The organism is Bifidobacterium scaligerum, assembly GCF_002802865.1.
GTDB lineage: Bacteria > Actinomycetota > Actinomycetes > Actinomycetales > Bifidobacteriaceae > Bifidobacterium > Bifidobacterium scaligerum.
In genome coordinates this window covers 1-57,671 of the sequence record NZ_PGLQ01000008.1, presented here as the reverse complement: position 1 = coordinate 57,671, position 57,671 = coordinate 1, and the positions used below count along the sequence as shown (strand labels likewise).

Sequence of the window (57,671 nt, the reverse complement as noted above, 5' to 3'; positions counted from 1 at the left end):
CGTCGGCGGAAACGGTGCCGTTCTTGATGGCGGCGTACTTGGAGATGACGGCCAGGATCTTCAGGCTCTGGCGCTTGTACTCGTGCAGACGCTTGACCATGGTGTTGAACATGGTGTTCTCGTCGATGTCGAGGCCGTAGTGGTCCTTGGCGAAGCCGACGAACGCGTGCTTGTTGGCGGCCTTGACGGCGGCGAACTTCTTGACGAACTCGTCATCCTTGGCCAGCGGCGCCAGGCCCTCAAGCAGTTCGAGGTCGGAGAGCCACTTGTCGGTGCCGAGACCCTCGGTGATGAGGTCGGACAGGCCCGGGTTGGCGAGCTTGACGAAACGACGCGGGGTCACACCGTTGGTCACGTTGGTGAACTTGGCCGGGTAGACGTCGGAGAAGTCCTTCAGGGTCATGTCCTTGAGGAGCTGGGAGTGCAGGGCAGCCACGCCGTTGACGTGGGAGCCGCCGTACGTGGCCAGGTAGGCCATGCGGACGGAGTCGCCGGTGTAGATGCGCATGCGCTCGATGGTCTCGTCGGCGACGCCCTTGCCCTTGAGCTCGTCCTCGAACTGCTCGTTGATCTTCTCGATGATCTCAAGGTGACGCGGCAGCAGTTCGCCGATCAGGCTGGCCGGCCAGACTTCCAGTGCCTCAGGCAGCAGGGTGTGGCAGGTGTAGTTGAAGGTCTTGACGGTGATGTCCCAAGCGGTATCCCAGTCGTAGTCGTACTCATCGATGAGGATGCGCATGAGCTCCGGGATGCCGATCACCGGGTGGGTGTCGTTGAGCTGGAAGGTGATCTTGTTCGGGAAGGTGGTCAGGTCCGGCTTGTCCTGGCCCGGGTAGAAGACGCGGATGGCGTCATGCAGGGAGGCGGACACGAAGAAGTACTGCTGCTCAAGACGCAGTTCCTTGCCGACCTTGGTGGAATCTTCCGGGTAGAGGATCTTGGAGATGTTCTCGGCCTTGACCTGCGGCTTGACGGCGTCCATGTACTCGGAGCGGTTAAAAGCGAGCAGATCGAACTCGTCGTAGCTCTTGGCGGTCCACAGACGCAGGGTGTTCACACGCTGGGACTTGTAGCCCGGCACCAGGTAATCAACCGGCACGGCGCGCACGGACCAAGCCGGCTTCCACACCTTCTTGCCGTTCTCCTCGACGACTTCGCCGCCGAAGGAGACCTTCTGGTCACGGTTGTAATCGATGTGGCCCCACGGCTCTTCGTTGTTCAGCCAGTAATCCGGGGTTTCGACCTGCTTGCCGTTCTCATCGAAGGTCTGCTTGAAGATGCCGTACTTGTACTGGATGCCGTAGCCGAAAGCCGGAACGCCCAGAGAGGCGAGGGAGTCGATGAAGCAGGCGGCGAGACGACCGAGGCCACCGTTGCCGAGGCCCGGTTCGTATTCGGCGTCGATGATATCTTTCGGCTGGAAGCCCAGGGCTTCAACGGCACTGTCGAACTGGTCGGTCAGGCCGGCGTTGAGCAGAGCGTTCTCCAGCTGCTTGCCCATCAGGAACTCTGCGGAGAAGTAGCCCACGGCCTTGGTGTTGCCGTTGACGGTGTCAGCCTGGGTCTTGAACCAAGCGTCCGCGAGGTGGTTACGCACGGCCTTGGAGGCAGCGACGTACACGTCGGCTGCGGTGGCCTGCTCAGGAGTGACGTTCTGAGTGTACTTGAGTTGCTCGCGAATCTCGTCGGCGAATTGATCCGCCGTGACGGGAGACTTAGGTGCGGTGATTTCGGTCATTCTGACTTTCCTTCCGGGATAATTGCCCGATTCCATTATGCCGCGAGATAGGTATCGCCACATGGACGCACACATGAACACTCCGTAACAGCTTTGACGTGAAGTCTCATGCATACGTTCTCATTGGTAGAGTAGCACGGCTCCATCGCTTACGCATCCCGCCGCATGTCATCGTTTTCATCGTTTGGTCATAGAGTTGCTCATAGCTACGTGAGAATGCCGGTCCGAAAGTGTTTTCCCAGTGAATCCGCTGGCCGGAAGCCACCTCATCCAATCATCTATCAGCCACCGCCACCGGCCAATCGCCCGCCAAGCACCCGCTGACCGGACACGATGCGATGATGGAGCGCATGGCAGTCATTCTCGAAAAAGATCTGGCCCGCGGGCAAGCGGCCTTTGCACAGTGGTGCCACGCAGCGCACGAATCGTTGGTGTCGGCGGAATCAATGGGATCATTAGAGTCAGCGGACAACCATGGGACTACGGCAGCACCCGACCTGGCGCTGTCCGTCAGCCCGGCGCTGCCTCGCAACATATGGGCGATGGCGGTGCGGTATTCGCTGTTTCTCCTAGAACGACGCGCGCCCGGCCCCGGCGTGGAGGTGCGCGTGGCACCTTGGGGCGCAATCAAGATTCTCGACGGGCCGGAGTCGGACCCGCATAATCTCACCCCGCCGGACGTTATCGAACTCGACCCGGACGTGTGGTTGCGTCTGGCGGCGGGCATCACGACTTGGGCGCAGGAAAAGGGAGCCGGGCATATCACGGCCGTCGGCGAACGTGACGACCTGAGCGATCTGTTGCCGCTGGTCTGATCTGGCTCCGGCGGGCGATGCGCACCCCACGGTTTTGCTCTTCCGCTCGGCTCGCCGCCCACGCACCGGTCCGCGCCACTGCGAGCGCAAAACAAAAGCGCCCGCGGCGAGGCGGACGCTTGGAAAAGATTGAAACCCGATATCAGTCGGCATCAATCGGCTCGTACAACGAACCGATCACTGCTTCGGCTTGAGTGCGCTCGGAATCGGGCGCGGCTTCGGCATCGGAATCGGCTTATGCGGTGCAGCCGGCTTAGCCGCAGTCTTCGGAAACTCGCCACTGGTTGCCTTCGCGGCAGCCTCGGCGGCCCACTTGGCGTACTCATCAAGATCATCATCGGCTGGCGTGGAAGCGGTCGGCTGCGCACCAGCGGCAACCTCATCAGAAATCTCAGATTCGGCGTCCGCATCGTGGGCATACTTGGCTTCGATATCGGCAAACGGATCAGGAGAACCCTCCCCAGGCTCCTGCTCACTCAGCTCTTTGGCCAGCTCATCATAATCGGTATCGGTAGTCAGATACTTAAGCTTACGGGCTATTTTCTGCTGCTTGGCTTTCTGACGTCCGCGGCCCATACGACCCCCTGCGATTACTGTGCTGTTCGATTCATCAACATACGAGAGTACCACCTCTTGCGCTCTTGTTCGTTGTCGGCTCACACTTTTACCATAAAAGCGTTTATTTTACGGCGTATTCAAAGGATTTTGCATGACCGACGAGCAGCACGAGCAGCAACTGACCGCTGCAGGCAACGAGATGAGCGCAAGCTTCCTGGCAGCCAAGAAGCGTTCGGACGAAACGCTCGCCAAGCTGGAGGCGAATCCGGGCAAGTTCACGATGCTCACCGGCGATCGTCCGACCGGCCGTCTGCATCTGGGCCACTACTTCGGCTCCATCAAGGAGCGCGTGGCCATGCAGAACAAAGGCGTGCACTCGAACATCATCATCGCCGACTATCAGGTGATCACCGACCGAGACACCACCGAACACATCCAGGACAACGTGCTGAACCTCGTGCTGGACTACATGGCCGCCGGCATCGACCCGAAGCAGACCATGATCTACGCGCACTCGGCCGTGCCGGCCGAAAACCAGCTGCTGCTGCCGTTCCTTTCCTTGGTCACCGAAGCCGAACTGCACCGCAACCCCACCGTGAAGTCCGAGATGGAGGCTTCCGGCCACGCGCTGACCGGCCTGCTGCTCACCTACCCGGTGCATCAGGCATGCGACATCCTCTTCTGCAAGGCCAACGTGGTGCCGATCGGCAAGGACAACCTGCCGCACATCGAGATCACGCGCACCATCGCCCGTCGCTTCAACGAGCGTTACGCCAAGAAGCACCCGGTGTTCCCGGAGCCGGCCGCGATCCTGTCTGACGCCCCGGAGATTCCGGGTCTCGACGGACGCAAGATGAGCAAGTCCTACGGCAACTCCATCATGCTGGGCGCCACCGCCGAGGAAACCGCCAAGCTCATCAAGAAGAGCCCCACCGATTCCGAACGTCGCATTACCTTCGACCCGATCGCCCGCCCGCAGGTTTCCGCCCTGCTGACCACCGCAGGCCTCGTGACCGGCCGCGACCCGAAGGAGATCGCCGAGGAGATCGGTGATGCCGGCGCAGGCGCGCTGAAGGCCTATGTGATCGAGTCCGTGAACAACTTCCTGGCACCGCACCGCGAACGTCGCGCTGAACTGGCCAAGGACATGGACTACATCCGCGACGTGCTGCATGACGGCAACAAGCGCGCCAACGCCATCGCCGAGGAAACCCTCGATCAGGTGCGCGAGGCCATGGGCATGAAGTACTGAGTTTTCGCGCTGTTGCATTTTCGCCAACGCAAGGGTTCGGGACGATTTTCCAGATGGAATCGTTCCGAACCTTTTTTCGTTGCCGAGCTTGTTGCCGGGTTATAGGAATTTTCGGTTTGGCCTTACGCGAGTAGGTGCATACGGGTGTTGTTTTCCGTGTGGAGAATAAGAGGCGTTCCCCTGGACGTCATGAAAGTGGAGGCGCGCCAACGCGATGCCGAATTTATGTCAATCTGCAGCCGCCTATGCCCCGCATTGGCGGCGCGCTTACGTTTTACCCGCTTTATCCACGCATCCGCGTATTTCTGCCTTACAAGGGGCTGATTCCCGTCTGTGGGAACATCTATCTGCGTTACAAGGGGCTGCGCCGGAACGATAACACCCATATTCGGTCCTACGCGCCAACGATGTCACGCTGTTTTATAGGCCTACGTACTTGGCTAACAGCCCCTTGTAGAGCGGATAGATCTTCTGACGGACGACAATCAGCCCCTTGTAACGCAGAAATATCCTTAGTGCCTTACTCATCGCATAACCGGCGAGGTGTTTCCGCTCATTTCGCGCAGCACGGCAACCAATCGGCATCCCCCAAGGCGAGACCATTCGCATCGTCCCACCCTATTTGCGGAACATTCAATAGACTCGCTTGCCGGCTACAAACGTCATTGCCACATGTGCAGGCATCGCGCGCATGACTTCAGGCGCAGCCGCAGCATACGGGTCGGCGTCCAGAAGCACGATGTCCGCTGGATCGCCGGCTTCAAGCCGATCGCGCCCCACAGCGGTTGACGCGCCCAGTGCCACTTCGACCGGCAAGCACTGTTCGGGCTGGAACGGCTCACGATCCGAGCTTTCGGTACCGAACACGGCAGCGGAAATGGCCAGCCACGGGTCGAGCGGTGCGACAGGGGCATCGGAGCCCATGCGCAATTGGGCCCCTGCATCGTAGAGCGAACGGAACGGATATGGAATGCCGGCGGGGTTGGCCCAGAATCGGGTGATGACGTCACGGTCGTCCATCGCGTGCTGCGGTTGAATGCTAGCGGTGAGGCCCAGTTGCGCAAAGCGCGGGATGTCAATGGGTTTCAGCATTTGCGCATGTTCGATGGAACCATGCGCATGTGTAGCCGCAGCTGCATCGAGCACTATCGTGTTCGCCTCGTCACCGATGGCATGACAAGCGATGTCGAAGCCGTGCTCGGTGGCGAGCCTCATGTAATCCTCGATCTGTTGCGGCGTGTAGCTCAACGTGCCATAGGTAGGCGGCTCAATGCCGGAGTATGGGCTGGAACAGTAGGCGGATCGCGTATTCAGCGACCCGTCCGAAATGAGTTTCATAGCGCCGACTCGGCCCAAACCATTGCTTCCGGGCAACGCCTTGCCGGTGTGCCAACCGGCATCGATGACGTTCTGCAACCGTTCGGGATATACGCCGGCGTCCACGCGCAATGTATTGATGCCGGCGGCAAAGCGGTCAATCCACGTGTCGATGTTTTCGGCCATCTCATAATCACGAATGCCCACCACGCCTTTCGACACGGCATCCCGCTCGGCTTCACGAAGCAAACGGTCGGTCTCCTCGGCAGCGCCGGGTGCTTTATCGAATTGGGTGTAGGCGTCGAACCATTCAAGTTCGCCCACAAGTCCAGTATGTTCGTCCACATGCACGCCGAGCCTCCGGGCAGCCGCGGAATTCACCCACCCGCAGTGCATATCCGCACTGGAAAGCGCTACCGGCTGCTCACCAGTCACTGCATCGATAGCGGCAAGCGTGGGCTGTTCGTCATCAGCCCACAGTGAATGGCGGAATCGCATGCCTACCACGAACACATTGGGGTCAAGAGTCCCAGATGCGCAACGCTCGTCCAAATGCGCTCGCAGCATGGACATCGCCTCCGACGCCGAACGGGCACTGATCAGGTCGAGACGACCAAGAGTTTTGGCCCATTGCGTGAAATGCGTATGACAATCCCATAGGCCGGGAATGACCCACAGACCGTCGGCATCAATCGTGGTTGCATCCGGCATCGCCTTGCCGACGATATCTTCGCCAGCGGGATGAACACCGGCAACAACACCATCCCGAAGAACAATATCCGCACGGGTTCGAGATCCGGGAATTCCGGCATTGACAATACGCACCAAGCTACTCATATCTGTATCATGCCACTACCAAATCGTCTGGAACCCGACATGTTCAATCTCAATGTCCGGGTATTGAACGGCGTCGAGCGATGTACGGGCATGCGCACATGCACGAACGCACAATGCCACCAGAGCAAAAGATCCAGTTATCCACCGAGTTATTCACATTTATCCACCGAGATAACAGGCTAGCAGACAAGCATAGGCATATGCCTCTAGACTCAACCCCACCGCACCGAACGCATCGGACCGAACGCATCACGAAGGGGTGATCCGTATGAACAGTTCATACACATTGACCGAATTGACCGCAGTGAAATATCAGCGCATGGACATATGTAGCGCAATCCGGCGCCGCACCGTTTGGCGACCTCCATACGCTTTGACCACGGCACTCGAACTGCTTTCCGTGGAAATGCCACGAATCGCGAGCAACCATCAACGGATGATGAACTCGACCGTAGTCACTGTTCCGCATCCCAACGCCAAACGCCACGTGCAAGGAATAACCGCAGTCGTATGGCCGTTTTCGATCGATACGGTTACCGTTGACAACCAATTCATCTGTACATCGCCGACTTGCACGTGGGCGATGCTGTCACCTTATTTGGAACTTGAAGAACTCATTGTGCTGGCTGATTCCATGATGCGCCGCGACAGGCGTCTGCGTCGAACAACCATCGACGCCCTCTCCTTGTATCTAGACAACGCATATCGCCAGGTGCAGGAAGCCCAAGACGATGGAAAAGCCAGACGTCTCTTCCGCGGATACAACAATTGCCGCCGCGCTTTGCTTCTGGCACGCAGCGGAACCGATTCCTCCATGGAAACCCGCACGCGATTTGTGCCTCCTCGATATGGGCTCGACATGCCACAAGTCAACTACCCCATTTATATAGGTCGCAGCACGAAGCCCTTGTACCTTGATCTCGCGTATCCGGAATTCAAAATCTGCATTGAACATGAGGGCTCGCATCACGCCAGACAATGGCTGGGGGATGTGAAAAGACGTCAGGACATTGAAGATGACGGATGGAAATACCTTCAGGCCACCAAACTGGATATCGGCTATGAAGATCGCGAAGAGGCGCTTGCGCGACGCATCGCGGACAAGATGCAGGAAGTTACCGGAAAGACCATTCAGCTCACGCCACGCAAAACCATCCGGCAACTCTGCGATGCAAGAACCACAAAACGGGCACCGCTTTATGAACGGCTGCGCTTCGCGCCATTGCTCCCCATATCTCACGCATAGTCGGCTGCGGCGAGCGCCAGGAGCGCCCTTACATCTCCGCCGCCGCGCCTCTTCCTCCGCCGACCAATTCACGCACCAATTCGCTTACAAGGGGCTGATTCGGTCTGCGTCGGAGATCTATCTGCTCTACAAGGGGCTACCAGAGCGGACGCACAACATAAAAACGTCTCCACCGCACCGATATTTCGCCATTGCCGATGCTTTATACCCGGCGGTCAGCCCCTTGTAGAGCAGATAGAACTTCCGGTAAGCGGGAATCAGCCCCTTGTAAGCGAATTAACGTCAACTTCGGCATACACAACAACCAGAACACCGATAAACACTGATAAACCCGACATTCACGAGCAATACAAGCACCAGAACAAACTCCGCGAAAACCGCAATCGACACGGCAATTGTCTTCGCTCTCATCAACCTTCACCGGAACGGTAACAGCCACAAACCCGAACTCCGGGAATGATTGGCCACGCTGTTTGATGCTTTCCTCGATCGAAAAATAGTTACTGTCATAAGGGCAGACACAGATCATAAACGTCACGAAGCCCCGCCCCCGGCAAAGGGCAAAAAGTTAGACTCAGCGCCTCGCCCAAGGCAGCAACGGCGTGCATCGCACGCCGCCCGCCGCACCGCACATCACCGCACATCACTGCTCGCCGCGAACCTCGGCCTCCATGGCTTCCATCGGCTCGTCGACCAACACGGATCCGGAGGGCAGCGACCCCGGCAACGGGTCATCCATGTAATGATCGAATTCGTACAGCATCTGCTCGTTGGGCTTCTCGGTAATCAACGAGACCACCACAATCAGCAGCAACGAAATCAGGAATGCCGGCAGCAGCTCGTAAATGGCGAAGATGCCGCCCAACGGCTTCATCACGTTATGCCAAATCAGCACCACGGCAGTGCCGGAAAGCATGCCGGCCACCGCCCCGGCCTTGTTGGCACGACGCCAATACAGCGCGCACAGCATCAACGGGCCGAAGGACGCACCCAAGCCGGCCCATGCATACGAGACCACCTGGAAGATGGAGGAGTTCTGGTCGTAGGCCACCAACACCCCAAAGATAAACATGAGCACCAACGTCAAACGGGCCACGATCATCACCTGACGGTCGGTCGCATGCCGATGGAACAAGCCGCGGAAGATGTTCTCGCCCATGGCCGAGGCACCGATGATCATGTACGAGGAGCTGGAGCTCATCGAGGCCGCGAAAATACCGGACACCACCACGCCGCACATGAAACTCGGCAGCAGGGTCTGAGCCAGCACGATGAAAATGGTTTCGGCATCCGTGGAGGTGAGCAACTCGGTCGGCATCATCGCGCGACCGACCAAGCCGATGCACACGGCGCTGGCCAACGACAGCACGCACCACAGTGTCGCGATGATACGGGACTTGCGCACCTCTTCCACGCTGCGGATGGACAGGAAGCGCACCAGTACCTGCGGCATGCCGAAGTAACCCAGACCCCACGCCAGCATCGAAACAATGGTGATGATGCCGTATTCGCTGGGTTCGCCGAACACCGCACGACCAGCCTCAACCAGCTGACGGCCGGTGTCCGGGTCGAGCGTAGGCGAAGCCACTTGCGTGCCGGAGATGTAGCCGGGGATGGACTTGAGGAAGGCCACGGTGTTGTCGATGCCGCCGGCATTCGCCACCGTACCGATGAACACCACGGCGAGTGCGAAGAACATCAGCAGACCCTGAATGAAATCGGTCATGACCACCGACAGGTATCCGCCGACCACGGTGTAGATGAACACCACCAGCGCGCCCAGAATCATCATCAGGTGGTAGTCGAAGCCGAACAGCGTGGCAAACAGCTTGCCTACGGTGACGAAGCAGCTGCCGACGTAGACGCTGAAGAACACCAGAATGATAATGGCGGCGATGGTGGAGATCACGCCTTTGGTGTCGTGGAAGCGCTTGGCGAAGAAGTCCGGAATGGTGATCGCGTCACCGGCCACCACCGAATAACGGCGCAGACGCCGGGCCACGATCTTCCAGTTCAAATACGTACCGATGGCCAAGCCCAGCGCGGTCCACATCGGGTCGGCCGCACCGGTGAAGTAGGCAAGGCCCGGCAATCCCATGAGCAGCCAGCCGGACATATCCGACGCTTCGGCGGAGAGGGCCGTCAGCCATGGACCCACGCCGCGGCCTCCCGCGAAGTACTCCTTGGAGGACGAGTTGGACCGCTTGGAGTACACGAATCCGATGGACAGCATGGCCGCAAAATAAATGACCATGGCCAGGAGAATCCAGAAATCGCTTGCCACACTAACCGCCTTAGATCAACGACTCCGCCTCTCCTCGACGCCCTTGATCAGGAACGTCAGCACACAGCCGGCTGAAGGAGAGTTACGGGGTATATGCCATCGCAGCCCCGGCAAAGGGCCTTCGAAAACAATCTTTCTCTCAGGCTGACCTTTCCCGAACGCACGGACAAAGCCCTGCAATTGAGACGATTATGTCTCAGAGTGTGGCGTCATTATGGTGTCGGCATGGCCTCGGCACCGCCCGCCCCGCGAGCGGCACCGAACGCTGCATTGCCGCGATATGCCCAGATGTATCACGCGACCCCGCGCAATAACCCCGCGCAATAACCCCGCTAAATGTCGTAACGCCAAGACTTATCAGTGATCACGCGGGCCATGGCCAAGCCGATCGGCAGACAGATGATCACCATGAACGCCTTGAACGCCCAGTCAAGCGCGGTCAGCGTATCGAACGACCCCAAGTGGAACATGGCCTGATACATGTACAGGCCCGGCACCATGATCACGATGGACGGCACGGTCAGGCAGATGCGAGGGTATCCGAAGTGCGGTGCCAGCCAGCCCTTGCGCACGGACGAACGCCAAGCCGTGGCGAGCAGACCGGCCAGCAGAGCGCCGATGAACGCACCCGCCTCCGCCGGCACGCCATGATCAACGATCTCAAGTCGCAACGTATCGGTGATGGCACCGATGATCGCGGCGACGAGGCACATGCGCTGCGGCGAATTGAACATGATGGAGAAGCCCCAGACTCCGAGGAACGCGAACACGAAGCGCAGCGCACCATTCACCCACACGTTGAGGCCGAGCGGCTCGAATCCGGTCGGATTGAGGTGCACGATCGAGGCCACCATCCAGCCGGCGAGCGTAGCCATGAGCACAATGCACAGGAAGTACGCCAATCGTTGAATGCCCGAGGGGAAGTCGATTTTCGCCATGTCAAGGCCGCTGGTGATGAGCGGGAAACCGGGAATGACGAACAGCATCGCGCCGATGTAGGCGGTGTCGTGCTGCAGGGCGATCGGGTCAAGCAAACCGATTAAGCGCAACGTGCCGGTGCAGGCCAGCGCCGCCACCGCCACGCACACGAACGTGACGAAGAACTGGTTGAGATGGTGCGCGAACAGCCGGCGACGCAGCCAGTGGCCGAGTCCGGCGCCGACGAACGCGCCGATCATGTCGTACGGGCCGCCGCCCAGCAGAAATACGAAGGACGCACAGGCGATGGCAGAGGCCAGACCGGCAAACGCAGGTGAGTACAGCGGCTTGCGATGCTCGATCATGTCGAGTCGCTCATGCGCCTGACGCACGGTGATGCCAGACGCGCCTTGGGTCTTGGGGGCTGAGTCGACGTAATCGAAGTGTTCGGCGTATTCCTTGGGCGGTTTGCGATTCGCCAGCTTGTGTTTGCGCGGCATGGCTTCCTGAGAGGAACCGTGCGACTGCGCTTGAGGCTCGGATGACTCCGATTGCGCAGCCTGTGCGAGTCCCGCAGAGTCCGTGGAGTCCGTGGATTCGGCATCCGGAAAGTCTGATTCCGTGGCATCCGACACCGGCTGGGCGGAATCGTTGCGCTCAGCCGAAAGCTCCGCTTCACGAGCCCGTTCGTCGGCGGCGCGGGCTGCCAACGACTGGGTCATCGCCGCCTGTGACCAGTCGGTTTCATGCACGTGCAATTGGTGGGCGCGCGGGTCGCCGGGATCGGTGTGACGGCTGGCGTCCTCAAGCGCGTCAAGTACGGCGTCTTGACCTGGTTTGACGCCGACGTGCTCGGACTTCTCCTCTTTGCGCAACTGTTTGGAGAGGTCAGCGGAGACCTGCGAGGCGTCCTTCGCGTCGAGGTGTTGCATCAGTCCTTGGGAGACTTCCGGCTGGACGTGATACATCGACTCCTCGCCCAGATTCACGCTGAACCAGTCGGCGTAATGCTCCAACAGCCAGATACGTTCGGTGTTTACGCCGGTGCTCGGCAAATCGATGACTTCGGTGATGCGCTCCTTGCCGTCCGTGCAAGCGGCTTCGATGTCGGTCAGGTTCACATCGGCGCGTACATGCACACCCAGCGGGTATGCGATGCGATGCATCATTTCGCGCACGCGAAACGAACCGGTGCCGGCGCTCAGGTCCAGCAGGCCGACGCGCACGATCACGCTGGCTTTGGCGGCGATGCCCGCCTCGGCGATCGGCTTGTCCCAGTCACGCTCGATGTCTTCCATATCCAGCGGAATGGAGTGGGTATGGAAATGCTGCACCGCGATGGCACCATGTTCGTTGGGTTTTTGATGTTCCTGATGCGCTTCGGTATGGTTCGTGTGCTGTTCCATATGATTCCCATCCGGTTAGTGGTGGCGTAGGTTGATTAACGTCGATTGGCAAGATTTCCCGAGGTTTCAAGGTAGCGCGCCGCCTTCCCCACATACCCTGACATCCACTTCCATGTCCATTTTTCGGACGTACGACGGTCGGCATGCGACTGTTGCGCCAAATGAAAATGGACTTCGTAACCTAAGTGGCGAATAGCCGGCGGTACACTGTTGCCCACACAACAACCACGTTGAATATGGGCTGTGGGCTCGCAACGACTGGCCTCAACAACCGCGGAGGAGCCGCGGACGACCGGCAGACCGAGCAACCTGATATTCAGCAAAGGAGGTTATATGGCAACATCCGAAGAACAGATCACTCCGGCTGACGCTGCCATCGTCACCACCGGGACCGGCCGAAAGGGCCCGGAGGAGCATGATCTTCCCCAAAACCTCAAGTACGACATGGATTTGTGCCTACGAATCCTGCGCGACGTACTGGGCGAATACAACCCCGAGCTGCTCGCCACCTTCGATACCGTGCGCAATTACGCGGTCGAAGCCAGCGCCGAGCACTTCGGCGGCAGTGAGGATCCGAACCCCGGCCATGACGGACTGAAGGCCGCCGTCGAGGTCATCGACAAGATGAACCTGCACGACGCCCAGCTGCTGGCCCGCGCGTTTGCTACCTACTTCCATCTGGCCAACCTCTCCGAGGAGAACTACCGCGTCTCCGTGCTGCGCCAGCGCGAAAACGAAGTCACCGACGATCAGGCCTACGACCCGGTCAACGAAATGACTTCCGCCTACCACCAGCTCATCAACGAGATGGGTCCGGCCAAGGCCAAGGAGCTGCTCGACAGGCTCGAATTCCACCCGGTTTTCACCGCCCACCCCACCGAGGCTCGCCGTAAGGCAGTGGAAGGCAAGATTCGTCGTATTTCCGAGCTGCTCGAAGAGCACAAGATTCTTGGCGGATCGGACAAGAAGGAGAACTGCCGTCGTCTCTACAACGAGATCGACGCTCTGTTCCGCACTTCCCCGATCGCGCTGAAGAAGCCGACTCCTGTTGAGGAAGCCGACACGATTCTCGACATCTTCGACAACACCCTGTTCCACACCATCCCCAAGGTCTACCGTCGCTTCGACGACTGGGTCCTGGGCGATAAGGCCGGCTTGGTGCCGCCCGTGTGCCCGGCGTTCTTCCACCCCGGCAGCTGGATCGGCTCCGACCGTGACGGCAACCCGAACGTGACCGCCAAGGTCAGCCGTCAGGTGGCCCGCAAGTTCTCCGATCATGTGCTCGCCGCCCTTGAGGAAGCCACCCGCACTGTGGGCCGCAACCTCACGATGGAGGCCGAGACCACGCCGCCGAGCTCCGCGCTGCGCATCCTGTGGAGCCACCAGAAGGAAATGAGCGAGCGCCTGACCGACAAGGCCGCCCTGATTTCCACCAAGGAACTCCACCGCGCAGTCATGCTGGTGATCGCCGATCGTCTGCACTACACCATCGAGCGTGACGCCGATCTGATGTACCACACCTGCGAGGACTACATCGCCGATCTGAAGACCGTGCAGCAGTCCCTGGCCGACGCCGGTGCCAAGCGTTCCGCTTACGGCCCGCTGCAGGACCTGATCTGGCAGGCAGAAACCTTCGGCTTCCACATGGTGGAGATGGAGTTCCGTCAGCACTCCGTAGTGCACTCTCGCGCCCTTGCGGATATCCGCGAGCACGGACTGCACGGCGAGCGTGGCGATCTGCAGCCGATGACCCACGAGGTGCTCGACACCTTCCGCGCCCTCGGTTCCATCCAGAAGCGCAACGGCACCAAGGCCGCACGCCGCTACATCATCTCCTTCACCAAGAGCGCCCAGAACATCAAGGATGTCTACGAGCTCAACCGTCTGGCCTTCGCCCACCCGGAGGACGTGCCCACCATCGATGTGATCCCGCTGTTCGAGCAGCTTGAGGATCTGCAGAACTCGGTGGACGTGCTTGAGGAAATGATCAAGATCCCCGAGGTTCAGGCTCGTTTGAAGGCCACCGGCAACAAGCTGGAGGTCATGCTCGGCTACTCCGATTCCTCGAAGGACGCCGGCCCGACCTCCGCAACGCTGGCCCTGCACTCCGCCCAGGAGCGCATCGCCAAGTGGGCTGAATCGCACAACATCGACCTGACCCTGTTCCATGGCCGCGGCGGCGCCGTCGGTCGTGGCGGCGGCCCGGCCAACCGTGCAGTGCTGGCCCAGCCGGTCGGTTCCGTGAAGTGCCGCTTCAAGCTCACCGAGCAGGGCGAGGTCATCTTCGCCCGTTACGGCAACCCGGTGCTCGCCATCCGCCACGTGGAGTCCGTGGCCGCGGCAACCCTGCTGCAGTCCGCTCCGAGCGTGGAGAAGCGCAACACCGACATGACCGAGAAGTACGCCGACATGGCGCACGCACTCGACGACGCCGCTCACGAGCGCTTCCTCGATCTGCTGCACACACCTGATTTCGCTCAGTGGTTCTCCACCGTGACGCCGCTGACTGAGATCGGTCTGCTGCCGATCGGCTCCCGCCCGGCAAAGCGTGGTCTCGGCGCCAAGTCTCTGGACGATCTGCGTACGATTCCGTGGATCTTCTCCTGGGCTCAGGCTCGCATCAACCTGGCCGCTTGGTACGGCCTCGGCACCGCATGCGAGAAGTTCGGCGATCTGAAGACGCTGCGCGAAGCCTACGAGGAATGGCCGCTGTTCTCCACCTTCATCGACAACATTGAGATGTCCCTTGCCAAGACGGACGAGCGCATCGCCAAGATGTACCTCGCTCTGGGCGATCGCGAGGACCTCAACGAGAAGGTGCTGAACGAGATGGAGCTCACCCGCAAGTGGGTGCTCGACATCGTCGGCGACAAGTGGCCGCTGCAGCACCGTCACGTGCTCGGCCAGGCCATCCGCATTCGCTCTCCGTACGTGGACGCGCTGTCCGTCACTCAGGTGCTGGCCCTGCGTTCGCTGCGTAAGAAGGTGGACAAGGAAGAACTCAGCCAGAGCCAACAGGCCGGATTCATCTACCTCATCCTCTGCACCGTCTCCGGCGTCGCCGCAGGCCTGCAGAACACAGGCTGACGTTTTGGCCGGCGTTCGCGGCTCGCGCCGCGTAACGCCGCTGGTGAAGTCCGGTGGACTTCACCAGGCCAAAACGTAGCGGAGTTTTTGCATAGTAGCTTTGCGCATGCAAAAACTCCGCAGCACAGCACCACCGCGGCTCAACGGTGGTTCCTTTTCCAGGAAGCCTCGCTCAAACGAGCGGGGCTTCCTCGTTTTTATATTCCTTTATATTCTTTTATAATGTTTTATATTCTTTTATAATCTTTATATTTAGGCACGGGGGATCGAGGCCACAATGACTTCAATGCGACAGAGCAATCCATTCAAACCGACTGCCGGCCGCATGCCTCCACTGCTCATCGGTCGCGATACCATCATCGACGACTTTGAAGAAGGACTCGATGACGGCCCCGGCGCACCCGGCCGCCTCATGCGTGTCACTGGTGCGCGAGGAGTAGGTAAAACCGTCATTTTGACCGAGTTCGGGCGTATCGCTAAAGCACGAAAATGGGAGGTCATTGACGAAACCGCTTCAGAAGGGCTGGCTCAGCGGCTTCTGAACCGCCTCGCGCCAGACAAGCCTTCAGTAAATCTATCTCTTAAACCTTCGGTCTCCATCGCCGGACTTGGAGGAGTCAGCCTCGGTGAAGCTAGCGTGTCATCAAAACAAATGCCATTGACGCTGCGAGCCGCAATGGGCCAACGACTCGATGCGTTGGAACGCAAGAACGCCGGCCTGTTGGTGACCATCGATGAGGCCCAGGCTGCCGAACGATCCGATATGGTCGCTATCGCCACGGCCGTGCAGCACTTGATTCGTGAGGAACGCAATATTGCCTTCGTATTCGCCGGTCTACCTACCATTGCATCCAAATGGCTCAACGATGAGGTGCTCACGTTCTTGCGACGCGCCCAGTCGGAACAATTGGGCGATATCCCTCTGCAAGATGTCCGGGATGCTTTTGAAGACACCTTCAAGGATTCCGGCATAGCCATTGAGGGAACAGCACTGGACATGGCGGCCAAGGCTACGGAAGGGTATCCGTTTATGATTCAGCTGGTCGGATACCACATTTGGCGCATTGCCTATCGTCGACGCAGAAACCTCGACATCAAGAAACCGGATTCCATCACCGTAACCGAACAAGATACCGAGCAGGGCATCGCCAATGCACTCAGCCGGCTCGGTGATGCCGTGCATGGCCCGGAACTCGATGGCCTATCTCCGATTGACAAAACATATCTGCTTGCGATGGCCCAGGATGATGGTCCATCCTCAACCTCCACCGTGGCAGAACGCATGGGCAAGGATGTGGCGTATGCGAACATCTACCGCACCAGACTTATCGAAGCACAGGTAATTAAAGACATGGGCTACGGAAAGGTAGATTTTGCCATTCCTTATCTACGCCAGTATCTGCGCGAGCATGCAGCCTATATCCGTATGAATTCCTCCGGAACCAGCCTGTAAGCCGCATGAGCCCCCAGGCCAACATCACCGCTTTGTGGATTCGCGTTCGATGAGCTTGTAGCCCACGCTCACCGTCTGCGGGAAGAACTCCTCATCGGGATGTTCGATGCGGCGCATTAACAGCGTCAAAGCAGAGTTTGCCATGCCTTTGAAATCGGTAGCGACGGTGGTGAGCGTCGGCACGGTGTAGGCGCCCTGGCTCAGACCATCGAAACCGATCACCAATACATCATCCGGCACATGCACGCCACCGTCGGCCAAGCCGCGGAGCACGCCGATGGCGATGCCATCGTTCAGGCAATACAGGCCATCGTATTTGGTGCGCCCTTTGGCAATGGCCCGACCGGCTTCAATGCCGCCGTCAATCGACCATGCGCATTTGATGAAGTCCTTTTTCTCATCGAACTTCAGCCCAGCTTTTGTGATTTCATCGGCTGCAGCACGCATACGCATATCGCGGGAACCCGGGATAATGGCCCGACTGGGATCACGGTTGTCGCCGACGATGCCGATGCGCTTGCAACCACGCTCGATCAGATGGCGAACAGCCACGCGGGAGCCCGCATCACTCGGAGCATTCACCGTGTCAATCTGCAGGTTGGTGTCGTAGTTCTCCAGCAATACCGCTGGATGATGGCGAAGAATATCGACGGCACGTGGCGCATTGATAGCGATGATGCCGTCCGAGAAGCTGTACGAGAGGTCGTTATCGTCGGTGAGGTAGCGGGAGAGCTCAATCAACATATGAGATCCGCGCTCATGCACCGCCTCAGCCACGCACATGGCGAGATTCGAGAAGTAGTCGCCTTCAATGCCTGACGTGAGGAAGGTGATGGTGTCGCTTCGACCTGAACGCAGGGAGCGGCCGGAAAGGTTGGTTTTATAGCCAAGTCTGCGGGCGGCATCTTTGACGCGCTGCATAGTCTCCGGCTTCACGTAATCCTTGCCGCGCAAGGCTGCCGAGGCAGTGGTGGCAGTCACGCCAGCTAACTCGCCTACATCTTTTAACGTAACCATGGCCACACATCTCCTGATGATGGTTGAAATCTGATATCTCTTCATCGTTGAGATAGCTATCAGAGTAGCGACAGCCCCCGAAATGCGTGTGCCTCCTCTATATCGAGGAGGCAGCACAGGCCGGAAAGGAAAAGTAAGAAGGATTGAATTGCGCCACAGGGCTGGAGAAGGGAGGTGTATTTGCAGTAAACCATCCCTGTGGCGCGGGCGTTCAGCAATTTCGGAGAAGTTCCGAGGTTGGCTATTGGAAAGAATTGCTGAAGAGTGTAGCGAGCGGATCAGGCCTTGTTGGAGACGTTGATCACGTTGTTGTGGCCCCAGCACTTCTCGTACGGTATACCGGCAAGATCCTCGACAACCTTACGGGTCTCTTCGGTAACGTCGTCCATGGAGCCACCGTTGCGCAGACGAACGGACTCGGCCACGAGAATGTCGTGGGTCTTCTCGTTCAAGTGCATGCGATAGGTCAGCAGGATGCCGACGAAGGCGAGCACAACCACCGTGCCGCAGTACATGTAAAGCAGCACGTTAACCACGAGCGGAGACTGAGTCGTGACATCGGCACCCGACTGGAAACCGACAGCCTGCAGGATCACACCCACGAGGATGGTGACCACGGTGTTGACGATGACCTCGAGCGTGGACTGGATGCCGGCGTACTGGCCTTCACGGCGCTTGCCGGTGACGAGCTCATCAACGTCCGGCACGAAGGACTGCACGTAGGTCTGTGCGTTCACGATACCGGAGTTGCCCAAGGTGAACAGGGTGATCAGGATGGTGAAGACCAGCGTGACAGTGGCCTTCGGCATGGAACCGTGGGTCAGACCCAGGATGAAGATGCCGACGAACAGAACGATGGTGAACCAGGAGCCGAGACGGTAGGCGCGCATGCCGCCGAGCTTGGTGATCAAGGTGGCCCAGATGACCACGCAGACCATGCCAAACAGGAAGCTGAAGCCGGTGGACAGGGAAACCTCAGCCGGGGTCAGCAGCAGCACGAACATAATGAAGTAGGCGTTGATCTGGCCGCGGACGGTACGGAAGGTCATCTGGGAAAGGAAGATGCCCAGGTAGTTGCGGAAGGTCTTGATGCGCAGCACTGAGAGGAAGTTCCAGAACACGGAGACCAGACGACCGAAGAAACCGACCTTCTCAGCAGCACCCTTATCGGCGGAGGAGATATCAGTGGTCTCGTCGTACGGACGTTCCTTGATGCACAGCGCGCCAATCACGAGCAGCACGGTGCCGAGCACGGCGTAGATCATAGCGATCTTGAAGTACGGCTCCCAGCTGTCAGCACCCCAGATCTTGAACAGGTAGGCGTTGAACATGGAGAGCGCGAAGCCGCCGACGCCGCCACCGATCTGCTGGACGGCCACGAGCTGGGCGCGATCCTTGGAATCATCGGTCATCTCGGAAGGCAGGGAGTAGACCACGGTGTTGATGCCCGGGTACACGCCGTAGTAGATGATGTTGATGAGCAGGTAGAACCACACCGGCATGTTCGGAACCCACAACAGCACATAGAAGATGAGGTTCAGCGGCGCGGCGATGAGCAGCGTGCCCTTACGACGGCCAACCTTGCGGCCGAAGGCGGTGGAGTACATACGGTCGGAGATGTAGCCCCAGACCGGGGTGATGAAACCGCCGATGGCCTTGCCAACCGCGAGCATCGTGGTGACGATACCGATGGAGATGGCGAGCGGCTGAGTGTAGTAGATCATCTGCCAGGTCATGACCATCGTGGTCATGGTGAACGACAGCGGCAGCAGGGCGTAAGTGAGCTTCGTCACCCACGACAGCTTGCGGCCCACTGCAGGTGATGCCGAGTTGGACATTGGATTTCTCCTATTCTCCAATAGAAATCGATGCGATGAGGCACGGCGCAGGGCCATTCATACGGAGCTGCTTCCCGGGTGGGGGACTTCGCCGTCCATTCCCGGCTCATCTACTTCAAAAACCTTATCGTTAAGATTTTGAAGCTCGATTTCATTTCTTGATGTTTGCAAAACAAACCATATCACAAATCTTATCGATGAGATTATTTTGCGATTATGGCGTGTCGCAACTGGCAACATACCTGCGAATACATCAGCAGCACAATAAAAAGCTCCCCCTCGGCGAAGGGGAGCTAGACGAAACGTGCGCATGCACAGTGCTCAACGCTCAGCCTTTATGCGTTACATTGATCACGTTGTTATGGCCCCAGCATTGCTCATAGGGCATACCAGTCAGACTTTCGACTAACGCGCGCGTCTCCGGCGTCACATCATCCATCGACCCACCGGCGCGTAATCGATCGATTTCATCGAGCAGCAGCTCATGATTCTCGCGGTTGAGCTTCAATCGGTATGTAAAGACAATGCCGACAAGGCAGATCACAATCGGCACGAACGAGAACAAGCACGCCAGCGCGAACACCGTCTGCGGCGGCTGTGATTGCGCGCCTTCCACAAATCCAGTCGCCTCCAAGACCAGGCCAATCACAATCGTTTCCGCGGAGGAGAAGATGTCGTCGATGGTCGAATTAATGGCGGCATATTGCCCTTCTCGACGTTTCGAGGTGATGATCTCATCCACATCCGGGATGAACGTATACGTGTACTGCGTAGCGTTCACCACGCCGGTGATGCCGAAGTTCATGAACAGGCCAAGGCCGATGTAGAGCACCGCGCGTGTGCCGGCTGGGATGTGACTTGCAACCATCGCCAGCATAAACATGGCCAAGAATACGAAAATCACTTCGATGCCACCCAGTCGGTAGGCGCGCGGACCGCCGATTCTCGCGGTAATCCAGATGAAGAAGCCGACGCACGCGATGCCGAACAGCAGGTTGACGCCTGTGGCGAGCGAAACGGTCTGTGGATCGAGCAGCAGCACGAAAATCACGAAGTAGGTATTCAGCGTGCCGCGCACCGTACGGAACATCTCCTCCGACAGGTACAAACCAAGATAGTTGCGGAATTCCTTGACCTTCAGCACCGAAAGGAAGTTCCACACCACCGAAACCAACCGCTTGCCGACACCGATGTGTGTCTCGCCGCCATCGCCGGCAGCCCCGTCGGCGGAAGCCACGTTGGTGGATTCATCAAACGGACGCTCCTGAATCGATAGGAAGCCCAGCACCAGCACTGCGGTGCCGATGATGCCGTACAGCAACGCCATGTTGAAGTACGATTCCCAGTTGTCCTTGCCCCAGATAGTGAACAGGTACACGTTGAGCACCGAGAGGAAGGTGCCGCCGATGGCACCGGCGATCTGATTGACGCCTACGAGCTGCGCGCGCTGGCTTGGGTTCTCGGTCATTTCGCTGGGCAAGCCGTACTGCACGGTGGTGATACCGGCGAAGAACGCCCAGTACAGCAGATTGGCGAAGAAGTAGACGGCTATCGGCAGGTTGGGGATCCACAACAGCAGATAGAACACGAAGTTCGCGGGGATGGCGAAGATCAGAATCGAGCGACGGCGGCCGAAGCGGCGGCCGAGCGCATTGTGGTACATGCGGTCGGAGATGTAGCCCCACACCGGGCCGATCACCGAGGCGACGATCTTGCCTGTGGCGATGAGCACTGCGGTGACGGCCATCGATACGTTGAGGAACGTGGTGAAATAGAACATCTGCCAGGTCACGATCATCGTCTGCATCACATACGACAGCGAGAATGTGGCGTAACCGAGTTTGGACTTCCATGACAAGGCGGCATCCACCGCTTCAGATGCCGTAGTGGCACAATGAATACGATTGTTGCCGTTGTTCGCTCGTGGCATCGTCACGCTCCTTCCTCAAACGGCCGAACACGGCACCGTGTCTCCGGTCGGTACGATCTCAAGATTGCCTCGGCGTATTCGCGCCATCGCGACACGCCGCTTGGTTGTGCTGCCTCAAACTCTATCATCGTTAAGATTTATGCACCATATACGGCGTTTTGAATCCCGTCAAAACCGTGATTTGTTCACAATCTTATCGTTGAGATGTTATGATGTGTTTCGTCAAAGACGAACTCCCCTGGACTCCTCACTGAACATCATCACTGAAGAAGCCAGAGTCACACGTTTCGATTGATCAGCCCCGACGCAGGAGCCAAGAAACCACTCACCACATCATCCAAGGCATGGAGGTCTTACGATGACAACAAGCAATCGCCCGGCAGCCGAAGAGGTGCTCACCGGACGCTCCAACAACTTCAACTCAGGCTGGCGGTTCTTCCGCGGCACACCAAACGGCGCCGAACGCCCAGAATTCGACGACTCCGACTGGCGCAAGGTCAATCTGCCCCATGATTACGGCGTGGAAGGCAAGTTCTCCCGCAACGCACGCGCCACCGTGGGCTATCTGAAGGTGGGCGAGGGCTGGTACCGCAAGACGTTCACCGCTCCGGCCGAGCTCGCCGGCAAGTACGTGACCCTGGACTTCGACGGCGCCATGGACCGCGCCGAAATCTGGCTCAATGGCGAGAAGCTCGCCGAGCATCACTACGGCTACACCAACTTCGCGGTTGACCTGACTGGCAAGATCAAGCCCGGCGAGGTCAACGTGCTCACCGTGCGCACCAACAACGAGGAGCCGAGTTCCCGCTGGTATGCCGGCGCCGGCCTGTACCGCGACGTAACACTGACCGTGGCCGACCCGGTGCATGTGGCCCGCTTCGGCACCCAGATCACCACCCCGACACTTGAGGAAGACATCAAGGATGATCATGCCACTGTGATCATCTCCACCACCGTGGCCAATGGTACCGACGCCAATGCAACCGTCACTCTGCGTCAGGAAATCCTGGACGCGAACGGCAATATCGTCGCCGTAGGCGATGACAAGGTCATCGTACCCGCGAACACCCCGGACACCACCGAAGCCGCCAGCGCTTACGATACCGCGGAAGCGCCAAACCGCTTCTCCACCACGCTCTCGGTTCTCAATCCGCACCTGTGGAGCACCGCCGACCCATATCAGTACACCCTGCGCACCACCGTGCTCGACACCAGCAGCAATGCCGCAGACACCACTGAAACCAAGTTTGGTCTGCGTTGGATCATCCTTGACCCGCAGCGCGGCCTGTTTCTTAACGGTGTGAACATGCGCGCCCTCGGCATGTGTATGCATCATGATCTCGGCTCCCTGGGTGCCGCCACCTACCGCCGCGCCGTGGTCCGTCAGCTCGAGATTCTGCAGGATGCCGGCGTGAACGCCATCCGCACCTCGCACAACCCATGTTCCAAGGTGTGGGCCGAGGAGTGCAGCCGCATGGGCTTCCTGCTGCTCGAAGAGCTTACCGACATGTGGACCGCTCCGAAGAACCGCAACGACTACTCCAACTACTTCGCCCAGGATTATCCGGAAGACTTGGCCGCCATGATTCTTCGCGACCGCAACGAGCCGGCCGTGTTCATGTGGGGCATGGGCAACGAGGTGGCCTGGCAGGAGAGCGAGATTCCGATCGCCGCTGACCTGACCCGGCGCTGCCATCTGCTGGACCCGACCCGTCCGAACTCTGTGAATGACGCCTCGTACCTGTCCAAGGGCATCGACGGCATCGGCAACAAGATCCACGAACAGATGGATGTGCGCGGCTACTCCTACATCAACCGCGACCAAATGGAGCAGGTGCATGAGAAGCATCCGAACGATGTGATTCTGAACTCCGAATCCGGCAACTGCACGCCATGCCGCGGCTTCTACGTGCACCCGACGATCCTCACCGACGAATGGCAGCTGCGCGGCCGCGACTACCCGTTCGCCAAAGGCCGCCAGCCGTGGAAGGAAGACACCTACGAAATCTCCGACTACAACGTGACCACCAACCGCGGCTACCCTCTCGACATCGCGTTCGACCGTCTGGTGAACCTTGAGTTCAACGTGGGCGAATTCGCCTGGACCGGCTTCGACTACATCGGCGAACCCGCTCCGTACATCTCCAACTTCTACTGGAACAAGCCGGATATGCCGGAATCCGACGGCACGGTGCTGGCTCCGTTGCGCTCCTACTACGGCATGGTGGATACAGCCGGCTTCCCGAAAAACCCGTGGTGGCTGTACAAGGCGTTGTGGACCGACCCGGATGATGCTCCGGTCGTGCACCTGTTGCCGCACTGGAACTGGGAGCAGGGCGAATCCGTGGCGGTGTGGGCGTACACCAATGCCGCTTCCGCCGAACTGTTCCTCAACGGCAAATCCCTGGGCAAGCGTGAGTTCGAATCGCATCAGGCCACCTTCCATCTGAGCAACAAGTATGCGGACAAGCCGTTCGAATACCGCTATCAGAAGAACGGCAACGAGCCCAAGCAGCTCACCCTGCAGTGGGAAGTGCCGTTCGAGCCGGGCACGGTCGAGGTTGTGGCCTATGACAAGGTCGGCAATGTGGTGGCCCGCGACTCCATCGCCACCGCCGGAGCTCCGGCCGGCATCAAGCTCATCCCGGACCGCCACGTCATCGACGGCGACGGCCACGACCTGAGCTTCATCGAAGCCGATGTGATCGATGATGCCGGAGTGATTGTGCCGCGCGCCAACAACGAGCTGACGTTCCACGTGGAACATGGCCGTCTGCTCGGCACAGACAACGGCTACCAGGCCAACACCGAACCGTTGCAGTCCCCCATGCACTCCGCATACTCCGGCAAGGTGCTCGCCATCGTGGCTTCCGATGGCTCCGGCAAGCCAATCCGTGTGACCGCCACCGCCAAGGGATTGAAGGCTGACACCGTGAACGTGTTCATCACCGAGGGTCTGACCGCCGACGCCGACGCGTTGGAAGCCCGCGGCGTGGCTGTCCGTGTCCGTGCAGGAGAAACCCCGGTGCTGCCGCAGACCGTCACCGTACTCAAGGCTGATAACACCACGGCCGAGACTGCCGTGACTTGGCAGGATGCCGAACTGCAAAGCGCTGTGGCTGATGCTACAGCCAAGTCAGGTGCACAATCGTTCACCGTCACCGGCGAGGCCGCAGGACTGCCGGTCAACGCAACGGTGACCGTGACCCACCCGGTTGCCGCCCGCCCGGCTTCACTGGCCGCCCCGGTTGGTGCTGCGCCCACCTTGCCGGCCAAGGCTCTGGTTGTCTTTGACGATGGCAGTGCCGTCGATGCACCAGTGGCTTGGGATGCCGCCGAGGTCGATTGGAACAAGGCCGGCACGGTGGTGCTGAACGGTACTGTCGAAGGCTACGAGCTGCCGACCACCGTCAGTGTGCGCCTGACCGATGGCGAGACCACTGCCCACGACACCACCGATCTGACTCAGGTTCTGGTGGATGGCAAGCCGGTCGAGTTCGACGATCAGCATCGCGCTATGCTGCACCGCGCCTACACTGCTGGCGCCCCGGCAATCAGTGTTGAGGCCGCCAACAATGCCGTGGCATACGTGGTGCCGCCGCTCAACTATCCGTACGGCTCCTACGTGATTCGCGTCACCTCTGAGGACGGCGAACAGCATGCCGCGTACGCGCTTGATCTGGATGTGCCGCCGGCTCCGGTTGCCGAAGTCACCTTGGTGCCGCCTACCTTCACGTTGGCCGAGGATGAAACCACCGATCTTGCGGTGTCCGCCACCGATGAGACCGGTGCAGCCATCGAGCTGGGCGAGGGCAGCGAAGCCGCAATCACGTTTGCTTCCAGCGACGAATCCGTGGCCGGCGTGGACTGCAGCGGCATCGTCACCGGTCGCCTGTCCGGCACGGCGAACATCACTGCCACCGTTACGTATGGTGGGGTCTCCAAGACCAGTACGCCGGCCATCGTAACCGTTGCCGAGGGTACTGAGCCGAAGCAGCCGGCCGACGTTCAGGTTCCTGCCGTACGTACAATGGCGGGCACTGCGCCCACATTGCCGGCCACCGTCATCGTTAACTTCGATCACGGCGTTGCCGCGCCGCTGCCGGTCGCATGGGAAACCGTGCCGGCTGCCGCCTACGGTCACGCTGGCGAAGTGAGCGTTGCCGGTACAGTGACTCGCTTCGACCTGGATGTGAGCGTCAAGGTGCAGGTTGTTGAAGTGAGTGAGGTGCAGTCCGTGGCGTTGGACACCATTACCGGCATCGAGCCGCTCGTGGGCGAGACTGCTCCCGAGGTAACCGTCCACTGGTCTGATGGCGCCAAGGAGCAGCGTGCGGTGACATGGGCCAAGCCTGAGGCTTCGCTGTATAGTCACGCCGGTGAATTCACCGTGCTGGGTGATGTGGAAGGTTTGGAACAGCAGGCTGTGGCTCATGTGCGCGTAACCGATGACTACGTGCAGAATCGCGATCTGTTCTCCTACCGCAACGACGTGTATCCGCAGGTGCGCGCCTCCTACACGAACCCGGATCCGAAGGCTCAAGAGGATGCTTCGCTGCTGATGGACGGCATCGTGTCCTACACGCCGCGCGTCGGCTACAACCTCAAGAACCGTTGGTCCACGGTCGGCGACCCGTCCAACACCGCTTGGCTGGAGTACCGCTTCGGCTATGGCGAGGAGGAACCGTTCATGCTCAACTCCTTCACCATCTACTACTGCTTGGATGGTGAGGATGTGGCGCTGCCCGAATCCGTGGAGGTGGACTACTTGGCCGCCGATGGCTCTTGGCAGCCGGTACGCCATCTGACCGCGACCTCCAACCCGGTTGAGCAGACCAACGATGCCGCTTGGGTGTATGCCACGGTCGGCGATAAGCCCGGCTCCTCGATGAGCTCGAACGGTGACGAAACCACCTACTCCTTCGATATGGTGCGCACGTCTCGTATCAAGATCACGTTCACGTCCGCTGCAGGCAAGTGCGTGGCCATCACCGAGGTTCGCGGCGATGCTCGTATCCCGGCCCCGCGCAGCGAAGCTACGTCCGAGGAAGCGAGGTGACGCCGCATTAGCGTAGATTACTCATTCCGATCCTAGCTTGGCACATGTCAAGGCCGCCCGGCTCTCATACGAGGACCGGGCGGCCTTTGCTGCTAGCTATTCAGCTCTATGCCTACGCACCCAGCAGATCGAGCATCTGCGGGATGCTCTTCTTGCCGAATTCCACCGTTTGGCTGCCGTCGGACTTGTTGATCACGATGCAGGGCACGCTCATCGCACCATACTGGTCCTTGAGCTCGGGGAAATGCGAGACATCGTAGGCTTCGGCGCGCACGTTCGGGTTGAGCGAGGCGATGCGCTGCGAGGCGAGCACGGTTTCCGGACACATCGTGCAGGTCAGGGAGACCAGAATCATCACGTCAAGCGGACTGTCGATGGCCGCAGCACGTTCGCGCAGATCATCATCGAGCGGCTGGCCCGGACCGGCCGCGTTGTAGAGGCCGAGCACGAACGAGTTGAACTCGTGACCGGACGGCACACCGTGGAAAGCCAGACCGGTGAAGGTGAGCTTGCCGTCATCACCAGCCGTACAGATACGCACGGCCGGACGGGCGAGCGGCAGCGCCGCGGCCACGTCGAACTCAGCGCGGCCGGAGTCATCAAGCGAACCATAGGCGGTCAGCGCAGAGCCGTCGCTCGGCAGCGTCACCTCAAGCGGCTCCCCTACTACCAAGTTCACAAGCGCCGACTCACCATCAATTGCCGTAATCAGCCCATCGGCCCCGACTGCCACCGAATTGAGCTTGCCGCCGGACAAGGCGACCATCTCACCGATGAATCCTTGCAGTTCCGCGGAAAGCGGAGTGCTGTCAAGTTCCAGGGCCAGCGTCACCGGGCGCGTCATACGGCCGAACACCACACCGAGCTGCTGCTTGATGGCGGCAGAGAACAGTTCGCCGGGCTTCTTGGCGGTTTGCGCCGCGGCCGCAGCGGCATCGGCGCTACGCTTGGCCGGAGCGGGGGCCGGTGACGTACCGGCGGCCGCGGTCTTGGCGGCAGTCTCGGCTTCGGCCTGTTCGTAAGCGGAGGCGGTCGGACGCGGCGGCACCAAGCCGGTTTTCTCGCTCATCTGCTTGGCGTAACGCTCCAGTTCCACGGCCGCGATGGCACCGTCAGCAGTGGCGGTGACCACCTGACGCAGATTCTTGACGCGCAGGTCGCCGGCCGCGTAGACGCCGGGCACCGAGGTTTCCAAGTAGCCGTGCGTGACCACATAGCCGTGATCATCGAGGTCCACCACACCGCGCACCAGATCAGTGGCGGGCACGTAACCGGCGAACACGAAGACTCCGAACGTGCCACCGTCGGCCGGCTTCCAGGTTTCGGTCTCGCCCGTAGTACGGTCGAGAATCGTGGCCTCGCGCAAGCCGCCTTGACCTGCGGTGACCCCCTTGAGCTCAACGTTGTAGCGCACGTCGATCTTCGGATGGTTCTTGGCCTCGGCAGCCACGGAAGCATCGCAGGTGAAGTCGGGTTCGCGCACCAGCACAGTGACCTTGGACGCATACTTGGTGAGGAACACGGATTCCTCGGCGGCCGCGAAACCGCCGCCGACCACGAGCACTTCCTTGCCGGTGAAGAACTCGCCATCACAGGTGGCGCAGTAGGCCACGCCGCGACCGGCGTATTCGGCCTCGCCCTCGAAGCCGAGCTTGCGCGGGGAAGCGCCGGTGGCGATCAGAATGCCGAAAGTCTTCAGATCGCCGCGCGAGGTGTGCACGGTTTTGATATCGCCATCAACGTCGAGCCCGGTGGCCTCGGCGGAAAGGAACTCGGCGCCGAAATCCTTGGCCTGCTGGCGCATGGTCTGGGTGAGCGCACGGCCGGTGGTGCGGCCGACGCCCGGATAGTTCACCACTTCATTGGTGATGGTGATCTGACCGCCGAAATCATCCTTTTCGAGGACAAGTACACGGTAGCGAGCGCGGGCGAGGTATAGGCCAGCGGTAAGTCCCGCAGGTCCCCCACCGATGACGACGACGTCGTACAAATCGTTGTTGGTTTGAGTCATGATGATGCTTTCTATACAAAGGAGGCTCCCTCATTGAGGGAGCCCGGTTTTCTTACTGCGGCGCTCGCGACGCTATCGTCGTCACAGCTGGCCGACGAGGTCGAGGCTGGGCTCGATGGTCTCTTCGCCCGGGGTCCAGTTGGCGGGGCAGACCTGATCGCCGTGCTCGTAGACGAACTGGGAGGCCTGCACGCGGCGCAGCAGCTCCTCGGCGTTGCGGCCCACGTTGGAGGAAATGACCTCGTAGGCCACGACCTTACCCTCCGGGTTCACGATGAAGTCGCCACGCTCGGCCATGCCGTCGGCCTCGTTGTAGGTATCGAGGTCGCGGGCCAACAGGGCGGTCGGATCGGCAAGCATCGGGTATTCGATCTTGGCGATCTTCTCGTTGGCGTCATGCCAAGCCTTGTGTACGAAGTGGGTGTCGCAGGACACGGAGTAGACCTCGCAGCCGATCTCCTTGAACTTGGCGTAATTCTTAGCCAGATCCTCAAGCTCGGTGGGGCACACGAACGTGAAGTCGGCCGGGTAGAAGAAGAACAGGGACCAGTGGCCGAGTACATCGTCCTTGGTCACCTCGCGGAATTCGTTGTTCTGGAAGGCCTGCACCTTGAAATCAGTCAGCTCGTGCTGCAGAAGCGTCATCATCGATCCTTTCATGACCGTGTTGTGCCGGGCACCGAGAACCGAGTCGTTTTACGGCGTCCGGCATCTGTTGCCTTCTCCATCGTAACGTTGCCGTCCAAGACACGTCCGGCGCAAGGCTATGAGCATAATCACAGCGACGTGAAGGTAAGCCCGGCGGCAGGGCGGCAGGGGCTGCGCAAGGGACTGAAATCAGTACACACATACTGTGCACACGCTCCAGCTAAGATAGGTGACCAGCAAGAGCCAATAAACATGGAGGTGTAATGGCCTTAACGGATTCTCTGGCGGAAACCACTGCGAATGCCACGTGGAGCCGTATGTTGCAGGGCAACAGTCGTTTTGCCGAAGGCAAGGCGGAGCATCCTTGGCAGGACAAGGAAACCCGTCACATGCTGGTGGACGGTCAGAAGCCGGACGCCGCAGTACTGTCCTGTTCGGATTCCCGCGTTCCTCCGGAAATCATCTTCGATCAGGGATTGGGTGACCTGTTCACCGTACGTACGGCAGGGCAGACGATTGACGACGCCGTCATCGCCTCACTGGAGTATGCGATAACCAAACTGCATGTCAGTCTGCTGTGCGTGCTTGGTCACGCCCGTTGCGGCGCGCTGGAGACCGCGGACCGTCAGTTGGATGAGATGATGCGTGCGATTACGAACGATGCGGACGATTCCTTGGCCGCCGCCGACGCCATCGAAGACTTGGATGAGCAGATCGCCGCCTCGGATTCGATTGTGATGCGTCAGGCCGGCATGTCCGTATGGCAGGCACGTGAAGCCGAGCTGGAATGCGCGGAGGATTTCGAGCGCGTGCACGTGGCCCGCACCATCGAAACGCTGGTGGAACGTTCCGAAGTGATCCAGCAGGCGCTGGCCGACGAACGGCTCATGATGGTAGGCGCACGTTACGAACTGGAATCCGGCCGCGTTGAAGTCCTGAGCTTCTGACAGATCAGGCCGGCGCGTTTTTCTTTACACACGCCCACACCCGCATTACCGTTGCCCAGCCGCTGAGCCTCGATGGGCAACAGTAATGCGGGTGTGGTATTTCTGATGGCAGAGAATGAAGAAACACGAAGAAGTCTGGACCCATGCCATCTACATTGCCTCCCACCCTTACCGTTTGTTACGGCTCCACTCAGGTTCCCGTCGATCCGGCACATCCATTGGTGATCGGCCGCGCCTCCGACTGCAATCTGGTGATTCATAATCCGTACGTATCGCACCATCACGCACGCATCAGGCTGACCAACGACGGTTGGCTGATGGAAGATCTGGGCAGCGCGAACGGACTGTCCATCAACGGCATGCACACCACTTCGGTGCTGCTGACCGGCACCACCACGGTGACGTTGGCGCGCGGGGCCGCCATTCGGTGCGTAGTCGGCGCTGTGACTCCAGCGGGCACTGTGGCTCCAGCGGGCGTTCCGGCGATGCCAGCGGCTCCTGTTGCCCCGTCCGTTCCAGCGCAACCCACAGCCACCCCTGCTGTCCCGGCACAGCCCATGGCCGCACCGGCCATGCCACGTGCCGCCGCAACGCCGGCACCGGCCGCCGCAGCCATGCCCGCACGTCCTGCAGCGCCAGCGCCTGCTACAGCCTCCCCCACCCCGGTTCCGGCACGGCCGCCGCAGCAACCGGTTTCAGTCACACCGGCGATGCCGCCAGCCACGCCGGCACAGCCTGCGGCACCGGCATCCCCCGTATCAGCAGCAGCACCGGCCGCCCCAGCAACCGGCCAACCCGGCAACCAACCGCCCCGGCAACCGGCTGTCCCAGCGCAACGTGCGATTCCGGCGCAGCCCGGCCCGGCAGCGCAGCCAACACAGCCCAGCCCGGCCGCACAGCCGAACCAGAATCTCGGCGGCACGATCCTGGCCAACAGCACGGTGCTGGCCGGCAGCACGCAAGCCATGCATCTCGAATCGCAACCGACCATCAATCGCGTACGCGGCTCGTTCAATCCGGAAACCGACGCCACGGGACTGATCGGCCGCGACCCAGCGTGCCTGATCCAGATCAACGACGTACTGGTCTCCCGGCGGCACTGCTCGCTGGAAACCACCGGCAACGGCATTCTGCTCACCGATCTGAATTCGGCCAACGGCACGTACGTCAACGGTCGTCGCGTGGCCAAGATCTGGCTTGAGGAAGGCGACGTGGTCACGGTCGGCAACACCGACCTGACCGTGCACGAGGGCGTGCTCACCGACCGCGCTCCCTTCGCCAGCGCCGACGCGGTGATCGCCGAAAACATCGGCTTGACGGTCGGCAAAGGCACCCGGCTGCTCGACGGTATCAACGCCGTGTTCGCCAAGGGTACGCTAACCGCGGTGATCGGCCCGTCCGGTGCCGGCAAATCAACCTTCACGTCGATTGTGGCGGGCCTCAACTCCCCCACGGAAGGCCACGTGCTGTTCGACGGGTACGACGTACACCAGAACATCGAACTGTTGCGCAGCCGTATCGGTTTCGTGCCGCAAGACGATGTGGTGCACCGCAAGCTCACGGTGGACGCCGCACTCGAATACGCCGCCAAGCTGCGCCTTCCCGGCTCCACGAAAGCCGAACGCGCCGAAATCATCGACAATGTGCTGGAGGAGCTGGAGCTCACCTCACGACGCCAGAATCGCATCGACCGGCTTTCCGGAGGCCAGCGCAAGCGCGTCTCCACCGCCATCGAGCTGCTCACCGGCCCGGAACTGTTGATTCTCGACGAGCCGACCTCCGGACTGGACCCGGCACTGGATCTCACCGTCATGAAGATGCTGCGCAAGCTGGCCGACGCCGGCCGCGTGGTGCTCGTCGTGACCCATTCGCTCTCCTACATCAACAAGCTGTGCGACAACGTGCTCATGCTCTCCCCCGGCGGCCATCCGGCGTTCTTCGGCACGGTGGCCGAAATGGAACAGGCGTTCCACGGCAAGGAGTGGGCGGATATCTTCAACGATGTCACCGAGCGCCCGGAGCAGGTGTACTCGCTCACCGATTCACGACAGCGCACGTTGGAGGCCAAAGCCACGGTCCGCCAGCATGCCGACCATGAGAAACCGGCAAAGCCGTTCCGCATCAAACAGACGCTCACCTTGGTCACCAGACAGCTGCATCTGATCGTCGCGGACCCGGGTCTGCTGATCTTCCTGCTGTTGCTGCCGCTGTTCCTGGGCTTGCTGTCTCTTGTGGTGCCCGGCTCGCACGGCTTGGGCGAACCTGATTTCAAGGATGCGGCCACCGAGCCGAGCCAGCTGCTGTCGCTGGTGATCCTCGGTGCATGCTTCATGGGTTCGGCGTTGTCGGTGCGAGACATCGTCTCCGAGAGAGCCATTTACGATCGCGAGCGCGCGGTGGGCCTCTCCCCCACGTCATACACGTTCTCGAAACTGATCGTGATGGGATTGCAGACGCTGCTGCAGGCGGCGATTCTCACCACAGCCGTCAGCATCGGCAAGCCACGGCCCGATCACGGCGTGATCACCGACGCCGGCGTGGCCGAACTGGTGCTCGTAGTCTGGTTGACCGCTTGGGCTTCCGCCATGCTCGGCGAAGTGGGTTCCGCACTGGTCAAGTCCGGCGAGCAGACCATGCCGCTGTTGGTGATTCTGGTGATGGCGCAGCTGGTGTTCTCCGGCGGCATGATTCCGGTCACCGACCGCGACGGTCTGGAACAGGTCAGCATGATCTTCCCCGGCCGTTGGGGCTTCTCGGCCGCGGCCTCCGACATCGATCTGAACGGCCTGTTGTACGGCCCCACCAAGGTGCCGACCTTCAAGAAGGACGACCTGTGGGAGCACACGAGCGACCAGTTCTGGCTCGATATCGGCATTCTGGCGATTATGGTGGTCATCTTCACCATCGTGCTGCGCATCTGCGTGAGCAACGCCGTGGCCAAGCTGCGCCGCCGCTCGTAGTCGTTCGGCAATCGCTTGCGATCGACGAGCAGAAGATCGCGGAAAATCGTGTGGGAGCCCCTAGGAAGGCCTAGGGGCTCCCACTGTATGCGCATGAGGCATTGGGAGGCGTGCGCTCTGCCTCAACGCACACCATGTTACACGAATGCGTACCATTGCGTACCATTGCGTACCTGTACGTGTACTCACGCACGTGCGCACGCATACACGTACTCGCACACGTCTCTGCATCATCACGTTCGCATGATTGCCGTACCCCAATTGACGTGCCGCTCTCCTAGAGTTGGAGGCATGTCACTTGGTTTGAACATCCTCCTGATCTTTGTGTTCCTCGTCATCGGTTCCGTGTTCTCCGGCACCGAGCTGGCACTCGTCTCCCTGCGTGGTTCGCAGATCGAGCAGATGGAGCAGGAGGACGCCCGTGGTGCGAAGGTGGCCAAAATCGCACGCGATCCGAACACTTTCCTGTCCACCGTGCAGATCGGGGTGACGCTCTCCGGCTTCCTGTCCGCCTCGTTCGGCGCCTCCTCGATCGCCCCGTACTTGATTCCGCTGATGGAAAGCTGGGGCGTGCCGGTTGGCATCGCCGGCGGCTTGGTGAACATTGTGCTCACCTTGATTATTTCCTACTGCTCCATCGTGATTTCGGAAATGGTGCCCAAGCGCATCGCCATGCAGCGCACCGAGCAGATCGCACGCGCGGTAGTGCCCGCCATCGATGTGTTCGCCACGATCTGCCGCCCGATCATCTGGTTGATCGGCAAGAACACGAACGGCATCGTGCGTCTGCTGGGATTCGACCCGCAGCAGACCGAATCCGAAGTCTCCGATGATGAGCTGCGCGTGCTCGTCAGCTCCAACACGAACCTGTCCAAGGACGAACGCACGATTCTGGACGACGTGTTCGACGCATCCGAAACCATCGTCGCCGAGGTGATGCGCCCACGCGCCGACGTGGTGTTTATCGAGGCCGATCAGCCGATCGACGAAGCTGCCGCGTTCGTACGTGACCAGCCATATTCGCGTTACCCGGTAACCGGCCGTGATTTCGATGATGTGATCGGCTTCGTACATGTGCGCGACCTGCTGGACGTGCGCGACCCGAACGCCAAAGTGGTACGCGATGTGGTGCGTGAAGGCATCTCCCTGCCCGGCACTTCTAAACTGCTGCCGTCACTGGAGTTACTGCGTAAACGCGGCATCCATCTGGCCGTGGTCATCGACGAATACGGCGGCACGGACGGCATCGTAACGCTGGAGGACATGACCGAGGAGCTGGTGGGCGATATCCGCGACGAATACGATCTACCTACCGAAAAAGGCGGCGAACGGCGAGCCCGCACCGCGTTCGTAAACGGCGTGGCCACCATCGAAGCCAGCATGACCATCGAGGATTTCGCCGACCTGACCGGCATCGAGCTGGAAGACGGCCCGTACGAGACGGTGGCCGGCTATTTCCTGGCCCACACCGGCAAGATGGGTGCCGTGGGCGACGTCCTGCATTCGGACGACGGTTACGACATGGTGATCACCAAGGTCGACGGCCGTCGCATCGAAACCATCGAAGTGCGCAAGTCGTCTGAAGCACAGTGAGCACAGTGAGCACAGTGATTATTCCCACACCTGTTCCGGGCCTGTGACGGAGGCAAACAGCCTAGACTGGAATGACTGTTCCCAAACATGAAAGGAAGGAACATCATGACACTCGCATTTGTGGTTCCAGGTCTCGACGAAGCCACCTCGGAGAAGGCGATCGCCATTTTGCAGAACCGACTGAGCCAGGAGCAGGAGGCTGCTCTGGTCTTGAAGCACGCGCATTGGAATGTGACCGGCCCGAACTTCATCGCCGTGCACGAAATGCTCGATCCCGAGGTCGAATCCGTGCTGGCTCAGGCCGACGAGACCGCCGAGCGCATTGCCACGCTAGGCGGCACTCCGGACGGTCGCGCGGATGCGATTGTGCGGGGTCGCACGTGGAAGCCGTTCGACGTGGAAGGCCGTGCCGGCACCGAGGAGTATCTCAAGGCTCTGATCGAGTACTACGACGCCTTCATCGCCGAAGATCGCAAGGCCGTGGCCGAATTGGATGAGCTGGACTTCGTCAGCTCCAACATCATTCAGGATCACGTGCAGCAGCTCGAAAAGTTCCAGTGGTTCATGCGCTCTCACCTGGCGTGAGGTTCCAAGCTTACGTAGCCGCGGCCGGTTTGCAGTAGCGGCTCTATGAAGCGGCTCTATTTTCGAATAGGGCCGCTTTTTTCTTTGCTTACAATCGACGACGAATTGAATGGTGGGCGTTTCCTGCACGATTTGGCCCGCGATAAGTACATAAGTACTTGTCGCGGGCCAAACACGACGATGGGATTCATCGCGCAGGGCATTGGAGGCACAATGAGTGCCACAATGGGTGCCACAATGCGCCCGTCAAACGTTTTATGAGAGCGTTGTGGCCAACGGTGTTTGCCACAACAGTGCATTTCGCCTGTTTTTCACATATCGTGGCAGGGTTTTCCGCATAATTCGGTTCGTGCCCGTACCACAATATTGCCACAACTGGCATATCAATCGATTGACACATCTATTGGGACAGAAGCGGGCAAAAACAGTTGTGGCTCCCTTCCGAAGAGGGGAGCCACAACTTATGTATCCACACCGCGCAAACACACAATCAGTGGGTGGCGATCTCATCCACCTTGGTCACATGGCCGCCGAACTGGGCACGCAGGGCAGTCACGACGCGCAGAATGTCATCGGCACCGCCGCGCGAAGTCTGGCGCTGCCACAGGGCCGCGGCAGTGGTGGGCACCGGCACACCGAGCTCAAGCGCCGCCTCGACCATCCATTTGGCCTCGCCGGACTCGTTGGCCACGGCCGGCACGCTCTTCAATTCCGGATCGTCCTTGGTGGCGTTGTCGAGCAGGTCGAGCAGCCAGCTGGCCACCACGGAACCGGTGCGCCACGAGGTCATGGTTTCGGCCGGGTTGGTCACGTATTCACTGCGCAGCATTGTGGCGAATCCCTCGCCGAACGCCTGCATCATGCCGTATTCAATGCCGTTGTGCACCATCTTGGCGAAGTGGCCGCCGCCCACCGGACCAGCGTGCACCAAGCCGTACTCGCCTTCCGGCTTGAGGCTCTGGAAAATCGGCAGCACGGTCTCGTAATCCTTATCCGATCCGCCGATCATCAGCGCGTAGCCACGCTCGGCACCCCAGACACCGCCGGAGACGCCGCAGTCCAGGAATCCGATGCCCTTTTCCGCCAGAGCGGCCGCATGCTCACGATCCTCGGTGTACTTGGAGTTGCCGCCGTCAACCACGATGTCGCCCGGCTCAAGCAGCTCACCCAACTGTTCCACAGTGGAATCGGTGGGCTTGCCGGCCGGCACCATCACCCACACCACGCGCGGGGCGTCGAGCGCGGCCACCAAAGCCTCCAGCGAATCCACATCGCGCCCGGATTCCGGGTTCATGTCGAAGCCGACGATCTCATGGCCGTCTTCGCGCAGTCGCTTGACCATGTTGCCACCCATACGGCCGAGGCCGATCATTCCCATCTGCATTGCCATTACCTTCTTTCGAGTTTTCGTACAGCGTTGTCGAGTCGTTACAGGTTCAGAGCTCCAGCCACGGCCATGGCTTCCTGATCGGGATCAGCCAGACCGATATGCACGTTGACGTGCACTTCGTCGTCGCCCGGCTCTTCGAGGATGTCGAACTGGCTTTGCAGCATGCTCGGCTTCATGAAGTGGCCCTCGCGGTGGGAGAGGCGCTCCATCACCTCATCGAAGGTGCCCTGCATGTAGACGAACACCACACCCGGGCGGCGTAGCTTGTCGCGGTAGACCTTCTTCAGCGCGGAGCAGGTCACTACAGCGGATTCACCGGCCGCTACACGCTCGTCGATCCAGGAGGCCAGGGTATCGAGCCACGGCCAGCGGTCCTCGTCGGTGAGCGGGATGCCAGCGGCCATCTTGTCGATGTTGGCTTGCGGGTGGAAGTCGTCGGCTTCCGCGTACTTCAGGCCGTAACGCTCGGTCAGGTGAGCGGCTACCGTGCTTTTGCCACAGCCGCATACGCCCATCAGTACGATGATCGGCTTGGTGTGGGCGAAGTAGTCGGAGGGAATGGTGTTGGCGGTGATGATGTCTGCGTGTTCGTTAGTTGCGATGGTCATAAGAGTCTCTTTTCAGCTGGGTAGGGGAGCGGGATTACGAATGATTGATGATTGCTAGACCAGCGGTACGAAGATGCTGCAGATCATGACGAGGGCGAGTACCACGACGGACAGCAGGCATTCGAGCACGGTCCAGGTCTTGAAGGTTTCGCCGACCTCCAGGCCGAAGTATTCCTTGATGAGCCAGAAGCCGGCGTCGTTGACGTGGGAGAGGAACACGGAGCCGGCGCCGATGGCGATAACCAGCAGGGCGATGGCCGGTGCGGTGACGCCCATCTGGTCAACGACCGGGCCGAGGATGCCGGCGGTGGTGATGATGGCCACGGTGGCGGAGCCGGTGGCTACGCGTACGAAGGCGGCGATGAGCCAGGCAAGCAGGAAGATGGAGATGGCGGAGCTTTCGACGAACTTGCCGATAATGTCGCCGATGCCGGTGTCTACCAACACGCCCTTGTAACCACCGCCGGCGCCGACGATAAGCAGGATGCCCGCAATCGGCGGCAGTGCGGCCTTCAGGGAATCGTTGACGGTTTTCCACGACATGTGAGTGGTGCGGCCGAGCACGATCATGGCGAAGAGCACGGCGGTGGCCAGTGCGATGGCGGGCTTGCCAAAGAAGGCGAGCACCTGTGCGTAGATGGCCTTGGAGCCGGCCTGATCGGGGGCCACGATTTCGAAGATGGCGTTGCCGAGCATCAGGATGGCCGGCACGAGGATGCACAGCACGGACAGCGCGAACGGCGGCTTGGCGGTCACGGGGTTGCCGTCGGCGTCCACACGGCCTTTGCCGGCATCAAAGTTCTCGGGAGCGCCGACCGGCACCCACTTGGCGGCGAACTTGGAGAACAGCGGGCCGACGAGCGCGGCGGTGATCACGGCGATCGGCAGGCCGAACATCATCGTGATGCCCACGGAACCGTTCTGGAAGCAGCTCAGCGCGGCGAGCGGGCCGGGCTGAGGCGGCATGCAGGCATGCATAACCGAAAGGCCGGCGAGAGTCGGAATGGCGACGCGCATCAGCGGCAGCTTGGAGCGGCGGGTGATGAGGATGATCACCGGCACGAGCACCACGAGGCCGACTTCGAAGAACATCGGCAGACCGATCAGCGCACCGATCAGGGCCATGGTCCACGGAATCATCTTGGTGGAGGTCTTGGCGAGCAGCGTATCGACGATGCTGTCCGCAGCACCGGTGTCCATCAGCACGCGGCCAAGCATGGCACCGAGACCGACGAGGATGCCGACGGAGGCCATCGTGGAGCCGAAGGTGGTGGAGAAGCTTTCCACCGTGGCCACCGGGCCGTATCCGGAGCCGATGCCGACCACGAGGGAGGAGATCAGCAGGGAGACGAACGGGTGCAATTTCGCGACAGTGACCAGCAGAATCAGCACGACGATGCTGGCCACCACACTGATGCCGAGCTGGGTGCTGTTGAGCTGGACTGCGTTCGCGGCTTCAGCCAAAACAAGCGTATTCATAATCCATCTCTTCTTTGAGTCGGTGTATATGGATGACATTTCATCGTCACCATATACATGTTGTATGTTGACATCCAATATAACCGACGATTATGGAATACGCAATACTTTTGCGCGACGGCGTGTTGAATATGTATGCCATAACCAATCAAACGTGTAATACTTGTCTTATGACTTCCGCGACTTCCTTGATTACTGCAGCATCCGGCGCAGCTGCCGCCAACGAACCTTCCCTACATGACCGACTCCTCGACGAGTGGGGCATGGCTGTGGTCAGCGGCGCGGTAGCTACGGGAGAGCGGCTGCCTGAGCCGAATATGGACGGCGATGCCACCCCCTCGCGCACGGTGACGCGCGAAGTCACACGCGTATTGGAATCCATGGGATTGGTGAGCGTCAAGCGCAAAGCGGGAGCGACCGCGAATCCCATCGAGCAGTGGAATATTCTCGATCCACAGGTGATTCAGTGGCGACTTCGCGGCCCGCATCGCATTTCGGCCTTGCACGAGCTTTCGCAATTGCGCGCCGCCGTGGAGCCCGCGGCCGCGCGACTCGCCGCCTCACACGCCACCGCGGAACACTGGGCCACACTGACCCGCGCCGCCATCGATATGGTGGCACACTCCGACCACGCCGACGAAGCCGAATATCTGGATGCAGACATTCTTTTCCATCGCACATTGCTGGAGGCATCCGGCAATCTGATGTTCGCCGCCCTCGGCGACGTGATCGCCTCTACGCTCACCGGCCGTACGCACCACGAATTGATGCCCAAGGTGGCCGATCAGACGGCGCTCAGCTGGCACACCGAGGTAGCGGCGTTGATCCGCAAGGGAGACGGCAGCGCAGCCGAGACGACGATGCGGCAGATCGTCAGCGAATCCGATCAGGCCATCAGCCACATCGCCGGCGACCAACGATAACGATCAGGGCACCGGATCTTCGGTTACCCCGGGAATACCCAGCAACACCCCAGCCGCACCCCAACAACACCCCAGACTCTACGACCAGCGCGGTTTTTTCTCGAAATAAGCCCACACCCCGAGAAAATCGCGCGCTGAGAACTCGTAAGCGCCGTTTTTTCTCGAAATGGCGGCTGATTTCGAGAAAAACCCGCACTTTGCGAAAATGACTCACTGACGGGAGCTCAGTGAGTCATTTTCACGAAATTGAGAATTTTCCACGACATGACGCTCACACCGCGCCACTCACCTCAATAATCCCAACATCCGATTTACAGCACCACGCGGCGGTTGAGCTCGCGACGCAACTGCCGCCAATTCGGCAGATAGACGCTCATACGCCGCTGGAATCCGACGCCGTGGCCGCGCTCCCACAGGTGAGTCATCTCATGCACCAACACGTATTCCAGAAAACGCGGCTCCATCAGCCCTAATTGCAGATTCAACCGAATACGACCAGTGGCCGGCGTACACGATCCCCAACGCGAGGTCATCACACGCAACGTGATATGACTGGGAGTCCGCCCGATCACCGGCTCCCACTTGGCCAACAGCTCCGGCAATTGCGCGTTGATGCCGGCCGTGGCTCTAGCCTTGCGCTCCGGCGTCCAGATCGCGGCGCGATCGAATGTTGGCACTGCCCCAGAATCACCCGCAGAACCGTCTTGCCTGACTCCGTCACCAACACCCGGGCGATTCATGCCAACGTCGGCCAAGTCACCACGTCCAGCATCATCCCCGCCTCGCCCGATGTCAGACGCGAATCCATCACCAATCGGCCCGTTTGCCTCCATCGACTTCCTACGCGCCTCGGCCATGCGATGCACATGCTCGTCAATCCACGAGCGGCGGCCACGCACGAAATCAGCAATGATGTGGTCGCCCATACGCCTGGGAGCTGAGATCACGACTGCACCGTTCGGCGGCTTGATACGAAGGTACATATTTTTGATGGGCTTACGCACCACCGTAACCGGCAATCCGTCAACGGTCAGACTGCTGACTGCGGCAGGGGATGATCGGTATGGCATGTGCGTCATTGTGACGCGCGCAACCGACAGCGCACGCACGGTTACGATCCGCGATTGACGAAAGACTTCCGACAAAGGCCGGCTCCGGCAACGCCGCAAGCTCGGGGCGGACCGCCGCGGAAAACCGGTCAGTCCATCATCGATGGCTCAGCATCCCCCAACGCGACACGCCGAAGCATACGTCCCGTTGACACCTTCACGTTCAGTGGTATTGTAATCACTTGTGCGCTTTTGAAGTGCATGGATCGGGCCCATAGCTCAGCTGGTTAGAGCGCATCCCTGATAAGGATGAGGTCGGAGGTTCAAGTCCTCCTGGGCCCACAGGAAAAGAGGCGGCCGCGTGCCGCTCTTTTTTTCCCGAATAAATCAACATGGGGCTATAGCGCAGCTGGTAGCGCATCTGCTTTGCAAGCAGAGGGTCGCCGGTTCGAACCCGGCTAGCTCCACTACCCGAAACCCTTGGAATTGCAACGATTCCGAGGGTTTTTTCGTTTTTGCATCACATCAGGGCTATAGAGCCATATGGGGGTTAATAGACAAAACGGGGGTCTTATCCGCGCGTGTCATCGGCGCGGCGCGGGTCATTTTGAGCGTCCTGCCCAGCCGGTCCTGACGCCGAACCCGCTCTCGTAGGCGTCGACGACGGGCAGTTGCACCGCCGTCATGGTGCCGGGTATCGGATCCTTGTCGTCGGCGGCTCCCGTCTTTCCGGCTGTCCTCCAATGCGCGGGCGTGACGAACGACTCCGGGTCGGGCTCCGCCGCGGATGCGGAAGTCGTTCCAGTCGATGCCGATGCTGTATCTCATAGGGGATGCTGCAATCTCATAGCCGACCAGCGCCGCACCAAGTCGACGCGCGGGGAACACCGTCCCGTACCCCGCCGAAGCAGACTGGCAACGACCCGCATGAAACCGTCGCCGTAATGACGCCCACGATCCCCGTGCATGAGAAACCGCATCTCCGATCGTCGAATCTGGATTACCCAGTCCAACAATCGGGGTGCAGTTCACAAGCCCGAAAATCAGCGCACACCGTCATTAACAATGACAAACACGGCGACTGCGACTACGACTGCACCAATAGCACAGAACCGAATCCGAAACAGCCGTCTGCAATATGGTGACTACGACAGATGCACGCGAACATCCGCAAACACAAACACCCTATTTTTGACACAGCGTCAAAAGAAGGTTTACACTATGCCACGAGAGAAATTGACGCTTCGTCAACATCGGCGGCACAACAACGTGCGGCAGATGTCTCGCCGGCGTCAAACACCCGACGTCCAGCGCGGGACGACGGGCGCAACCATAACCGCATCGGAACAGTCATCGCAGCGCAGCGCCACAGCACTACGGCCGCAACCGATCCGATGCACCCAAGAAAGGACCGCAATGCTGTTTCAGGTCTACGGCGATACCGCCGTCTATCAGTGGATCGGATGGATCCTCGTCTTCTGCTGCCTCATCGGCGCCAACGAACTGGCCCGCCGCACCAAAACCGGCGGCGTGATCGCCTTCCTCATCGTGCCGGCTATTCTGACCGTCTACTTCATCACCATCTACACGGCCGCCGCCATGGGTGCCGAATGGGCCTTGAACAACCCGACTTACGTACATATGACCAGCTGGTTCCACTACGCCAAGCTGTACGCCGCCACCGCCGGCTGCATCGGCTTCATGGCACTGAAGTACAAGTGGGGCTCCATCGGCAAATCCCACTGGTTCAAGTGCTTCCCGTTCGTGATCGTGGCCATCAACATCCTCATCGCCGTCGTTTCCGACTTTGAATCCGCCATCCGCGGCTGGGGCGGCACTTGGATCTCCACCGAAGGCGTGACCCTGTACGGCGGCTGGCACAACGTGTTCAACGGTGTGGCCGGCATTCTCAACATCTTCTGCATGACCGGCTGGTTCGGCATCTACGCCTCCAAGAAGAAGGACGACATGCTTTGGCCGGATATGACCTGGGTGTTCATCGTGGCCTACGATCTGTGGAACTTCTGCTACACCTACAACTGCCTGCCCACCCATTCTTGGTACTGCGGCCTCGCACTGCTGCTCGCCCCGACCGTGGCCAACTTCTTCTGGAACAAGGGCGGCTGGATTCAGAACCGCGCGTTCACGCTGGCCATTTGGTGCATGTTCGCTCAGGTGTTCCCGATGTTCCAGGATTATTCCGTGTTCTCCACCCAGTCCGTGAACAACCCGAACGTGAATCTCGTGGTCTCGCTGATCGCGCTCGTGGCCAACGTGCTGGCCTTGGGCTACATCCTCATCCGCGCCAAGAAGCAGGGCATCAACCCGTGGATGCAGGAAGTGTTCAAGGGCACCAAGGACTTTGAGCAGGCCATCGCCCGCGCCGCGTGATTATCTCACGGCTGCCGTCGCTCAGCGCCGCGTGATTACCTCGCCACCATGTCAGCGTACGTTTCCCCAGATAATAATCACCCTTTTCTGGAAGAACGTACGCTGACGCACGCTCAGCGTACGTTCTTCCAGAAAACACCTGACATCATCTAAAAAACGGGGCGGTCCCGGTCGGATCGAACGATTCATATCGTCGATTCGACCGGGACCGCCCCATTTGGTTATGGGAAAGGGAAGGAAGGGGAAAGAAAGAATCGAAAGGAACGAGCGGTTTGACTACTTCACCGACTTGATGAAGACGATCAGCACCGCACCGATCAGCGAGCACACGGCGGCCAACGGGAACAGCGCGTGGTAACCGATCGACTGGATCAGGGCGGCGGCCAGCACCGGGCCGAGCACCTGTCCGCCGGTGTTGGCGAGGTTCAGGATGCCCAGATCCTTGGCGGCGGTCTCCTTGTTCGGCAGCACGTCCACGTTCAGCGCCTGATCAACCGAGTTGTAAGCGCCCATGCCGGTACCGGCCACAAGAGCGTACGCGATCATCATGTGCGGGTCGTTCGAGAAAAACGGGATGATGGAGCCGACGGCCACCAGCAGGGAGGAAACGATCACCGGGAGCTTACGGCTGCCGATCTTGTCGGCGATCGGACCGGAGATGATGGTCATCACGATGGCGGTGACCATCATGCACATGGACATGATCGTCACGTAGCCGGCGGCGCCTTCCTTGGTCTGGTTCATGTAATCCATGAGGATGTACAGCTGGAAACCGGAGATGGCGAACTTGGCGGCCACAATCAGGAACTTGCCGAACAGCGCCAGATAGTAGTCACGGCAGCCCTTGACCGGGAAGGTGAAGTGCTCGACGAACACCTTGGAATCGAAGGACTTCTTCGGCATGGCCAGGCTGGAGGGCTCACGCATCAGCACGGCGGCGATCGGGCCGGAAAGCAGGGTCAGTACGGACAGGACGATGAAGCCGAGGGTCACGTTAGTCAGGAAGCGAGCGCCGATCATCTGACCGGTGTAGATGCCCACCGAATAGCCGAGCGCGTACATCGAGGTGATGGCACCGCGGAACTTCGGAGCGGTACGGTCGGCGAGCACGGCGATCAGCGGGGCGATGATGGCGTTGAGGAAGCACTGGTAGACGCACCAGGTCACGATCAGCATCGCCACGTTGGTGGCGACGTTGACCAGCATCATCGAGGCGGCGGCAAGTACGGAGCCGCACACGATCCACGGCGTACGACGGCCCCAGCGCGAACGGGTCAGGTCGGAAAGCGCACCGAAGAGAATGTTGGCGATGGCAGCGACGATCATGGCGCTGGTGGACAGCGCGGCCACAACGGCCGCCTTGGAATCGCCGGCGAGCTCAGCGGTTTTGGCCGGCAGCAGCACCACGTTGACGCCCATGTACGGGCCCATCCACAGGAAGCAGCCCAGCACCAGGGCCACGCCGACGATCCATGGCGCCTTGCTCTGCTCCTCGTCGCTGACGGTTCCGGTCCACACCGGCTGTCCCGGCGCGGTTGATGTGGTAGTGGCTACGTTGCTCACAGTTCGACCTCCATTGTCGATGCATCGGGATCGCCCCAGTACGACGACGCCTCGATGCGCATTGTTCCTTGGGGAAGCGCGAGAGTTCGCGTTTCGTTGTTCCATCGGCCGATCGCCGACAGATCGAGTGCAACCTTGACCTGCGTCGTAGAATGCGCGGGCACCTGGGCCGAGGCGAATCCGAGCAGCTCACGCTCCCCGGCCCGCTCGCCTTCCAGCAGAGTGCCGTACACCTGCACGACGTGGCGGCCGTCGCAATCGCCTTCGTTGCGAACGGAAACTTGCATAATGGCCGTTTGATGAGAACGGTCGAGATCGAGCAGACGCGATTCCTCGATGCCGTAGGCCTGATAGGACAGGCCGTAGCCCAGCGGGAACAGGGCTTTCGAACCGCGATGCTGGATCAGTCGTTGGCCGTACCAGCGATCATAGGTCGCGGCGGTGGCGTCCGAATCGAACGGAGGAAGATCCTCCTCGCTGGCCGGAATCGAGTAAGGCAGTCGGCCGGACGGATCGACATTGCCGGCGAGGATGTCGGCCAGCGCATGACCGCCTTCCATACCCGAGTACCAGCCGAGCAGCACGGCGGCGGGCTCGTTGATCCACTCGTCCATCAGCACGGCACCGGCGGCCACCACCACCACGATCGTGCGCGGATTGGCGGCGGAGACGGCACGGATAAGTTCCACGTCTTCATCCAAGAGGCGCAGACTGTGGCGGTCGCCGCCCTCGGCGTCGGAACCGAAGGTGCTCATGCCTTCCTTCATGAAGGCCTGGCATCCGGCTTTGGCTTCCTTCTGCTCATCGGTTACCGGTTCGGGCAGCAGGGGCAGCATGTCGGGGGAGACGACGGACTTCAGGTACTCGCCTTCATCGTTGGCAGTGTATCCGACCACCACAATGGCGGCATCCGCACGAGTGGCACGCTTGGCGGCGACTACAGGGGCTTCGGCCGCGCGATAGCCCACCACATCGTCGCCGTAGATCTCGCGCAAGCCCTGCAGCGGGGTGACGACGTACGGGGCACGTACCTTGGAGGAGCCCTCGTCGCCGGTGTTGGGCTTGTCGGCGATGCGGCCGAATACGGCCACACGCTTGAGGTCCGCACCAGGGCGAAGCGGCAGCGCGGATACGGCGGCATTGTCACCGGCCGCAACACCATCATTCTTCAGCAGCACGGCTGCACGCTCGGCCACGGTACGGGCCAAGGCCACATGTTCAGCGTTGGCCATCGTGCCGTGAGGCTCGGCGGCCGCGCGCTGGGCGTAGAAGCGCAACTGCGTGGCGAGGATGCGTTCGCCCGCGGCACGCACATCGGACCAGTCGGCCTCGCCGCGCTCCATGGCGGCACGCAGCTTGGTGTAGCGCTGCTGATGGAACGGCTCTTCGATATCAAGACCAGCCTTGACGGATTTGGCCACATCGCGCAGACCCCACACGAAGTCGGAGACCGCGATGCCGGTGAAGCCCCAGTCGCGGCGCAGCGTCTGGTCGATCAGCCAGCTGTTCTGGCCGCAGTATTCGCCGTTGACCGAGTTGTAGGCGGTCATCACCGCTTGGGCGCCGGCTTCGATGGTGCGCTTGAAATGCGGCGCGTAGACCTCATGGAACGTGGCTTCATCCACGGTCACATCCACTTTGAAGCGCGCGTTTTCCATCGAGTTGCAGGCGAAGTGCTTGGCGCAGGCGATGGCGTTGGACTTCACGCCGCGCGTGATCGCCGCACCCATCTGGCCGAGCAGCACCGGTTGGTCGGAGTAGGTTTCCTGCACGCGCCCCCAGGCGGGGTGGCGGGGCAGGTTGATGCATACGCCACCGAAAAGGTTGCCGCCCTGCTCGCGCACCTCTTCGCCTATGGCGTGACCCACCTGCTCTTCCAGTTCGGTGTCCCAAGTGGCGCCGCGGGCCATGGAAACCGGGAAGGCAGTGCCGTTGCCGGCCACACAACCGCGCGGACCGTCCACGAATCGGATGCCGGGGATGCCGAGACGGTCGATGGCACCCATCACATATGGCTTGATGTTGTATCCGTGGCGGACGATATCCAGTCGTCCGCTCCAGTAGTAGACGTCGCCGTCCAGCAGGTTCAGGCGTTCGTCCTCAGTGAGTGTGTCGTAGAGTTCGCGGGCCGCGCGTTCGGCACTGGCTCCTGCGCGTACGGAAACGACGGCTGCGTCAAACGCGTTGCGTTCTGATGAATTATCGCTGGTCATGGTCGCCTGCCTCGTCATCGAGTTCCTTACCGACATTCGTTAATTAACTTCGTGGTTAATTACGTGAGTATCACTATATCACTTATTTACTGTGCAGTTAATTAAAAGTGCGGCAAACGTCGGGAAACGTTGAAAAATCAAGACTTATGAGGCGACACGCCGGCCGTACGGGAGACAGTTGGGAAACGAACCGACAACAGCCGCACGTCAGTGAGGCAACTGATCAAGCGACAGTCAGTCGCGACGAGGCCAGCGCGAATCGGCGTACGCATTCCATTCGGCGACGAGATCCACGGCGTCAGGCTCGCGCAGCCAACGCACCTGGATGCCGTCCATCATCGACAAGGCGGCGAGCGCTTCACGGCGCGGATTCTCGATGCCGTCACGCTCCGCGGCGCGGGTCATATTGTCCAGCACACGCTCTTCACGCTGCTGGAAGTACTGGTACGCCGGATGATGGTCGTTAAGCGATTCACCCTGCAATACGGTGTAAAGACGCACCATCTCAGGCTGTGCGGCGTTACGGGCCACCAATGCCGCACACAGTTCGCGGATACCGAAGTCCACCATGCCGTTCCACACATCTTCGGCCTCGACGCCGAGCGTATGGGCGAATATGGTCATATCCTCCCGATCACGATGCTCCAGCACGGCGATCAACAGGCCGACCTTGTTCTTGAAATGGTAGATGACGGCCGGCTCGGTCAGCCCGCATTCGTCCGCCACCTGCCGCACTGCGAACCCCCAGAACCCGTTCTGGGCGATGACGCGGGAGGCCGCTTCGATGATCTGCTCACGGCGTTCGGCCGGCGCCAGTCGGGATTGAGGTGCGTTGGAGCCGCCTTCAACTGCCCGACGTGCCATTGCCATCCTTTCATCGCCGTTTCGCTACGCCGCCATACTACCTGCCGGCATTCCGTAACGCCATGCAGCGCCACGCAACGCCACGCAACGCCACGCAACGCCACGCAACGCCACACCCGCACAGCGCCACACAACGCCACACAGCGCGGCTGTACTCCGTTTCAGGACAGATCGAGTTCGTTGTTATCCTTGGCCTTGTTCACCAGATCGGTCAGATCGGGGTCGTCCACGGATACCGCGTTCTGCTGGCTGAGCGTCAGCGACAACGACCCGTCATAGGAGCCGTAGTAACTGTCCTCTCCCGAGACGCTGATCGAAATCGAGTTCATCAGACGCTTCTTGCCGTAGTTCAGGTCCACCTTGATGGTCGGCATCTCCACGTCCTCATCGGTGCCGAAATCCCAGTTGCGCACGTCGTCGAGCGCCTGACGGTACTTGTCCTCGGCATCGCTCGTGCCGGAAGCCTCGATTTGCTGGATTATCCACGACTTCAGCCGCGGGTACTCGGCTTCGTGCGCGGTCCAGTAATTCACGAAATGCTGAGACAGGGCCTTCACGTCGATTTCGTACGACAGTTGCGTGCTGCCGGAGGATTTGACGGAAGTCGTGTTCGGGAACAGTTGGGCGCGCACGTCCTTGTTTTCCAGCTCCACGCCGAAGTACTGCTGGAAGAATTTCTTGGCCTCGGCCTTCACATCGTCGGATGGTTTCGTTTCTTTGGCCCTGTCGACATCGTCCGAGTATTCGTCGCCGTTGATTGCGCTCAGCTTATCGTAGAATGTCTTTTCCGCACCGTCGATGTCCCAGGAACCGTTCTTGACCACCGCGTCCTTGACGTTCAGGATCAGGTCCGCCCAATCGTCGCCGACCGTACTCTTCAGATCGTCTTCGTATTGATCGGCCGGATAGTAGATGTAATACGGATGGTCACCAGCCCACGACCATGCGCTTTTGCCGGCGATGTCTCCCTTGTACCAAGCGATGGATACCGACTGCGAATCGTTCTTGAAGCTGAGCGAGGCGGAGGATTCATCAGTGGTGCGCCCCAGCGAATACATGCCGGAGCCCTTCATGTCCAGCTCCCCGTCCGTGCTGCTGTTCGTTCTGATTTCAAACTTGGTGCTGCGCAACGTAGACAACGAATTGACGGCATCGAAGGTGACGACCAACGGATTGGTCGGGCGGAAGCCCAGCAACGCTTTGATGGCGGTGAAGTTGGGGATGATGAATGCCAGTGCGGCCACCAGAATCACCGCAATCAAGGCGGAAATGACGGCCAAGAGCTTCTTGTGGGATTTGCGCGGGGCGAGCGCGACGGCCGCGGCCGCTCCTGCGGGTATGGCGGTGCCACCCGGGGCAATCGGACTTGCGGCCGGGATGAACGACGGGGGATTCGCGGCAACCGGCGGCATCACCTGCGTTTGCTGCGGTGTTTGCTGCGGCTGCGACGATTGATATGCCGGCGCGGCTGCCGGAGCGGGAATCGCAGCCGTAGGTACGGGCGTTGCGTAAGACGAGGGCGTTGCGTAAGACGAGGGCGTTGCGTAAGACGAGGGTTGTGCGACAGGTGCTGCAGACGCGGCGGGCGGCACAGCGGAAGGCAACGGGGTAGTGGCGCGAACAGGGGAGGCCGGCGGCACTGCGGGAGCCGGCGCTGGCATGGCGGCCGCGGCTGGTGCCGGTGTCTGTGCAGTGGGTGCTGGTGCGGTAGGTGCCTGTGCGGTAGTCACAGCGGCACCACACACTGTGCAGAATCGCGCTGAGCCGTCAATTCGATTACCGCAATGAGTACAGTACGACATTATTCTCTCCATTCCCCCAACCGGTTTGGCTACCGCTTACGCACGATTTTACCGCTTCCAGCGTCTTCCGGCCGCTTCCCGTTATCCGGGCGGACCTCTTGGCAAGCCAGCGCCCCACACCTACAATGAAATCGTCTTATTGATTACCGAACCCTTAGGGAGAATTATGCTCACTGACGAGTACGTCAAGCGTGTATACGATCAGGTCGTGGCCCGCGATGGCGATCAGCCGGAATTCCTTCAGGCAGTCTACGAGGTGCTGGACACCCTCCAGCCGGTTATTGCCAAGCATCCGGAATACGAGAAGAACGGCGTGCTTGAGCGCCTGGTCGAGCCGGAGCGCGTGGTCAAGTTCCGCGTGGCCTGGACCGATGACGAAGGCAAGGTGCAGGTTAACCGCGGCTACCGCGTCCAGTTCAACTCCGCCATCGGCCCGTACAAGGGCGGTCTGCGCTTCCACCCGACCGTCAACGAAGGCGTTATCAAGTTCCTCGGCTTCGAGCAGATTCTGAAGAACTCCCTCACCACGCTGCCGATGGGCGGCGGCAAGGGCGGCTCCGACTTCAACCCGAAGGGCAAGTCCGACGCCGAAGTCATGCGTTTCTGTCAGGCCTTCATGACTGAGCTGTGCCGTCACATCGGCCAGTTCACCGACGTTCCGGCCGGCGACATCAACGTGGGCGGCCGTGAGATCGGCTACCTGTTCGGCCAGTACAAGCGCATCCGCGACGAGTACTCCGGGGTCCTGACCGGTAAGGGTCTGGAGTTCGGCGGCTCGCTGGCCCGCACCGAGGCCACCGGTTACGGCGTGTGCTACTACACCGCCGAGGCCCTGCGCGTGCTGAAGAACGATTCGTTCGAAGGTAAGACCGTGGTGATCTCCGGCTCCGGCAACGTGGCGATCTACGCCGCCCAGAAGGCCGAGCAGCTGGGCGCCAAGGTCGTGACCGTCTCCGATTCCAACGGCTACGTGTACGACCCCGAAGGCATCAAGGTCGACGTCGTCAAGCAGATCAAGGAAGTCGAGCGCGGCCGCATCAAGGAGTACGCCGAGCGCGTGCCGTCCGCCGAGTACCACGAGGGTTGCTCCGGCGTGTGGACCGTGCCGTGTGACATCGCCCTGCCGTGCGCCACCCAGAACGAGATCAACGAGGAGTCCGCCAAGGCCCTTGTGGCCGGCGGCTGCAAGGTGGTGTGCGAGGGCGCCAACATGCCGTCCACCCCTGAGGCCATCGAGGTCTACAAGTCCAACGGCCTGCTGTACGGCCCGGCCAAGGCTGCCAACGCCGGTGGCGTGGCTGTCTCCGGTCTGGAGATGAGCCAGAACAGCTACCGCCTGTCTTGGACCTTCGACGAGGTGGATGCCAAGCTCAAGTCCATCATGGAGTCCATCGTGGCCGCTTCTCTGGCCGCCGCCAAGGAATATGGCGAGGAAGGCGATCTGATGGCCGGCGCCAACATCGCCGGCTTCGTCAAGGTGGCCAACGCGATGGTCGCCCAGGGCGTGCTGTGACGTTGATGCGGCTATAGTCGCATCAACGGATCTTCGAGAAAAAACCGCGCTGAGCAATCCTCAGCGCGGTTTTTTCTCAGTTTTAGGCCTCATTTCGAGAATTTGTTGCACTGACAACTTCTCAGTGCAACAAATTCTCGAAATCGTATTTACAGCAGCTCCAACGTCACGTCGAGCTTCAGTGGCTGATCGGCGGGCAGCTGGAACTCATCGTGTACGGGCGCACCCCACGTGTCGTCGCCGCCGACACCCATCTGAGCGGCCAGCAGACGCAGGAACGTGTGACGCACAGGCGGCAGCTCATCGGCATGCAACGCCTCCTCCAGCATCAGCGAGCTGTACGGCAACAGGCTCATCGCAAACGGCGACGCATCGCCAGCGATCACCTTCATGCCGAACCCATCGGCATCGGTGATCTCCGCCCACCGCACGCCTTCATGATTGCCGGTCTCCTGCGGCACCAGATATGGCGCGAAGTCCTGCCGAGCGGTACGCGAGAACACACCCAGCTTGGCACCATGCAAACGATCCGCATAGGTCTCCTCGGGGCCGTATCCGTAGAACTTCAGGCGATCGTAACGGGCCGGCAGCATCCATTCGATGCCGAATGCCGGCAACGTAGAGGCATCGGCCTCACCCGGGTATTCGGCGGTCAGATGCACACGCAGCGCCGCATCCACCTCATAGCGAACCACCACCAGCGTATGTGCCGCATCGGCCAGTTCGTACCGGTATTCGGCAATCAATCCATCACCGTCGCCGATACGGGAGATCTGGGTGTCCACCACGCGCGCATAACGGCCGGCGGCGAACCACTGCGCGCGCTCGAAGCCGGACTTGTTGCCGCGATCGTTGTCCACCAACGCGCGGAACGTCGTGAGGTTCGGACGACGAATCACCATCTCGCGACCGTCTCGCACGAATGAAACGATGCCGCCGGCCGACTTGGACAGCAGCACTTCGCCGGAGTCGTTGTGAATTCCGGCGTTGAATCCGTCCTCGGCCACGAACGCGAAGTTCATGCCCAAATTGGCAGCATCGGCACCCGACACGTCAGCATCGCCGTCCGCACCGGTCTCCCCGTCGAACGACACACGCGCCACGTACTGTCCGAACGACAATTCATAGCCGGCAGGCGCCCAGTCAGTAGCCGCACCCAGCCGCTGATCAACTTCGTATGTCACCTCGATGCCGCTCTCAAGCTGCGCGAACGACGCCAGATCGGTCAGTCGCGGGAACGCGATCGGCTCACGGACGCTCTCACCGGCCGGCACATCGAATCGGTAATCCGCATGCCAACGTTCCACACCATCCACCAATACGCGCGCGGTGAAGACGAAGCCGGACGTGGAGATGAACAGGTTGTCGTTCGTGATCGTCACGCCCGACTCATCCGGCGACAGCTGCACGTTCGCGTACAGCTGTTTGACTTCCTGCGCCTTAGGGGTAGGCGTGCGGTCGGCGAACACAATGCCGTTGCCGCTGAATTCGTAGTCGGTGGGACGGTCCTCGAAGTCACCGCCGTACGCAAGTCGCTCGGTGCCGTCGCTGAGCCGCTGGGACAGGGCCTGATCGACGTAATCCCAGATGAAGCCGCCCTGATATTTCGGGTACTGCTCAAGTTCGGTGTACAGGTGCAGGCCGCCGGTGGAGTTGCCCATCGAGTGCGCGTATTCGCAGGAGATGTACGGCTTCTGATCGTCACCGAAGAGGTACAGATCCTTGATTTCGTCCGGTTTGGCATACATACGACTCATGATGTCCGTGACGTCGCTGTACTCGGGATCGTTGAACACGCTTTCGTAATGCACCGGACGGGCGGGGTCGTTGGCATGGACGAAGTCGCGCATCGAGCGGAATACGTCGCCGCCGTACGACTCGTTGCCCAGCGACCAGATGATGACGCTCGGATGATTCCAGTCACGACGCATCATGCTGTTGATGCGGTCCACGCAGGCTGCTCGCCATTCGTCATGGCTGCCGGGGATGGCGGTGCTCGGGCTGAACGAGCCGTCGCCATTGCTCCATGTGCCATGGGTTTCGAGGTTGGTCTCGTCGATCACGTAGATGCCGTATTCGTCGCACAGTTCATACCAGCGAGTCTGGTTGGGGTAGTGGCTGGTGCGCACGGCGTTGATGTTGAGCCGCTTGAATTCGCGGATGTCCTTGAGCATCACGGCTTCAGATACCGCGCGGCCTTCGCGCGCATCGAATTCGTGACGGTTGACGCCCTTGAAGACAATGCGTTTGCCGTTGAGCTTCATCAGTCCGTCTTCGATGGCGAAATGGCGGAATCCGACGCGCTGGGGGACCGCTTCGATCACCTGACCGTCCGCATCCAGCACGGTGACGGTAAGTGTGTAGAGGGTCGGCTCTTCAGCGCTCCACGGGTTCACAGTGCCGATGTTCGCCTTCCAACTGATGGCGATAGGGGAGTCGTCAAAGTTCTCGATAACGGGCATATCAGCAATGCTGTTTCGCCACACTTCGGCACCGGCGGCATTCGTCAACACAGCCTCAAAGCTATTTGCGCCAGCGATATTGCGCACGAATGCATCAACGCTCAGATCGCCTTCGCCAGCGGCAACGTCATAGTCGGCAGTAACGCGCAGATCCTGAATGTGGACGGCGGGCTGGGCCGTGAGTTCCACCGAGCGGAACAGGCCATGCATACGCCAGAAGTCCTGATCCTCCAGCCAGCTGGCGGAGGTGAATTCGAATACCGCGACGGCCAGCACATGCTCGCCGGACACGGAAGCCGGCGCATCATCGCCGTCAACGCCGCCTTTCAGCGCCGCGGTGACATCGAATTCGCTGGGCGTGTAGGAGTCTTCGGCATAGCCGACGAACGTACCGTCCAGCCACACGGCGATGGCCGTGGCGGCACCGTGGAAGGTGAGGGTGACCGGATTGCCGGCGTCCAGAGCGGCTTCCACCTTCGGGCTCAGCGCGAACTTGCGACGGTACAGCGCCACATGGTTGTGCTCGGGAATATCGGGCGCTTCGGGCGCTTCGTGCCCGGACCACGGGTACTGCTGGTTCACGTACTTGTGCTTGAGGAAGCCTCGGGTCTCCAGTGTGGAAGGTACGTCGATCGTGTCGAAATCGTCATCGGGGAAGGCCGGGCGGGCGAACGTGGCGTCCGTCAGTTCTTCGGCACCGTCTTCCACGTCCGCCAGATCGGCCCAGTCGGCCAGATCGGTGACGGTCACGCGCCAAGTGCCGTCGAGGCTTTGCGTCAGATCGCTGGTCTCGCCGGCCGCCGGTACGTGATCGTAGAACCGGTGGCTGGAGTGCGCGGCGAGCCGGTTCACCGCGAACACGCGCGGGTCGGTCAGCCAAGCCGGATCGAATCGGTCGGCCTGCGCAATCGCCGGTGCAATTCCCGCGGATTGCGCAATCTTCACTGCATCAGACATAATCAATACCTTTCTTGAAGCTTTCCGAAGCTTCACACCGACGCACGTCACGATAAAGTCCCGCACGCGATATCGCCGTAAGCAATGTAACCACAAAAACCAGTACGACTCGGGGCCAAACGAACCCAGCCAGCCGGCAAAGGAACAGCCGGGATTGCATGACTACAACCCCGGCTGCGGAAGGAGATGACGAAGTTTTGTAATTGATGACGGACTATACGCTCAGCCCTTCAGCTCAGCCCTCCTTGACGGTGAAGCCCTGATCGCTGCCGTACTTGACCAGCGCGTCCTGGAAGGCGGCGAGGCCCTTCATCAGCGTGGTGGACTTGTCGGTGTATGCCTTGCCCACGTAATCGCCGTAGATGGAGTTGGCCTGACCTGCGTAAGGCAGGAATTGGAAGGTTTCGGTCACCTGGTTGGCGGCCTCGGCAAGCACCTGGTTGTAGTCCTGATCGCCGAAGTAGGCGCGCACGTCATCGGAGCCCTTGAGGAAGTCGGCGTCCTTCAGCGTGGCCTTGTCGGCCGGGAAGGCACCGCCATCGGTACGAATCTTGATGCCCTCCGAGCTGTGGTTGGCGAACTCGATGAACTTGAAGGCGGCATCCTGATTCTTGGATGCGGCGGTCACGGCCAGCGCGGAGCCGCCGTTCTCACCGTTGGACGGCTTGGAAGCGTCCCAGTTCGGCTGCAGGGCCACACGCATGTTGCCCTTGGCGGCTGCGGAGTTGGAGACCAGGTTGGCCGGCATCCAAGCGCCTTCGAAGATGGAGGCGATGGTGCCATCGCCGATGCCACGGTTCCATTCGTCGGCCCAAGTGGCCACCTTGGTGTTGATGAGGTCTTCATCGATCATCTTCTGCCAGAATTCGGCAACCGTCTTCACCTTGGGATCGGACTTGAAGTTGATCGTCACATTCTCGCCTTCGGATTCATACGGCTTGGCACCGGCCTGCCACAGGAAGGCGGTCATCACCTTGATATCACCGGCATCGGCGGTGATGTAGTAGTTGCTGCCCAGCGCACGAATCTTCTTGGCGGCCTCGTAGTATTCGTCCCACGTCTTCGGCACTTCGGTTACGCCGGCCTTGTCGAAGGTGTCCTTGTTGTAGAACATGGCCTGCGGGCCGGAATCCATCGGCAGCGCGTAGACGCCGCCGTTGATGCTCACGGAGTTCCAGGTGCCGGGGGTGTAGAAGTCCTCGTAGCCGGAGGTCTTGTCCTTGATGTTGGCCAGCTGGCTCTGCTCGCCGATCACGAACTGCGGCAGGGTCATGTATTCGAGCTGCACGATGTCCGGGATGCCGCTGCCGGCCTGAATGGCGTTGTTGAGCGAGGTGACGGTGGTGTCTGCCTTGCCGGTGTTGTTGAAGTCGATCTTGATGTTCGGATACTTCTTCTGGAACGCCTCGATAACCGGCTTCAGCGTGGGCTCCCAAGCCCACAGATTCAGCGTGACGTCACCACTGGCATCTCCTGCGGAACCGCTGCTGTTGTTGGACGAACCGCATGCGCCGACGGATACCATCATTGCCGCAGCGCCGAGTATGGCCACAGCCTTCTTCATTGACAAGCTCATTGTTGCCTTCCTCCTCATCGAGCTTATGTTTGGCCGCACAACACACCGTGTGACCGGTTACATTTCGTACTATACTCCATTGTGTAACCGGTCACAACCGCGTGTTGCATCACGCGTTGAACCACGGCCGGCGAGTCTGAAGCAAGCGACGAATATACGATTGGCATATGATCATGGCAGGTAAGAAAGCGACCATCCGCGACGTGGCGCAATTGGCCGGAGTATCCTACGGCACCGTCTCCCGGTACCTCAACGGCAATACTCATGTTTCCACGGCCGCCGCCGAACGCATCGCCAAAGCCATCGAAGCCGCCCAGTACACCCCCAATCAGGCGGCCCGGTCGCTCGCCCAACAGCGCACCCAGACCATCGCGTTGGTGATCCAGGTGGAGTCCAACGAAACCCTGATCCAATCCAGTGTGTCCGAGGCGATGGCCAGCGCCAATCAAACCATCGGCGACGCCGACTATCAGATGGTTACGCTGATCGCCAACACCGAAGCCTCCACCCGACGCATCGCCCAGTTGGTCAACAGCGATTTCGCGGACGGCTATCTGCTGTTCTCCTTAAGCGAGGATGATGCACTGGCCGAAGCGTTTCTCAATACCGACAATCCGGTGGTGGTGTCGGAAGTCAGCAATCACGGCGAATGGCAGTTCCCGATCGTAGATTTCACCAATACCGACGGCCAACGGCAAATCACCGAATATCTGCTGCGCAAAGGCCGCGAACGTTTGGCGTATATCTGCGGACCCGGCTACTCGCCCTCCGCAGTCAACCGTCTCAAAGGCTTCCAGCAGGCCATGGGGGAGCGATTCGACGAAAACAAGGTCTATTACTCGGACGACTGGGAAATGACCAGCGGCGAGATGGCGGCCGTGGCATTCCAGCCGATGCTGGGCGAGCTGGACGGCATCGTGTGCGCCAACGACGATATCGCCATCGGCGTGATCAACCAGCTCACCCGCTTCGGGTACCGGGTACCGGACGATATCGCCGTGACCGGCTTCGACGACTCTCCGTTGGCCGTCCTGTCGAACCCGAAGATCACCACGGTACGTCAGGATTCGCGTCTGCATGGGCGCACGATGGCCGAACTGGTGCTCTCCATGATGAAAGGCACCAAGGTGGAACGCGGATACGTCAAGCTGCTGCCGACATCAATCGTCGAACGCCAGTCCGCGTAATGGTGACGATGTGACACCTCTCTTTGTGCGAAAATGACTCACTGACTTTCGTTCAGTGAGTCATTTTCGCACAAAGAGAGGGCTACGGGGAGGGGGAGCCGCTCACTTCCCGGGACCGGTCATTCCTTGACGGCGCCGGCGGCCAGGCCGGACTGCCAGTACTTCTGCAAGCACAGGAACGCGATCACCAACGGG

Annotated in this window: 34 protein-coding genes, 2 tRNA genes and 2 pseudogenes (1 of these 38 running past the window's edge); 16 read left to right on the top strand and 22 right to left on the bottom strand. The window is 60.3% G+C overall.

The window, feature by feature from the left end:
• Window positions 1-1,738: the 5' portion of a glycogen/starch/alpha-glucan phosphorylase gene (locus tag CUU80_RS09225; protein ID WP_100497032.1), read on the bottom strand. Its footprint begins 707 nt before the window's first position; only the first 1,738 of its 2,445 coding nucleotides appear in the window; its start codon is at window positions 1,736-1,738; its stop codon lies beyond the left edge, outside the window.
• A gap of 338 nt (window positions 1,739-2,076) precedes the next feature.
• On the opposite strand from CUU80_RS09225, the gene CUU80_RS09220 reads away from it, so the two are divergent.
• Window positions 2,077-2,553, top strand: a complete 477-nt coding sequence (locus CUU80_RS09220; RefSeq protein WP_100497031.1) for a sterol carrier family protein — start codon at window positions 2,077-2,079, stop codon at window positions 2,551-2,553.
• 177 nt (window positions 2,554-2,730) lie between these two features.
• Here CUU80_RS09220 and CUU80_RS09215 read toward each other — a convergent pair whose 3' ends face one another.
• Window positions 2,731-3,129, bottom strand: a complete 399-nt coding sequence (locus tag CUU80_RS09215) for a DUF3073 domain-containing protein (RefSeq protein WP_100497030.1) — start codon at window positions 3,127-3,129, stop codon at window positions 2,731-2,733.
• A gap of 133 nt (window positions 3,130-3,262) precedes the next feature.
• On the opposite strand from CUU80_RS09215, the gene trpS reads away from it, so the two are divergent.
• On the top strand, window positions 3,263-4,363 hold the full coding sequence (gene trpS / locus CUU80_RS09210; protein WP_100497028.1) for a tryptophan--tRNA ligase: 1,101 nt from the start codon (window positions 3,263-3,265) through the stop codon (window positions 4,361-4,363).
• 633 nt (window positions 4,364-4,996) lie between these two features.
• Here trpS and CUU80_RS09200 read toward each other — a convergent pair.
• Window positions 4,997-6,517 carry an amidohydrolase gene (locus tag CUU80_RS09200; protein ID WP_100497025.1) on the bottom strand — a complete coding sequence of 507 codons (1,521 nt, stop codon included), beginning with the start codon at window positions 6,515-6,517 and terminating at the stop codon, window positions 4,997-4,999.
• 268 nt (window positions 6,518-6,785) lie between these two features.
• On the opposite strand from CUU80_RS09200, the gene CUU80_RS09195 reads away from it, so the two are divergent.
• Window positions 6,786-7,763: a putative endonuclease domain-containing protein gene (locus CUU80_RS09195; RefSeq protein ID WP_100497023.1), complete on the top strand. Its 978-nt coding sequence runs from the start codon at window positions 6,786-6,788 to the stop codon at window positions 7,761-7,763.
• Between the two features lie 643 nt (window positions 7,764-8,406).
• On the opposite strand, the gene CUU80_RS09190 is transcribed toward CUU80_RS09195, so the two are convergent.
• Window positions 8,407-10,047 (bottom strand): sodium/proline symporter, encoded by a 1,641-nt coding sequence (locus CUU80_RS09190; RefSeq protein WP_100497021.1) that lies wholly within the window; start codon window positions 10,045-10,047, stop codon window positions 8,407-8,409.
• 332 nt (window positions 10,048-10,379) lie between these two features.
• A complete protein-coding gene (locus CUU80_RS09185) occupies window positions 10,380-12,371 on the bottom strand; it encodes a threonine/serine exporter family protein (protein ID WP_100497020.1) in 1,992 nt (663 codons plus the stop codon).
• 333 nt (window positions 12,372-12,704) lie between these two features.
• Between CUU80_RS09185 and CUU80_RS09180 the strand changes: the two genes are divergently transcribed.
• On the top strand, window positions 12,705-15,458 hold the full coding sequence (locus CUU80_RS09180) for a phosphoenolpyruvate carboxylase (protein WP_100497019.1): 2,754 nt from the start codon (window positions 12,705-12,707) through the stop codon (window positions 15,456-15,458).
• 277 nt (window positions 15,459-15,735) lie between these two features.
• Window positions 15,736-16,911 carry an ATP-binding protein gene (locus tag CUU80_RS09175; protein ID WP_243388715.1) on the top strand — a complete coding sequence of 392 codons (1,176 nt, stop codon included), beginning with the start codon at window positions 15,736-15,738 and terminating at the stop codon, window positions 16,909-16,911.
• Window positions 16,912-16,935: 24 nt separating this feature from the next.
• On the opposite strand, the gene CUU80_RS09170 is transcribed toward CUU80_RS09175, so the two are convergent.
• The 3 genes from CUU80_RS09170 to CUU80_RS09160 form a co-directional block, all read right to left on the bottom strand.
• On the bottom strand, window positions 16,936-17,928 hold the full coding sequence (locus CUU80_RS09170) for a LacI family DNA-binding transcriptional regulator (RefSeq protein WP_100497018.1): 993 nt from the start codon (window positions 17,926-17,928) through the stop codon (window positions 16,936-16,938).
• 278 nt (window positions 17,929-18,206) lie between these two features.
• A complete protein-coding gene (locus CUU80_RS09165) occupies window positions 18,207-19,766 on the bottom strand; it encodes an MFS transporter (protein ID WP_165775917.1) in 1,560 nt (519 codons plus the stop codon).
• 328 nt (window positions 19,767-20,094) lie between these two features.
• Window positions 20,095-21,696, bottom strand: a complete 1,602-nt coding sequence (locus CUU80_RS09160; protein ID WP_100497016.1) for an MFS transporter — start codon at window positions 21,694-21,696, stop codon at window positions 20,095-20,097.
• Between the two features lie 358 nt (window positions 21,697-22,054).
• On the opposite strand from CUU80_RS09160, the gene CUU80_RS09155 reads away from it, so the two are divergent.
• Complete coding sequence (locus tag CUU80_RS09155) at window positions 22,055-26,755, top strand: Ig-like domain-containing protein (protein ID WP_100497015.1); 4,701 nt, start codon at window positions 22,055-22,057, stop codon at window positions 26,753-26,755.
• Between the two features lie 112 nt (window positions 26,756-26,867).
• Here CUU80_RS09155 and CUU80_RS09150 read toward each other — a convergent pair whose 3' ends face one another.
• Window positions 26,868-28,766: an FAD-dependent oxidoreductase gene (locus CUU80_RS09150; protein WP_100497013.1), complete on the bottom strand. Its 1,899-nt coding sequence runs from the start codon at window positions 28,764-28,766 to the stop codon at window positions 26,868-26,870.
• An 81-nt stretch (window positions 28,767-28,847) separates the two neighbouring features.
• Window positions 28,848-29,411: an alkyl hydroperoxide reductase subunit C gene (gene ahpC, locus CUU80_RS09145; protein WP_100497012.1), complete on the bottom strand. Its 564-nt coding sequence runs from the start codon at window positions 29,409-29,411 to the stop codon at window positions 28,848-28,850.
• A gap of 266 nt (window positions 29,412-29,677) precedes the next feature.
• Here ahpC and CUU80_RS09140 point away from each other — a divergent pair, with 266 nt between their 5' ends.
• The 4 genes from CUU80_RS09140 to CUU80_RS09115 all read left to right on the top strand — a co-directional run bounded on the left by CUU80_RS09140 (window position 29,678) and on the right by CUU80_RS09115 (window position 35,499).
• Window positions 29,678-30,361, top strand: a complete 684-nt coding sequence (locus tag CUU80_RS09140; protein WP_100497010.1) for a carbonic anhydrase — start codon at window positions 29,678-29,680, stop codon at window positions 30,359-30,361.
• Window positions 30,362-30,504: 143 nt separating this feature from the next.
• Window positions 30,505-33,321 (top strand): FHA domain-containing protein, encoded by a 2,817-nt coding sequence (locus CUU80_RS09125; protein WP_165775916.1) that lies wholly within the window; start codon window positions 30,505-30,507, stop codon window positions 33,319-33,321.
• Window positions 33,322-33,612: 291 nt separating this feature from the next.
• The gene (locus CUU80_RS09120) at window positions 33,613-34,914 is read left to right on the top strand and encodes a hemolysin family protein (RefSeq protein WP_165775915.1); all 1,302 of its coding nucleotides are present in this window, start codon (window positions 33,613-33,615) and stop codon (window positions 34,912-34,914) included.
• 105 nt (window positions 34,915-35,019) lie between these two features.
• Window positions 35,020-35,499 carry a Dps family protein gene (locus tag CUU80_RS09115; protein ID WP_100497008.1) on the top strand — a complete coding sequence of 160 codons (480 nt, stop codon included), beginning with the start codon at window positions 35,020-35,022 and terminating at the stop codon, window positions 35,497-35,499.
• 490 nt (window positions 35,500-35,989) lie between these two features.
• Here the strand turns inward: CUU80_RS09115 and gnd are convergent, their stop codons facing one another.
• From gnd to CUU80_RS09100, 3 genes are read right to left on the bottom strand one after another with little or no spacing between them, the layout of a single operon-like run.
• Complete coding sequence (gnd, locus tag CUU80_RS09110) at window positions 35,990-36,883, bottom strand: phosphogluconate dehydrogenase (NAD(+)-dependent, decarboxylating) (RefSeq protein ID WP_100497006.1); 894 nt, start codon at window positions 36,881-36,883, stop codon at window positions 35,990-35,992.
• Window positions 36,884-36,927: 44 nt separating this feature from the next.
• Complete coding sequence (locus CUU80_RS09105) at window positions 36,928-37,497, bottom strand: gluconokinase (protein ID WP_243388714.1); 570 nt, start codon at window positions 37,495-37,497, stop codon at window positions 36,928-36,930.
• Window positions 37,498-37,551: 54 nt separating this feature from the next.
• Entirely contained in the window at window positions 37,552-38,976 is a 1,425-nt protein-coding gene (locus CUU80_RS09100) for a GntP family permease (RefSeq protein WP_100497005.1), read from the bottom strand.
• Window positions 38,977-39,146: 170 nt separating this feature from the next.
• On the opposite strand from CUU80_RS09100, the gene CUU80_RS09095 reads away from it, so the two are divergent.
• Window positions 39,147-39,899 (top strand): FadR/GntR family transcriptional regulator, encoded by a 753-nt coding sequence (locus CUU80_RS09095; RefSeq protein ID WP_100497004.1) that lies wholly within the window; start codon window positions 39,147-39,149, stop codon window positions 39,897-39,899.
• A 311-nt stretch (window positions 39,900-40,210) separates the two neighbouring features.
• On the opposite strand, the gene CUU80_RS09090 is transcribed toward CUU80_RS09095, so the two are convergent.
• Window positions 40,211-40,969 carry a M48 family metallopeptidase gene (locus CUU80_RS09090; protein ID WP_100497002.1) on the bottom strand — a complete coding sequence of 253 codons (759 nt, stop codon included), beginning with the start codon at window positions 40,967-40,969 and terminating at the stop codon, window positions 40,211-40,213.
• 247 nt (window positions 40,970-41,216) lie between these two features.
• On the opposite strand from CUU80_RS09090, the gene CUU80_RS09085 reads away from it, so the two are divergent.
• From CUU80_RS09085 to CUU80_RS09070, 3 genes are all read left to right on the top strand, one after another.
• Window positions 41,217-41,290, top strand: a tRNA-Ile gene (locus tag CUU80_RS09085).
• 52 nt (window positions 41,291-41,342) lie between these two features.
• Window positions 41,343-41,415 (top strand) — tRNA-Ala (locus CUU80_RS09080).
• A gap of 949 nt (window positions 41,416-42,364) precedes the next feature.
• On the top strand, window positions 42,365-43,339 hold the full coding sequence (locus CUU80_RS09070) for a DUF5692 family protein (protein ID WP_100497001.1): 975 nt from the start codon (window positions 42,365-42,367) through the stop codon (window positions 43,337-43,339).
• Between the two features lie 276 nt (window positions 43,340-43,615).
• Here the strand turns inward: CUU80_RS09070 and CUU80_RS09065 are convergent, their stop codons facing one another.
• From CUU80_RS09065 to CUU80_RS11195, 5 genes and pseudogenes are all read right to left on the bottom strand, one after another.
• Window positions 43,616-44,902, bottom strand: a complete 1,287-nt coding sequence (locus CUU80_RS09065; protein ID WP_169241508.1) for an MFS transporter — start codon at window positions 44,900-44,902, stop codon at window positions 43,616-43,618.
• A complete protein-coding gene (locus CUU80_RS09060) occupies window positions 44,899-47,133 on the bottom strand; it encodes a glycoside hydrolase family 3 protein (protein WP_243388713.1) in 2,235 nt (744 codons plus the stop codon). Before CUU80_RS09060 ends, CUU80_RS09065 begins: the two co-directional genes overlap by 4 nt.
• 216 nt (window positions 47,134-47,349) lie before the next feature.
• The gene (locus CUU80_RS09055; RefSeq protein WP_207760114.1) at window positions 47,350-47,979 is read right to left on the bottom strand and encodes a TetR/AcrR family transcriptional regulator; all 630 of its coding nucleotides are present in this window, start codon (window positions 47,977-47,979) and stop codon (window positions 47,350-47,352) included.
• 161 nt (window positions 47,980-48,140) lie between these two features.
• Window positions 48,141-49,709: a hypothetical protein gene (locus CUU80_RS11045; RefSeq protein WP_243388712.1), complete on the bottom strand. Its 1,569-nt coding sequence runs from the start codon at window positions 49,707-49,709 to the stop codon at window positions 48,141-48,143.
• A gap of 6 nt (window positions 49,710-49,715) precedes the next feature.
• Window positions 49,716-49,781, bottom strand: a pseudogene (locus CUU80_RS11195) (zinc-ribbon domain-containing protein); the annotation flags it as partial.
• A gap of 166 nt (window positions 49,782-49,947) precedes the next feature.
• Between CUU80_RS11195 and gdhA the strand changes: the two are divergent.
• Window positions 49,948-51,294: an NADP-specific glutamate dehydrogenase gene (gene gdhA / locus CUU80_RS09045; protein ID WP_100496996.1), complete on the top strand. Its 1,347-nt coding sequence runs from the start codon at window positions 49,948-49,950 to the stop codon at window positions 51,292-51,294.
• 149 nt (window positions 51,295-51,443) lie between these two features.
• Here gdhA and lacZ read toward each other — a convergent pair whose 3' ends face one another.
• The gene (gene lacZ, locus CUU80_RS09040; RefSeq protein ID WP_100496995.1) at window positions 51,444-54,713 is read right to left on the bottom strand and encodes a beta-galactosidase, LacZ type; all 3,270 of its coding nucleotides are present in this window, start codon (window positions 54,711-54,713) and stop codon (window positions 51,444-51,446) included.
• Window positions 54,714-54,948: 235 nt separating this feature from the next.
• Window positions 54,949-56,289 carry an ABC transporter substrate-binding protein gene (locus CUU80_RS09035; RefSeq protein WP_100496994.1) on the bottom strand — a complete coding sequence of 447 codons (1,341 nt, stop codon included), beginning with the start codon at window positions 56,287-56,289 and terminating at the stop codon, window positions 54,949-54,951.
• 173 nt (window positions 56,290-56,462) lie between these two features.
• Between CUU80_RS09035 and CUU80_RS09030 the strand changes: the two genes are divergently transcribed.
• Window positions 56,463-57,476 carry a LacI family DNA-binding transcriptional regulator gene (locus tag CUU80_RS09030; protein ID WP_243388711.1) on the top strand — a complete coding sequence of 338 codons (1,014 nt, stop codon included), beginning with the start codon at window positions 56,463-56,465 and terminating at the stop codon, window positions 57,474-57,476.
• A 119-nt stretch (window positions 57,477-57,595) separates the two neighbouring features.
• Here CUU80_RS09030 and CUU80_RS09025 read toward each other — a convergent pair.
• A pseudogene (locus tag CUU80_RS09025) lies at window positions 57,596-57,671 on the bottom strand (carbohydrate ABC transporter permease); the annotation flags it as partial.

Excerpts from the sequence above, each read along its gene's own strand:
- CUU80_RS09185 (WP_100497020.1), bottom strand. The coding sequence starts at position 12,371 with ATGGAACAGCACACGAACCATACCGAAGCGCATCAGGAACATCAAAAA.
- CUU80_RS09165 (WP_165775917.1), bottom strand. The coding sequence starts at position 19,766 with ATGTCCAACTCGGCATCACCTGCAGTGGGCCGCAAGCTGTCGTGGGTG.
- CUU80_RS09140 (WP_100497010.1), top strand. The coding sequence starts at position 29,678 with ATGGCCTTAACGGATTCTCTGGCGGAAACCACTGCGAATGCCACGTGG.
- CUU80_RS09155 (WP_100497015.1), top strand. The coding sequence starts at position 22,055 with ATGACAACAAGCAATCGCCCGGCAGCCGAAGAGGTGCTCACCGGACGC.
- CUU80_RS09030 (WP_243388711.1), top strand. The coding sequence starts at position 56,463 with ATGGCAGGTAAGAAAGCGACCATCCGCGACGTGGCGCAATTGGCCGGA.
- CUU80_RS09150 (WP_100497013.1), bottom strand. The coding sequence starts at position 28,766 with ATGACTCAAACCAACAACGATTTGTACGACGTCGTCGTCATCGGTGGG.
- CUU80_RS09215 (WP_100497030.1), bottom strand. The coding sequence starts at position 3,129 with ATGGGCCGCGGACGTCAGAAAGCCAAGCAGCAGAAAATAGCCCGTAAG.
- gdhA (WP_100496996.1), top strand. The coding sequence starts at position 49,948 with ATGCTCACTGACGAGTACGTCAAGCGTGTATACGATCAGGTCGTGGCC.
- CUU80_RS09095 (WP_100497004.1), top strand. The coding sequence starts at position 39,147 with ATGACTTCCGCGACTTCCTTGATTACTGCAGCATCCGGCGCAGCTGCC.
- CUU80_RS09125 (WP_165775916.1), top strand. The coding sequence starts at position 30,505 with ATGCCATCTACATTGCCTCCCACCCTTACCGTTTGTTACGGCTCCACT.
- CUU80_RS09170 (WP_100497018.1), bottom strand. The coding sequence starts at position 17,928 with ATGGTTACGTTAAAAGATGTAGGCGAGTTAGCTGGCGTGACTGCCACC.
- CUU80_RS09220 (WP_100497031.1), top strand. The coding sequence starts at position 2,077 with ATGATGGAGCGCATGGCAGTCATTCTCGAAAAAGATCTGGCCCGCGGG.
- CUU80_RS09175 (WP_243388715.1), top strand. The coding sequence starts at position 15,736 with ATGACTTCAATGCGACAGAGCAATCCATTCAAACCGACTGCCGGCCGC.
- CUU80_RS09120 (WP_165775915.1), top strand. The coding sequence starts at position 33,613 with ATGTCACTTGGTTTGAACATCCTCCTGATCTTTGTGTTCCTCGTCATC.
- CUU80_RS09200 (WP_100497025.1), bottom strand. The coding sequence starts at position 6,517 with ATGAGTAGCTTGGTGCGTATTGTCAATGCCGGAATTCCCGGATCTCGA.
- CUU80_RS09160 (WP_100497016.1), bottom strand. The coding sequence starts at position 21,696 with ATGCCACGAGCGAACAACGGCAACAATCGTATTCATTGTGCCACTACG.
- CUU80_RS09055 (WP_207760114.1), bottom strand. The coding sequence starts at position 47,979 with ATGGCACGTCGGGCAGTTGAAGGCGGCTCCAACGCACCTCAATCCCGA.
- gnd (WP_100497006.1), bottom strand. The coding sequence starts at position 36,883 with ATGCAGATGGGAATGATCGGCCTCGGCCGTATGGGTGGCAACATGGTC.
- CUU80_RS09105 (WP_243388714.1), bottom strand. The coding sequence starts at position 37,497 with ATGACCATCGCAACTAACGAACACGCAGACATCATCACCGCCAACACC.
- CUU80_RS09090 (WP_100497002.1), bottom strand. The coding sequence starts at position 40,969 with ATGCCATACCGATCATCCCCTGCCGCAGTCAGCAGTCTGACCGTTGAC.
- CUU80_RS09195 (WP_100497023.1), top strand. The coding sequence starts at position 6,786 with ATGAACAGTTCATACACATTGACCGAATTGACCGCAGTGAAATATCAG.
- CUU80_RS09180 (WP_100497019.1), top strand. The coding sequence starts at position 12,705 with ATGGCAACATCCGAAGAACAGATCACTCCGGCTGACGCTGCCATCGTC.
- trpS (WP_100497028.1), top strand. The coding sequence starts at position 3,263 with ATGACCGACGAGCAGCACGAGCAGCAACTGACCGCTGCAGGCAACGAG.
- CUU80_RS09100 (WP_100497005.1), bottom strand. The coding sequence starts at position 38,976 with ATGAATACGCTTGTTTTGGCTGAAGCCGCGAACGCAGTCCAGCTCAAC.
- CUU80_RS09035 (WP_100496994.1), bottom strand. The coding sequence starts at position 56,289 with ATGAGCTTGTCAATGAAGAAGGCTGTGGCCATACTCGGCGCTGCGGCA.
- ahpC (WP_100497012.1), bottom strand. The coding sequence starts at position 29,411 with ATGACGCTTCTGCAGCACGAGCTGACTGATTTCAAGGTGCAGGCCTTC.
- lacZ (WP_100496995.1), bottom strand. The coding sequence starts at position 54,713 with ATGTCTGATGCAGTGAAGATTGCGCAATCCGCGGGAATTGCACCGGCG.
- CUU80_RS09115 (WP_100497008.1), top strand. The coding sequence starts at position 35,020 with ATGACACTCGCATTTGTGGTTCCAGGTCTCGACGAAGCCACCTCGGAG.
- CUU80_RS09060 (WP_243388713.1), bottom strand. The coding sequence starts at position 47,133 with ATGACGAGGCAGGCGACCATGACCAGCGATAATTCATCAGAACGCAAC.
- CUU80_RS09070 (WP_100497001.1), top strand. The coding sequence starts at position 42,365 with ATGCTGTTTCAGGTCTACGGCGATACCGCCGTCTATCAGTGGATCGGA.